The sequence below is a fragment of the Loktanella agnita genome, from assembly GCF_046640325.1.
In the GTDB taxonomy this organism is placed as follows: Bacteria; Pseudomonadota; Alphaproteobacteria; order Rhodobacterales; family Rhodobacteraceae; genus Yoonia; species Yoonia agnita.
Genome location: NZ_JBJMBF010000005.1, coordinates 168,551 through 222,036 on the forward strand (window position 1 = coordinate 168,551; position 53,486 = coordinate 222,036).

At 57.3% G+C, this 53,486-nt stretch carries 64 protein-coding genes (1 of these 64 cut by a window edge); 36 read left to right on the forward strand and 28 right to left on the reverse strand.

Annotated elements, in window-relative coordinates:
• Positions 1–154: 154 nt before the first annotated feature.
• From lptB to ACJ5NV_RS07425, 8 genes are all read right to left on the reverse strand, one after another.
• Positions 155–916 carry an LPS export ABC transporter ATP-binding protein gene (lptB, locus tag ACJ5NV_RS07390; protein WP_411643005.1) on the reverse strand — a complete coding sequence of 254 codons (762 nt, stop codon included), beginning with the start codon at positions 914–916 and terminating at the stop codon, positions 155–157.
• Positions 916–1,401, reverse strand: coding sequence for an LptA/OstA family protein (locus ACJ5NV_RS07395; RefSeq protein WP_411643007.1), 486 nt, complete (start codon positions 1,399–1,401; stop codon positions 916–918). Before ACJ5NV_RS07395 ends, lptB begins: the two co-directional genes overlap by 1 nt.
• A 21-nt stretch (positions 1,402–1,422) precedes the next feature.
• On the reverse strand, positions 1,423–2,028 hold the full coding sequence (locus tag ACJ5NV_RS07400) for a hypothetical protein (protein ID WP_411643008.1): 606 nt from the start codon (positions 2,026–2,028) through the stop codon (positions 1,423–1,425).
• Positions 2,029–2,031: 3 nt separating this feature from the next.
• Complete coding sequence (locus tag ACJ5NV_RS07405) at positions 2,032–2,997, reverse strand: KpsF/GutQ family sugar-phosphate isomerase (RefSeq protein ID WP_411643009.1); 966 nt, start codon at positions 2,995–2,997, stop codon at positions 2,032–2,034.
• Entirely contained in the window at positions 2,997–3,608 is a 612-nt protein-coding gene (locus ACJ5NV_RS07410; protein ID WP_411643010.1) for a ribonuclease D, read from the reverse strand. The genes ACJ5NV_RS07405 and ACJ5NV_RS07410 overlap by 1 nt, the downstream gene beginning before the upstream one ends.
• Positions 3,609–3,664: 56 nt before the next feature.
• On the reverse strand, positions 3,665–5,671 hold the full coding sequence (locus tag ACJ5NV_RS07415; RefSeq protein ID WP_411643012.1) for a putative bifunctional diguanylate cyclase/phosphodiesterase: 2,007 nt from the start codon (positions 5,669–5,671) through the stop codon (positions 3,665–3,667).
• Positions 5,672–5,857: 186 nt separating this feature from the next.
• Entirely contained in the window at positions 5,858–6,352 is a 495-nt protein-coding gene (locus tag ACJ5NV_RS07420) for a GNAT family N-acetyltransferase (RefSeq protein ID WP_411643013.1), read from the reverse strand.
• Positions 6,349–6,939 carry an HD domain-containing protein gene (locus ACJ5NV_RS07425; RefSeq protein WP_411643014.1) on the reverse strand — a complete coding sequence of 197 codons (591 nt, stop codon included), beginning with the start codon at positions 6,937–6,939 and terminating at the stop codon, positions 6,349–6,351. The genes ACJ5NV_RS07420 and ACJ5NV_RS07425 overlap by 4 nt, the downstream gene beginning before the upstream one ends.
• A 109-nt stretch (positions 6,940–7,048) precedes the next feature.
• Between ACJ5NV_RS07425 and ahcY the strand changes: the two genes are divergently transcribed.
• The 3 genes from ahcY (at position 7,049) to ACJ5NV_RS07440 (ending at position 9,694) form a co-directional block, all read left to right on the forward strand.
• Positions 7,049–8,437, forward strand: a complete 1,389-nt coding sequence (gene ahcY / locus ACJ5NV_RS07430) for an adenosylhomocysteinase (protein WP_411643015.1) — start codon at positions 7,049–7,051, stop codon at positions 8,435–8,437.
• A gap of 6 nt (positions 8,438–8,443) precedes the next feature.
• On the forward strand, positions 8,444–9,226 hold the full coding sequence (locus ACJ5NV_RS07435; protein WP_411643016.1) for an extensin-like domain-containing protein: 783 nt from the start codon (positions 8,444–8,446) through the stop codon (positions 9,224–9,226).
• 126 nt (positions 9,227–9,352) lie between these two features.
• The gene (locus ACJ5NV_RS07440) at positions 9,353–9,694 is read left to right on the forward strand and encodes a DUF2853 family protein (protein ID WP_411643017.1); all 342 of its coding nucleotides are present in this window, start codon (positions 9,353–9,355) and stop codon (positions 9,692–9,694) included.
• A gap of 58 nt (positions 9,695–9,752) precedes the next feature.
• Here ACJ5NV_RS07440 and ACJ5NV_RS07445 read toward each other — a convergent pair whose 3' ends face one another.
• The 5 genes from ACJ5NV_RS07445 to tsaD are packed head-to-tail and all read right to left on the reverse strand — an operon-like array spanning position 9,753 to position 12,941.
• Complete coding sequence (locus ACJ5NV_RS07445) at positions 9,753–10,148, reverse strand: DUF1761 domain-containing protein (RefSeq protein WP_411643018.1); 396 nt, start codon at positions 10,146–10,148, stop codon at positions 9,753–9,755.
• Positions 10,149–10,206: 58 nt separating this feature from the next.
• Complete coding sequence (locus tag ACJ5NV_RS07450) at positions 10,207–10,626, reverse strand: EVE domain-containing protein (RefSeq protein ID WP_411643020.1); 420 nt, start codon at positions 10,624–10,626, stop codon at positions 10,207–10,209.
• Positions 10,626–10,898, reverse strand: coding sequence for a YciI family protein (locus ACJ5NV_RS07455; protein ID WP_411643021.1), 273 nt, complete (start codon positions 10,896–10,898; stop codon positions 10,626–10,628). Before ACJ5NV_RS07455 ends, ACJ5NV_RS07450 begins: the two co-directional genes overlap by 1 nt.
• 1 nt (position 10,899) lies before the next feature.
• Complete coding sequence (locus tag ACJ5NV_RS07460) at positions 10,900–11,862, reverse strand: NAD(P)H-dependent glycerol-3-phosphate dehydrogenase (protein ID WP_411643022.1); 963 nt, start codon at positions 11,860–11,862, stop codon at positions 10,900–10,902.
• Complete coding sequence (gene tsaD, locus ACJ5NV_RS07465) at positions 11,859–12,941, reverse strand: tRNA (adenosine(37)-N6)-threonylcarbamoyltransferase complex transferase subunit TsaD (RefSeq protein ID WP_411643023.1); 1,083 nt, start codon at positions 12,939–12,941, stop codon at positions 11,859–11,861. The genes ACJ5NV_RS07460 and tsaD overlap by 4 nt, the downstream gene beginning before the upstream one ends.
• A gap of 68 nt (positions 12,942–13,009) precedes the next feature.
• Between tsaD and ACJ5NV_RS07470 the strand changes: the two genes are divergently transcribed.
• The 3 genes from ACJ5NV_RS07470 to ACJ5NV_RS07480 all read left to right on the forward strand — a co-directional run bounded on the left by ACJ5NV_RS07470 (position 13,010) and on the right by ACJ5NV_RS07480 (position 16,573).
• Complete coding sequence (locus ACJ5NV_RS07470) at positions 13,010–13,726, forward strand: uroporphyrinogen-III synthase (protein WP_411643024.1); 717 nt, start codon at positions 13,010–13,012, stop codon at positions 13,724–13,726.
• Positions 13,727–13,817: 91 nt separating this feature from the next.
• The gene (locus ACJ5NV_RS07475; RefSeq protein ID WP_411643025.1) at positions 13,818–15,095 is read left to right on the forward strand and encodes a hypothetical protein; all 1,278 of its coding nucleotides are present in this window, start codon (positions 13,818–13,820) and stop codon (positions 15,093–15,095) included.
• A gap of 11 nt (positions 15,096–15,106) precedes the next feature.
• Positions 15,107–16,573, forward strand: a complete 1,467-nt coding sequence (locus ACJ5NV_RS07480; protein WP_411643026.1) for a heme biosynthesis protein HemY — start codon at positions 15,107–15,109, stop codon at positions 16,571–16,573.
• Positions 16,574–16,746: 173 nt separating this feature from the next.
• Here ACJ5NV_RS07480 and ACJ5NV_RS07485 read toward each other — a convergent pair whose 3' ends face one another.
• Together ACJ5NV_RS07485 and ACJ5NV_RS07490 are read right to left on the reverse strand one after the other, a co-directional pair.
• Complete coding sequence (locus ACJ5NV_RS07485; RefSeq protein ID WP_411643027.1) at positions 16,747–17,409, reverse strand: flagellar hook capping FlgD N-terminal domain-containing protein; 663 nt, start codon at positions 17,407–17,409, stop codon at positions 16,747–16,749.
• Between the two features lie 10 nt (positions 17,410–17,419).
• Entirely contained in the window at positions 17,420–18,709 is a 1,290-nt protein-coding gene (locus tag ACJ5NV_RS07490; protein ID WP_411643028.1) for a flagellar hook-length control protein FliK, read from the reverse strand.
• 103 nt (positions 18,710–18,812) lie between these two features.
• Here ACJ5NV_RS07490 and ACJ5NV_RS07495 point away from each other — a divergent pair, with 103 nt between their 5' ends.
• The 6 genes from ACJ5NV_RS07495 to ACJ5NV_RS07520 all read left to right on the forward strand — a co-directional run bounded on the left by ACJ5NV_RS07495 (position 18,813) and on the right by ACJ5NV_RS07520 (position 22,167).
• Positions 18,813–19,106: a rod-binding protein gene (locus tag ACJ5NV_RS07495; RefSeq protein WP_411643029.1), complete on the forward strand. Its 294-nt coding sequence runs from the start codon at positions 18,813–18,815 to the stop codon at positions 19,104–19,106.
• A 28-nt stretch (positions 19,107–19,134) separates the two neighbouring features.
• On the forward strand, positions 19,135–19,440 hold the full coding sequence (locus ACJ5NV_RS07500) for a flagellar protein FlgN (protein WP_411643030.1): 306 nt from the start codon (positions 19,135–19,137) through the stop codon (positions 19,438–19,440).
• Between the two features lie 206 nt (positions 19,441–19,646).
• Entirely contained in the window at positions 19,647–20,492 is an 846-nt protein-coding gene (locus ACJ5NV_RS07505; RefSeq protein WP_411643031.1) for a flagellin N-terminal helical domain-containing protein, read from the forward strand.
• 96 nt (positions 20,493–20,588) lie between these two features.
• A complete protein-coding gene (flaF, locus tag ACJ5NV_RS07510) occupies positions 20,589–20,963 on the forward strand; it encodes a flagellar biosynthesis regulator FlaF (RefSeq protein WP_411643032.1) in 375 nt (124 codons plus the stop codon).
• A complete protein-coding gene (flbT, locus tag ACJ5NV_RS07515; protein ID WP_411643033.1) occupies positions 20,963–21,367 on the forward strand; it encodes a flagellar biosynthesis repressor FlbT in 405 nt (134 codons plus the stop codon). Before flaF ends, flbT begins: the two co-directional genes overlap by 1 nt.
• Positions 21,364–22,167 (forward strand): DUF1217 domain-containing protein, encoded by an 804-nt coding sequence (locus ACJ5NV_RS07520; protein ID WP_411643034.1) that lies wholly within the window; start codon positions 21,364–21,366, stop codon positions 22,165–22,167. Before flbT ends, ACJ5NV_RS07520 begins: the two co-directional genes overlap by 4 nt.
• A gap of 109 nt (positions 22,168–22,276) precedes the next feature.
• Here the strand turns inward: ACJ5NV_RS07520 and ACJ5NV_RS07525 are convergent, their stop codons facing one another.
• On the reverse strand, positions 22,277–23,635 hold the full coding sequence (locus ACJ5NV_RS07525; protein WP_411643035.1) for a FliI/YscN family ATPase: 1,359 nt from the start codon (positions 23,633–23,635) through the stop codon (positions 22,277–22,279).
• Between the two features lie 86 nt (positions 23,636–23,721).
• Between ACJ5NV_RS07525 and ACJ5NV_RS07530 the strand changes: the two genes are divergently transcribed.
• The 9 genes from ACJ5NV_RS07530 to ACJ5NV_RS07570 are packed head-to-tail and all read left to right on the forward strand — an operon-like array spanning position 23,722 to position 28,251.
• Positions 23,722–24,108: a FlgB family protein gene (locus ACJ5NV_RS07530; RefSeq protein WP_411643036.1), complete on the forward strand. Its 387-nt coding sequence runs from the start codon at positions 23,722–23,724 to the stop codon at positions 24,106–24,108.
• Positions 24,109–24,117: 9 nt separating this feature from the next.
• Positions 24,118–24,510 (forward strand): flagellar basal body rod protein FlgC, encoded by a 393-nt coding sequence (gene flgC / locus ACJ5NV_RS07535; protein WP_411643037.1) that lies wholly within the window; start codon positions 24,118–24,120, stop codon positions 24,508–24,510.
• A 12-nt stretch (positions 24,511–24,522) separates the two neighbouring features.
• Complete coding sequence (gene fliE / locus ACJ5NV_RS07540; RefSeq protein WP_411643038.1) at positions 24,523–24,801, forward strand: flagellar hook-basal body complex protein FliE; 279 nt, start codon at positions 24,523–24,525, stop codon at positions 24,799–24,801.
• Positions 24,798–25,067 (forward strand): flagellar biosynthetic protein FliQ, encoded by a 270-nt coding sequence (locus tag ACJ5NV_RS07545; RefSeq protein ID WP_411643132.1) that lies wholly within the window; start codon positions 24,798–24,800, stop codon positions 25,065–25,067. The genes fliE and ACJ5NV_RS07545 overlap by 4 nt, the downstream gene beginning before the upstream one ends.
• Before the next feature lie 2 nt (positions 25,068–25,069).
• Entirely contained in the window at positions 25,070–25,786 is a 717-nt protein-coding gene (locus ACJ5NV_RS07550) for a flagellar hook-basal body complex protein (protein ID WP_411643039.1), read from the forward strand.
• Between the two features lie 12 nt (positions 25,787–25,798).
• Positions 25,799–26,584 (forward strand): flagellar basal-body rod protein FlgG, encoded by a 786-nt coding sequence (flgG, locus tag ACJ5NV_RS07555; RefSeq protein ID WP_411643040.1) that lies wholly within the window; start codon positions 25,799–25,801, stop codon positions 26,582–26,584.
• Positions 26,581–26,997 (forward strand): flagellar basal body P-ring formation chaperone FlgA, encoded by a 417-nt coding sequence (gene flgA, locus ACJ5NV_RS07560; RefSeq protein ID WP_411643041.1) that lies wholly within the window; start codon positions 26,581–26,583, stop codon positions 26,995–26,997. Before flgG ends, flgA begins: the two co-directional genes overlap by 4 nt.
• Positions 26,998–27,006: 9 nt before the next feature.
• A complete protein-coding gene (flgH, locus tag ACJ5NV_RS07565; RefSeq protein ID WP_411643042.1) occupies positions 27,007–27,729 on the forward strand; it encodes a flagellar basal body L-ring protein FlgH in 723 nt (240 codons plus the stop codon).
• Positions 27,730–27,750: 21 nt separating this feature from the next.
• Positions 27,751–28,251, forward strand: coding sequence for a flagellar basal body-associated FliL family protein (locus tag ACJ5NV_RS07570; protein WP_411643043.1), 501 nt, complete (start codon positions 27,751–27,753; stop codon positions 28,249–28,251).
• On the opposite strand, the gene ACJ5NV_RS07575 is transcribed toward ACJ5NV_RS07570, so the two are convergent.
• The 9 genes from ACJ5NV_RS07575 to ACJ5NV_RS07615 all read right to left on the reverse strand — a co-directional run bounded on the left by ACJ5NV_RS07575 (position 28,239) and on the right by ACJ5NV_RS07615 (position 37,400).
• Positions 28,239–28,634 (reverse strand): hypothetical protein, encoded by a 396-nt coding sequence (locus tag ACJ5NV_RS07575; RefSeq protein ID WP_411643044.1) that lies wholly within the window; start codon positions 28,632–28,634, stop codon positions 28,239–28,241. The genes ACJ5NV_RS07570 and ACJ5NV_RS07575 overlap by 13 nt on opposite strands.
• Positions 28,631–29,713: a flagellar type III secretion system protein FlhB gene (gene flhB / locus ACJ5NV_RS07580; RefSeq protein WP_411643045.1), complete on the reverse strand. Its 1,083-nt coding sequence runs from the start codon at positions 29,711–29,713 to the stop codon at positions 28,631–28,633. The genes ACJ5NV_RS07575 and flhB overlap by 4 nt, the downstream gene beginning before the upstream one ends.
• Positions 29,710–30,492, reverse strand: coding sequence for a flagellar biosynthetic protein FliR (locus ACJ5NV_RS07585; protein ID WP_411643046.1), 783 nt, complete (start codon positions 30,490–30,492; stop codon positions 29,710–29,712). Before ACJ5NV_RS07585 ends, flhB begins: the two co-directional genes overlap by 4 nt.
• Positions 30,489–32,579 (reverse strand): flagellar biosynthesis protein FlhA, encoded by a 2,091-nt coding sequence (gene flhA, locus ACJ5NV_RS07590; protein ID WP_411643047.1) that lies wholly within the window; start codon positions 32,577–32,579, stop codon positions 30,489–30,491. Before flhA ends, ACJ5NV_RS07585 begins: the two co-directional genes overlap by 4 nt.
• A 232-nt stretch (positions 32,580–32,811) precedes the next feature.
• Entirely contained in the window at positions 32,812–35,010 is a 2,199-nt protein-coding gene (locus ACJ5NV_RS07595; RefSeq protein WP_411643048.1) for a hypothetical protein, read from the reverse strand.
• Complete coding sequence (gene motA, locus ACJ5NV_RS07600) at positions 35,010–35,879, reverse strand: flagellar motor stator protein MotA (RefSeq protein ID WP_411643049.1); 870 nt, start codon at positions 35,877–35,879, stop codon at positions 35,010–35,012. The genes ACJ5NV_RS07595 and motA overlap by 1 nt, the downstream gene beginning before the upstream one ends.
• Positions 35,880–35,963: 84 nt before the next feature.
• Positions 35,964–36,536: a MotE family protein gene (locus tag ACJ5NV_RS07605; RefSeq protein WP_411643050.1), complete on the reverse strand. Its 573-nt coding sequence runs from the start codon at positions 36,534–36,536 to the stop codon at positions 35,964–35,966.
• The gene (locus ACJ5NV_RS07610; RefSeq protein WP_411643051.1) at positions 36,533–36,889 is read right to left on the reverse strand and encodes a hypothetical protein; all 357 of its coding nucleotides are present in this window, start codon (positions 36,887–36,889) and stop codon (positions 36,533–36,535) included. The genes ACJ5NV_RS07605 and ACJ5NV_RS07610 overlap by 4 nt, the downstream gene beginning before the upstream one ends.
• A 13-nt stretch (positions 36,890–36,902) precedes the next feature.
• Positions 36,903–37,400, reverse strand: a complete 498-nt coding sequence (locus tag ACJ5NV_RS07615; protein ID WP_411643052.1) for a flagellar basal body-associated FliL family protein — start codon at positions 37,398–37,400, stop codon at positions 36,903–36,905.
• Positions 37,401–37,520: 120 nt separating this feature from the next.
• Between ACJ5NV_RS07615 and fliF the strand changes: the two genes are divergently transcribed.
• The 4 genes from fliF to fliP are packed head-to-tail and all read left to right on the forward strand — an operon-like array spanning position 37,521 to position 40,696.
• Positions 37,521–39,107 carry a flagellar basal-body MS-ring/collar protein FliF gene (gene fliF, locus ACJ5NV_RS07620; protein WP_411643053.1) on the forward strand — a complete coding sequence of 529 codons (1,587 nt, stop codon included), beginning with the start codon at positions 37,521–37,523 and terminating at the stop codon, positions 39,105–39,107.
• Positions 39,107–39,667 carry a FliH/SctL family protein gene (locus ACJ5NV_RS07625; RefSeq protein WP_411643054.1) on the forward strand — a complete coding sequence of 187 codons (561 nt, stop codon included), beginning with the start codon at positions 39,107–39,109 and terminating at the stop codon, positions 39,665–39,667. The genes fliF and ACJ5NV_RS07625 overlap by 1 nt, the downstream gene beginning before the upstream one ends.
• A complete protein-coding gene (locus tag ACJ5NV_RS07630; protein ID WP_411643055.1) occupies positions 39,660–39,953 on the forward strand; it encodes a FliM/FliN family flagellar motor switch protein in 294 nt (97 codons plus the stop codon). Before ACJ5NV_RS07625 ends, ACJ5NV_RS07630 begins: the two co-directional genes overlap by 8 nt.
• Before the next feature lie 5 nt (positions 39,954–39,958).
• The gene (gene fliP, locus ACJ5NV_RS07635; RefSeq protein ID WP_411643056.1) at positions 39,959–40,696 is read left to right on the forward strand and encodes a flagellar type III secretion system pore protein FliP; all 738 of its coding nucleotides are present in this window, start codon (positions 39,959–39,961) and stop codon (positions 40,694–40,696) included.
• A 22-nt stretch (positions 40,697–40,718) separates the two neighbouring features.
• Here fliP and ubiB read toward each other — a convergent pair whose 3' ends face one another.
• Both ubiB and ubiE read right to left on the reverse strand, forming a co-directional pair.
• Complete coding sequence (ubiB, locus tag ACJ5NV_RS07640; protein WP_411643057.1) at positions 40,719–42,248, reverse strand: 2-polyprenylphenol 6-hydroxylase; 1,530 nt, start codon at positions 42,246–42,248, stop codon at positions 40,719–40,721.
• A 1-nt stretch (position 42,249) separates the two neighbouring features.
• Positions 42,250–43,002 (reverse strand): bifunctional demethylmenaquinone methyltransferase/2-methoxy-6-polyprenyl-1,4-benzoquinol methylase UbiE, encoded by a 753-nt coding sequence (gene ubiE / locus ACJ5NV_RS07645; RefSeq protein ID WP_411643133.1) that lies wholly within the window; start codon positions 43,000–43,002, stop codon positions 42,250–42,252.
• Positions 43,003–43,146: 144 nt separating this feature from the next.
• Here ubiE and mutM point away from each other — a divergent pair, with 144 nt between their 5' ends.
• The 10 genes from mutM to ACJ5NV_RS07695 all read left to right on the forward strand — a co-directional run bounded on the left by mutM (position 43,147) and on the right by ACJ5NV_RS07695 (position 52,360).
• Positions 43,147–43,998 (forward strand): bifunctional DNA-formamidopyrimidine glycosylase/DNA-(apurinic or apyrimidinic site) lyase, encoded by an 852-nt coding sequence (mutM, locus tag ACJ5NV_RS07650; RefSeq protein ID WP_411643058.1) that lies wholly within the window; start codon positions 43,147–43,149, stop codon positions 43,996–43,998.
• A gap of 63 nt (positions 43,999–44,061) precedes the next feature.
• Complete coding sequence (locus tag ACJ5NV_RS07655) at positions 44,062–44,838, forward strand: enoyl-CoA hydratase (protein ID WP_411643059.1); 777 nt, start codon at positions 44,062–44,064, stop codon at positions 44,836–44,838.
• 187 nt (positions 44,839–45,025) lie between these two features.
• Positions 45,026–45,289: a 30S ribosomal protein S20 gene (rpsT, locus tag ACJ5NV_RS07660; protein ID WP_411643060.1), complete on the forward strand. Its 264-nt coding sequence runs from the start codon at positions 45,026–45,028 to the stop codon at positions 45,287–45,289.
• A gap of 611 nt (positions 45,290–45,900) precedes the next feature.
• Positions 45,901–47,247 carry a chromosomal replication initiator protein DnaA gene (gene dnaA / locus ACJ5NV_RS07665; RefSeq protein WP_411643061.1) on the forward strand — a complete coding sequence of 449 codons (1,347 nt, stop codon included), beginning with the start codon at positions 45,901–45,903 and terminating at the stop codon, positions 47,245–47,247.
• A 153-nt stretch (positions 47,248–47,400) separates the two neighbouring features.
• On the forward strand, positions 47,401–48,327 hold the full coding sequence (locus ACJ5NV_RS07670) for an extracellular catalytic domain type 1 short-chain-length polyhydroxyalkanoate depolymerase (protein WP_411643062.1): 927 nt from the start codon (positions 47,401–47,403) through the stop codon (positions 48,325–48,327).
• 163 nt (positions 48,328–48,490) lie between these two features.
• A complete protein-coding gene (gene dnaN, locus ACJ5NV_RS07675; protein ID WP_411643063.1) occupies positions 48,491–49,609 on the forward strand; it encodes a DNA polymerase III subunit beta in 1,119 nt (372 codons plus the stop codon).
• A 61-nt stretch (positions 49,610–49,670) separates the two neighbouring features.
• On the forward strand, positions 49,671–50,789 hold the full coding sequence (gene recF / locus ACJ5NV_RS07680) for a DNA replication/repair protein RecF (RefSeq protein ID WP_411643064.1): 1,119 nt from the start codon (positions 49,671–49,673) through the stop codon (positions 50,787–50,789).
• Positions 50,786–51,223 carry a VOC family protein gene (locus tag ACJ5NV_RS07685; protein ID WP_411643065.1) on the forward strand — a complete coding sequence of 146 codons (438 nt, stop codon included), beginning with the start codon at positions 50,786–50,788 and terminating at the stop codon, positions 51,221–51,223. The genes recF and ACJ5NV_RS07685 overlap by 4 nt, the downstream gene beginning before the upstream one ends.
• A gap of 13 nt (positions 51,224–51,236) precedes the next feature.
• The gene (locus ACJ5NV_RS07690) at positions 51,237–51,740 is read left to right on the forward strand and encodes a GNAT family N-acetyltransferase (RefSeq protein WP_411643066.1); all 504 of its coding nucleotides are present in this window, start codon (positions 51,237–51,239) and stop codon (positions 51,738–51,740) included.
• A complete protein-coding gene (locus tag ACJ5NV_RS07695) occupies positions 51,740–52,360 on the forward strand; it encodes a LysE family translocator (RefSeq protein ID WP_411643067.1) in 621 nt (206 codons plus the stop codon). The genes ACJ5NV_RS07690 and ACJ5NV_RS07695 overlap by 1 nt, the downstream gene beginning before the upstream one ends.
• Here ACJ5NV_RS07695 and ACJ5NV_RS07700 read toward each other — a convergent pair.
• A complete protein-coding gene (locus ACJ5NV_RS07700) occupies positions 52,353–52,943 on the reverse strand; it encodes a TetR/AcrR family transcriptional regulator (protein ID WP_411643068.1) in 591 nt (196 codons plus the stop codon). The genes ACJ5NV_RS07695 and ACJ5NV_RS07700 overlap by 8 nt on opposite strands.
• A 104-nt stretch (positions 52,944–53,047) precedes the next feature.
• On the opposite strand from ACJ5NV_RS07700, the gene ACJ5NV_RS07705 reads away from it, so the two are divergent.
• Positions 53,048–53,486, forward strand: partial view of an NAD(P)H-dependent oxidoreductase gene (locus ACJ5NV_RS07705; protein ID WP_411643069.1) — the 5' portion only. It continues 155 nt past the right edge of the window; 439 of the gene's 594 nt are visible here — the first part of the coding sequence; the start codon lies at positions 53,048–53,050; its stop codon lies beyond the right edge, outside the window.

Consider the following 53,486-nt stretch of genomic DNA (forward strand, 5'->3'; position numbering starts at 1 on the left):
TCAATTTTTTCCCGCGTGCAGACGACAGGGCCGGCAAGATGATCAGGAAAGAATTCGGGTCTGTCATTCCATACATTTGGCGGCAAAACACAGGCACTTGTCAATGTTCCTGTGGTGAAAGACCCCGATAAGAATTCTAAGATTTTGAATTGCTTTAGTTTACGCGGAAATTATTGCCCAGATAAACGCGGCGGACGTTCTCATCCTTGATCACCTCTTCAGTGGTGCCACTCATCAATACTTTGCCATCATGCAGGATATAGGCGCGATCTACGATTTGCAGCGTTTCCTGCACGTTGTGATCGGTGATCAGCACACCGATTCCCCGGTTTTTCAGATCAGCCACCAGATGCCGGATTTCGCCAACGGCAATCGGATCCACCCCGGCAAAGGGTTCATCCAGCAGCACATATTTCGGGCCTGCCGCCAGACAGCGCGCGATTTCGACACGGCGGCGTTCCCCGCCTGATAGCGCCATCGCTGATGCGCGGCGCAGATGCTCAATTGAGAATTCCGACAGCAGTTCTTCCAGCCGTTCCCGGCGGCGATGGCGGTTGGTCTCTGCGATTTCGAGAATCGCCATGATGTTGTCTTCGACATTCATGCCACGAAAGATAGACATTTCCTGCGGCAGATAGCCGATTCCCATCTGCGCACGGCGATACATCGGCAGGGTCGTCACTTCGCGCCCGTCGATGATCACCTTGCCACCTTCCGGCGTAACCAGACCAGCAATTGAATAAAAACAGGTCGTCTTGCCCGATCCGTTCGGCCCAAGCAGGGCCACAACCTCGCCCCGACCCAGATCAATCGTCACGTCCCGGATCACCGGGCGCTTGCGATAGCTTTTGCGCAGATTGACAATATGCAGACCAACATCGCCGTCCTGCAAAGTCAGGTTAGGGGCACCCGCCATCAGTTACGCCCCTGCTGCAACACGGTGCGCACGCGGCCTTCCATCTGGGCGGTGCCGTCATCGACGTTGACGATCATGCGCTCGGCGGACACCGCACTGGGGCCCTGTGTCAAAAGGACTTCGCCAGACAAGGTCAACAGGCCGGTGGCGATATCATAATCTGCGCTCTGGGCTTCTGCGGCCTCGCTCGCGGTGGCAAAAGTGACCCCCTCTGTCGCGACCAGCCGCGCGATTTCGCTCGTGGCTTCGGCATAGACGATCTCAACCCGGCCAGCCGAAAGACGCATATCGCCCTGCCCGATGATGACATTGCCAATAAAAACCGCAGTGCCAGTTTCCTGATCCACGGACAGGCTTTCCGAAGTGACCTCGATCGCGGAGCTGCGGTCGACAGTCATGCCGCCCAGATTGATATTGGTCTGCGCAAGCACCGCCGTCGTCGTTGCAAACCAAAGGGTTATCAAAAGCACAATTTGTCTGGGCACGAGTAAAATCCTTTTGCGGCGTTACCGCTCTTCTTGTGGCCTGTATACCAAACGGACGCCATCGGTGAATAGTATCTGCTGCCCCAAATTATCCCCGGTCACGTGAAAAGTGACCTGTCCGGCAGTCAACTCGCCAAACGGGGCATGGATTTCCAGCAACCCGTCGGAGGTGACAATCCCCGTCTTAAGCTCTGCAATCAGCCCGTTGGTTTCCATCTCGTAGCCAGCTGAACTGATCAGCCGGGCCAGCCCCAGAAATCGGGCAACCTGCGCATTCCCGTCAACCTCACCTTCGGTGCCGGTCACTTCGACAAAGCTGCCATCCGGATTTTCCATGCGCATCCGCAAGTCGTCGATGGCCACCGTATCGGCGCGCGCGGTGTCAGGCCGGGCCTCGCGCGCAGTGATAGCGACAATAGCGCCGTCATCGGTGACACCGGAAAATCGCGGTGCGGACAGGCGTTGTTCGCGGGCGATTTCCTCGACCTCTGACATGGCGATATCGGTGGGTTCATTCTGCCCGCGCGAAAACAGAAACAGGGTCGATAACAGGGCCAGCGCCGACAGGGGCAACAGGATTTTGGCCCAGCCGACCAGTTGCGAATGAAGATTGTCCGCGCCCGACATCGTTCAGACCACCCCTGCGCGCAGGCAGTCATGTAAATGCAAAATACCCTGCACCTGCCCCGGCAGAGCGGGATCAACGGCAAACAATGTCGTGATCTTGCCCGCCATTACGCTGACCGCCTGTTCCGCCAGCGCATCCGGCGCAATCGTTCTGGGGTGCGGGGTCATCACCTCTTGCGCACACATACCCAGCAACCCATCCATATGACGACGCAAATCACCGTCAGTCACAATCCCCGCCAAGGCGCCTTCACTATCGAGCACGCCCGCCACGCCAAATCCCTTTTGACTGATCGTCAGGATCACATCGCTCATGGGCGAATCGCCCCGGACCAGCGGGACCGCATCACCGACATGCATCAGGTCCGCCACCCGTGACAGGCGCGCACCCAGCTTGCCGCCCGGATGAAAGTCGCGGAAATTTTCGGGGGTGAAGTCACGATGCTCCATCAGGGCGATCGCCAACGCATCGCCCAAGGCCAGCGTCATTGTCGTCGAACTTGTCGGCACAACCCCGGTCCCGCAAGCCTCGCCTAATTGGGGCAGGATGATGCGCACATCCGCCTGTTGCAGCAGCGTGCTCTTTTCGCGGCTGGCCACGCCGATCATCGGGATTTGAAACCGGCGGGTATAGGCCACCAGATCGGCCAGTTCCGGCGTCTCGCCCGAATTGGACAGAACCAGCACCACGTCGCCGCGCGTCATCATGCCCAGATCGCCATGGCTTGCCTCGGCCGGATGCACGAAATGGGCAGGGGTGCCGGTGCTGGCAAAGGTCGCGGCAATCTTGCGGGCGATATGGCCTGATTTGCCCATCCCGGAGACGATCACCCGACCTTTGGCGTTCAAAAGCAAAGTCACCGCATCGGCGAACCCATCGCCCAGCCCGGCGGCGAGCGCCTGCAATGCGTCAGCTTCCTGCGTGATCACGCGGCGGCCGGCTGCCAAGAATTTTGCGGTGTCCGGCATTAGTGCGAAAAGATGTCGATGTCAGGCCAACCAGCCACATCCAGCTGAGCCCTTGTTGGCAGAAAATCGAAACAGGCCTGCGCAAGCTCTGTCCGGCCTTCGCGGTCCAACAACACATCGAACGCTGCGCGTAGCTGATGCAGATATAACACGTCAGAGGCCGCGTAATCCAATTGCGCCGCGCTCAGATCGGGCGCGCCCCAGTCGCTTTGTTGCTGTTGTTTCGAGATATCAACGCCCACCATGTCTTGCAGCAAGGTCTTCAGTCCGTGCCGGTCGGTAAAGGTGCGAACCAGTTTGGAGGCGATTTTAGTGCAATAAACGGGCGCAGTGACCGCGCCGAACGTGTGATAAAGGGCCGCAATATCGAAGCGACCGAAATGAAATAGCTTTAACACCTCAGGATTTTCCAGCATCGCGCAAAGGTTCGGCGCTGCCGTTTGCCCCATATTTACCTGCACCAGATGGCAATCGCCGTCGCCGCCGGACATCTGGATCAGGCACAGCCTGTCGCGATGTGGGTTAAGGCCCATGGTTTCGCAGTCAATCGCGACAACGGGACCCAGATCAAGCCCGTCCGGCAGATCGTTCTGGTAAAGATGATTTGCCATGTGCTGACCTTTTTCGCGTTTGAACACCGTTGAGATACGGATTGCGGAGGCATTGCTCAAGCCCGATTGGGTAATTGCACGATATTGGGTTCAGACGGCAGCCACCCTTGCCCGTTTTCGCTAAGCCATGCGGTAAACTCATCTGCGGGCATCGGGCGTGCGAATCTATAACCCTGCCCCAGCAGGCAGCCCCGCATATTCAGGTGCGCAGCAATCGCTTCATCCTCGACCCCTTCGGCGATCACATGCAGATCAAGCTCTGTCGCCAAAGCAAGGAGTGCGCGCAGAATACTGTCGGCACGGGGATCAGGCAGCGGCGCAACAAGCGACCGATCCAGTTTGATCCCGGCCACCGGCAGTTGGGTCAGCCGGGACAATGAAGCATAGCCGGTGCCGAAATCGTCCAGTTCCAGCGCGATACCGCATTCGGCAAGACTGTCGATATTCAGAAATGCCATATCGTCTGATCCGTTGATCAGTGTGGTCTCAAGCACCTCAATCACCACCTGATCTGAAGTAAGGCCGGTCCTCTGCATGTGCAGCAGAACACGTTCGATCAGGTACGGATCAGAAAGCGTATCCGGTGCGGCGTTCAGCGAAATCCGGGGGTACCAAAGCTTTTCGGCCTGCCAACCTTGGGCATGTTGCATCGCTTGACGCCAGATTGCGTGATCAAGTTCGACAGTCAGCCCCGCACGTTCTGCGGCTGGCAGAAAGGCCACCGGGTTCAGTAACCCCATTGTGGGATGCTGCCAGCGGGCCAGCACCTCAACCCCGTGCACGGTGCCATCCGTAAGGCGAATCTGCGGCTGAAACCAGGGTTCAATCTCACCATTTTGAATGGCCGCTGACAGATCACCCTGAATGCGTTGCATATGTTCGATGTCAGACCGCAGATCGGGGGTATAAGGATGCGCTGCGTGCCCGCCTGCCTTTTTTGCGGATTGCAGCGCCAGCCCTGCATTGGCAAGCATGGTCAGCGGATCGCGATCTTCTGCCGTGATCTCCAGATAGCCAATGCTCGATGTGATCGGGATACGCCGGCCCATCACCTCAAAAGGTTCGGAAAAAGAGGCAAGGATACGTTTTGCCACGTCAGCCGGGGGCTCTTCGGTCATTAACAGAAAGTCGTCGCAGCCAACCCGCCCGACAATGTTTTCATCGTCGATGCAATTTCGTAAAAGGGTGGCGACTTGGGTCAACAGCTCATCCCCGATTGCATATCCGGCCGTGTCGTTGACACCGTTGAAATCATCCAGCCCGACAAGCAACACACCGTGCCCGACCTGACATTTTCGCATCATCGCTTTCTTCATATAATGCGTCAGAGAATTGCGGTTGGGCAGCCCTGTCAGCGGATCGTGGCTGGCCAACTGTTCCAACTGCTTATTTGCCTGCTGAAGCTGTGCCCGAGATCGCTGAAGGCTTGTTGCTTGCTTGCGCAGCTTGTCGATCATGGCCCGCGCCCCGATCTGGCGGGGCAGCAACACGCCAAGTGTTTCAAGCAATATGACCGCACCGATAAGTGTCAGCAATGTACGTTGCATGCGGCGCAAGCGTTCGGTTTCACTGTTCGCATTGGCGGCAGTCCGTGCCGCGCTGTCCGCCAGCGCAGTGCGGAGCCCCTGATTCTCAAAAATATCGTGCAGGTTGGTCGCAATATTTCGCCGCTCAACTGGCGTGGCTATCGCCAATCCCCGCGCCTGTTGGACATACTCCGCTGACATGCGCGAGATCTGCGCGCGCATATTTGTCACCTGCTGCGCCTCAGCAAATTGCAGGATCAAATCGTCCAGCCTGTCCGAATCGATCTGCGCACCAGCGGCCAGTTGTTCGGCCAAAGCCAGAATTTCATGTCCCGTGACGATCTGCGCTGTGATGTTCTGTATCGCGTCGGTTGCGCGGGCATTGACCGTCGCGATTTTCCCGCCGGTGTCACTGACAGTGATCAGCAACATAAGAACAGCACCCAGCGCCAGCCCGAAATGCGGCCATAGTCGCGATGACTGGCCGGCATTTCCACGCGACAACAAGTGTCGCGAGATTGTCTGTAAGGCCCGCATCTTTATAGCTAATCCCGTGTGTTTCACCCGCTCACTGTCTAGGAATTAGATTAACGCAATATTGAATGCGCCCGCATCGGGCGAAGATAGTTCGGGGCGGTGCATTCTTAACAGATGGCAAATGTGGGGGCCGGTGCGGTCCGACGCTTTTCCGACGCCAATCCGATGCGGTGGCGACGGGACATATCAGGGCAGATCGAAGCGTTTGCAGACCCTATCAACCAGCGTTCCGTCCGGCAGCGGAACACCCTTGAACCGGACATAATCGACAAAGCCAAGCCCGCTGTAATAGCGCAGCCCAGGCACGTTGTCGGCGCGGATCGTCGCATCAATCGTCGCGACCTCCGCCGCTTGCGCCTTTTGGTGCGTCGCTGCGAACAAGCGCTGACCAACCCCTTTGCCCGCCGCCTGATCCGCGACAAAACTTGCGATAACGCCCCAGTTCTTTGGCAATCTGCCCTCATCCTCTCCGGGCCATGCGAGAGATTGAAACCCAATGACGCGGCCTGCGTCTTCCGCCACAATACAGCTGATGAAGTTGGATTGAGCCAAGTAGTGTTTACGCATCCGCTCAGGGTCAAAGGGGCGCTGATGGGCGGTGGTGCCGCCTTTGGCAATAATCGCATTCAACAGCGCGCACATGTCAGCAGTATCGCGGTTTTCGGCATCGCGAATAATCATAGCGTCCCCATAAGATCATGATATTTTTTGGTAAAATCATTACGTACCATCACCGGCGGGCGCAGCCGGATAGATAATTCTCGTGTCAATTCCGGGTCTTGTTTGCCAAAGAACTTGTCGGCCTCTTCCACAGTGAAACCTGCGATCTGCACCGCCTCCAGCCAGGCCGACAAACGGTCGGCGCGCTTGATCTGGCGTTTGATCGTCACAGGGATTTGCGCGGGTAAGCCAAAGCGCAGGTGGATCGCAGCGGTCAGCCGGTCATCCAGCGCGCCGTAGCCCGGACCGACGGCGGCCTTGACCGGGCTGATCATGTCCCCGATCACATATTCCGGGGCGTCATGCAGCAGCGCGGCCAATTGCCATTTCACCGGTGCCTTGGGCTGCTGGCGCGCGAAAATCTCGGTTACCAGCAAGGAATGCTCGGCGACGGAATAGGCAAAATCACCCTTTGTCTGCCCGTTCCAGCGGGCGACGAAGGCGAGGCCGTGGGCGATATCCTCAATCTCAATATCCACAGGGGTCGGATCAAGCAGGTCCAGCCTGCGCCCGGACAGCATCCGCTGCCATGCTCTTGGTTGCTTCATCCCTGCCCCATATTCACGGTTTGTTTGCCCCTCAATAATACGCAGCTTTGGATTGTGGCAACCCGGTCACGATGCTATGGAAGCCCTAACTTTTTTCAGGAGAATGCAAATGTCGCAAGACTACGTCGTTAAGGACATCGGTCTGGCCGAATTCGGCCGTAAAGAGCTCGACATCGCCGAGACAGAGATGCCCGGCCTGATGGCCCTGCGCGCGGAATATGGCGACAGCAAGCCGCTGGCAGGCGCGCGCATTGTCGGCTCGCTACATATGACGATCCAGACCGCCGTGCTGATCGAAACGCTGGTGGCGCTGGGTGCTGATGTGCGCTGGGCATCCTGTAACATCTTTTCGACGCAGGACCACGCGGCGGCGGCGATTGCTGCTGGCGGCACCCCGGTCTTTGCGATCAAAGGGCAAACCCTTGAGGAACATTGGGATTATCTCGATAAATCCTTCCAGTTCCCCGATGGCGCAAACATGATCCTTGACGATGGTGGTGATGCGACGCTGTACGTTCTGCTAGGCGCACGCGCCGAGGCGGGCGAAGACATCATCGCCGTGCCCCAATCCGAAGAGGAAGAGGCGATCAAAGCGCAGATCAAAAAGCGTATGGCCCAATCCCCCGGCTGGTTCACCAAAACCCGCGATGCCATCAAAGGCGTGTCCGAAGAAACAACTACCGGCGTGCACCGTCTTTATGATCTGCATAAAAAGGGCCAGCTGCCGTTCCCTGCGATCAACGTCAATGACAGCGTGACCAAATCGAAATTCGACAACAAATACGGCTGTAAGGAATCGCTCGTCGACGGCATCCGCCGCGCGACTGACACGATGCTTGCAGGCAAGGTTGCGGTTGTCTGCGGTTACGGTGACGTTGGCAAAGGCTCTGCCGCATCGTTGCAAGGGGCCGGCGCGCGCGTCAAAGTGACTGAAGTCGATCCGATCTGCGCATTGCAGGCCGCTATGGACGGGTTTGAGGTTGTTCTGCTGGAAGACGTCGTCGGCTCTGCCGATGTTTTCGTCACCACAACCGGCAATAAAGACGTGATCCGGATCGAGCATATGCGCGAGATGAAGGATATGGCGATCGTCGGCAATATCGGTCACTTCGACAATGAAATCCAAGTCGCCAGTCTGAAGAACCACAAGTGGACCAATATCAAGGAACAGGTGGATATGATCGAAATGCCTTCGGGCAACCGGATCATTCTCTTGTCCGAAGGCCGCTTGCTGAACCTTGGCAATGCCACCGGCCACCCATCGTTTGTGATGTCCGCCTCATTCACCAATCAGGTGCTGGCGCAAATCGAAATCTGGACCAAAGGTGAAGAATACCAGCCCGGCGTCTTTATCCTACCCAAGCATCTGGATGAAAAGGTCGCGCGCCTGCACCTGAAGCGGATCGGGGTGAAGCTGACCGAGCTGAAAAAGGAACAGGCGGATTACATCGGTGTCACTGTCGAAGGGCCGTTCAAGCCAGAACATTACCGCTATTGATCGCTGATGCGGCACAGCAAACGTCAGGAAATGGCGCAGCGTGCCGCTAAGGATCGGGCAAAGAAACCATCACGTACCCGCCGGGTTTTCCACCTTGCGGGTACGTTGCTTTTTGCCGCTGCGTTGGGGTACGGCGGCTATCAGGCGCTGACCCATCCGGACACACCGCTGCCACCGGAATGGAACCCGACCCAGCCCTTGCTGGTCACGCATCCGGTGACCCCGCTAACCGCATGGAAGCTCGACCGTGCTGCGGCGGATATGCAAAGCTGCGTTGCTGCGCTGGGCGATACGGCTCGCTTGCAACAGCGCAGTGATCTTGAAGAAAGCGCCCAATGTCATATGCGCGACCGGGTGGCGCTGTCGCGCGTTGGGCAGGCGCGCATCCGTGATATTGAAACCCGCTGCGCCATTGCCCTGCGCCTTGCCATGTGGGAACATCATAGCCTGCAACCCGCCGCCCGCGATCTTTTGGGCAGTAGCGTGACCGGGATCACACATATCGGCAGCTATAGTTGCCGCAAGTTGCGTAATAGTCGCGGGGAATCTACCCGGATGAGCAGCCATGCGACCGCAGATGCCATCGATATTACCGGGTTCCAACTGGCGGACGGGCGGCGGCTGCGCCTGCTGTCCGATTGGGATGGCGCGCCTGATCAGGCGGCGTTTTTGCGGCGCGTGCGCGATGATGCCTGCACGTGGTTTAACCTGACGCTTTCGCCTGACTATAACCGGCTACATGCGGATCATTTTCACCTACAATCGACCGGATGGGGTTTTTGCCGGTGATCGCGCGGAGCAGAATATCGCCGGTGGGGGAAAATATCTTTAACAAATACGTGGCTTGCGGCTAATCTCCGCCCAGCGTCGCGCCGTATCGGGGCGCTGGATGATAACAAAGTCGGGGAAATTCTCATGGGTAAACGAGACGATTTGATTGCAAAGTACGCAGAAGACCTGAAGAATAAATGTGGTATCACGCCGGATATGGACCTGCTGAGCAAGGTTACAATCGGTTGCGGGCCTGCAATCTACAACGCTGATGCGGCCACTGTCGCTGCGACCCAGCCTGATGAGATTGCAACCGTCAAAAACAATTTTCTCATCAAGAAGCTGGGCCTGAAAGACAGCCCCGATCTGGACACCGCGATCACATCGGTGCTTGAAAAATACGGCATGTCCGAGCGGAACAAATACCGCGCAGTGGTTTACTATATGCTGACCAAGCACTTTGGCAAAGAAGCCGTCTACGGCTGATTGATCGCCGGCTTTATGAAAGGCGAGGACGCGAAATGCTTCCGGGTCCTCGCAAGTGTTAAAGCAACGTTAGAACCAACCCTATCAGCCCACAGCCAAAGGTCGCATAGCCGCTATCAATCAACGTCAGCATGAAGGGTCGCATGCCGTAAGCATTGTTAATCATGATCCAAGGGCTGATGAAAAATAGCCCGATCCCCAGTCCCGAAAGCAGCCCTTTGCCCGGCGTGTCGATGCCTGACAAGACAAATGTATGCCGCATCATCCCCGCGACGAGCAGCATCGCAATCGTGGCGAGCAGATAGGGCAAGGATGATCCGTTTCCGATCGGCTTGCCGTCTTCACGCGTTTCAATCCCCACCGCGCGCATCCAGGGTTTTGACAAGCTCATGTACCAAAAGGCGCCAAAGCCAAACCCGCAGGCGGCGGCGATGATGACAGATAGAAACCCCATGTGCATCCCCCCGCTGAATTAAGCTTAGATAAATCATGCGCAATCGGGTGAGTGAAATCTAGGGTTTTGTGTTGCCCATCTCGCAGATGATTTGCCATTCCGCGTCTGTGACCGGCTGCACCGACAGGCGTGAATTATTGACCAGCGACATCTCTGCCAGCCGCGGGTCGGCTTTGATTTCTTTCATCGTGACGGGCCGGGTGAACGGGCGCACAGCCTTGATATCCACGCATTCCCAGCGTTCATCATCTGTGGTGCTGTCCTGATGTGCCTCGGCGCAGACTTCGACGATGCCGACAATCTCTAGCCCTGTGCGGGAGTGATAGAAAAACCCCCGGTCGCCCAGTTTCATTGCACGCATGTTGTTGCGCGCTTGGTAGTTGCGGACGCCATCCCATTGTTCGCCTGCTTCACCCTTTGCGACCTGCTTGTCCCAGCCCCAGACATCAGGTTCGGATTTGAAGAGCCAGTAAGCCATCAGCCAATCACCTTTTTCCAGGTGATCAGCGTCACCTCGCTGAACAGACCGGCCAGCGCATAAGGGTCGTTATCGGCCCAGTTCTGCGCTGCCGCCATGTCGGGCACTTCCAGGACCACCAGCGACCCGCACATGTCGCCCGCATCATCCAGCAGCGGACCTGCCATTTCCACCACACCCGTCGTTTCGATATAGCCTAGGTGAGCCGCGCGATTGTCCAGCCGGATTTGCAGCGCACCGGCTTTGTCTTTGGTCATCAGGGCAAAACGCATGTTATTCTTCCTTTAGTGGACGTGACAGCAGCGCGCTCAGCGCGGTCGGCACGTCGGTTGTTCCATCTGCCAGCGCGGCCACCACCGCACAGATCGGCATATCGATATCCAGCTCCTGCGCCAGTTTGCGCACCGCGCGGGCCGTGGCAGAGCCTTCGACGGTGGTTGTGATGTCAAAGGCTTCGCCCGCGCCAAGCGCCAACCCATAGCGATAATTGCGCGACTGATCTGACGTGCAGGTCAGCACCAGATCACCAAAGCCCGACAAGCCAGACAGTGTATCGGGCTGCGCGCCAAGCGCGATGGCGAGCCGCTGCATTTCAGGAAATCCACGCGTGATCAGCGCGGCGCGCGCGCTTTCTCCCAATCCGGCACCAATGGCGACGCCTGACGCAATGGCCATCACGTTTTTGAGCGCGCCGCCCAGCTCTGCGCCGACCGTATCAGCCGTGCGGTAAATCCGCAGGGCGGTTGTGGATAGCGCTGTTTGCAGCTGCGCGCCTTGCTCATCATCAGCGCAGGCGAGCGTCAGCGCGGTGGGCAGGCCGCGCGCAATATCTGCGGCAAAGCTGGGCCCGGTCAGGATCGCTGCATTCGCATTCGGCACCAAATCACGGATCGTACTGGCAGGTCCGGTCATCCGCGTCAGGTCGATCCCCTTGCAGCAAGCAATCAGGTGCTTGCCCACCAACCGGTCCGCATGTTCGGTCAAAAACCCACGCAATGTCTGCGCCGGAATAGCGAGCAGGATAATATCGCAGGCAAACAGCGGTTCCAAATCCGCGGAAAACGCCATGCGCGCGGGCAGGGTAACGCCGGGCAGTTTGGAGTTGGTTCGCGTGGACTGCATGGTCGCGACAGCCTCCGGGTTGCGCGCCCAAAGCAGAATATCGTTTTCGTCCAGGGCAAGCGCCACGCCAAGCGCGGTGCCAAATGCGCCGCCGCCTGCCACACCGATCTTCATGCTTTGGCTCCTTTTTTGCCTGATCCCAGCATTGGGGCCGCCATTTGGTCAAGCGGCCAGCGGGGGCGGGCGGAAAGCGTCATGTCATCGGTTTCCCCATGTTGCATTCGTTCAATCCCCGCATAGGCAATCATCGCCGCATTATCCGTACACAGCCGCAACGGGGGGGCAATGCATTGCACGCCCCGTTCGGCGCAGAGGGCCTGCAGCCCCTGCCGAATCGCGCTATTGGCCGCCACACCGCCCGCCACGGCAAAGGCCGGGCAGGACGGTTGCAGAGCCAGATAGATCGCAAGCGCACGCCGGGTTTTTTCGATCAGGATGTCTGAAACGGCAGCTTGGAAACCGGCACTCAGATCGGCCTGATCCTGTGCAGTCAGCCCGCCTTTTTCCGCGATAACACGGTCCCGCGCGCGCAGCATTGCAGTTTTCAAACCTGAAAACGACATGTCGCAACCGGGCTGATGCAGCAGCGGTCGGGGCAGATCGAACCGCGCGGCATCACCCGTTTGCGCGGCTTTCTCAACCGACGGGCCACCGGGTTGCGGCAGCCCAAGGATGCGGGCGGTTTTGTCAAATGCTTCACCCGGCGCGTCATCAATCGTGCCACCGATCCGCTGATAACTGTCGTGCCCCTGCACGATCAGGAACTGGCAATGACCGCCGGACACCAACAGCATCAGATAGGGGTAATCCAGTTGATCGGTCAGACGCGGGGTCAGCGCATGACCGGCCAAATGGTTCACCCCAACCAATGGCAGGCCCGTTGCTGCCGCCAGCCCCTTTGCGCACATCACGCCAGATAGAACACCGCCAATCAAACCGGGGCCGGAGGTCACGGCGATCCCGTCTAACTGTTCCAAGCGTAGGCCAGCATCGTCCAGCGCCTGTTCCACACAATAATCCAGCTTTTCCGCATGGGCGCGTGCGGCGATTTCTGGAACCACACCGCCAAAATCCGCATGCAGCGCCGTTTGCGTGTGCACAACTGATGACAGGATGTCGGTCCCGCGCACCACGGCAGCTGCAGTATCGTCGCAGCTGCTTTCAATCCCAAGGAGCGTAAGAGGCGTCGTCATGGTTCATCCGGTTGCGTGTTTGTCCTTCGCAGGTAACACTGCACCCAGCTTCTAACAATGGTGCGCCGATGACGCCGACCTTGATCGTGACACGACCAGCCCCGCAGGGCGCGGCCTATGCCGATGCAGTTCAGGCGCGGTGGGCCGGTTCTCTTGAGGTGATACAGTCACCGCTTTTACATATCGTGCCTGTTCCGCTGTCGCCAATGGTTGCACAGGCCGAGGCGCTGATCCTGACATCCGTCAATGGCGTTGCGGTTGCGGCGGAGGCTGGCTTGCCTGCGGGCATGGCCGCCTGGTGTGTTGGTGAAAAGACCGGGCAGGCGGCGCAAGACGCAGGGTTTTCGCCAATCGTCGGCCCCGCAGATGCCGAAGGGTTGATCGGGATGATCAGTGCCGCGGGCCCTGCGATGACGCTCGTCCATATTCGGGGCGAGCATAGTCGGGGTAATATTGCGGAGCGATTAACGGATGCCGGGCTGCGCTGCACAGAAGTAATCGGGTACAAGCAGCACGCAAAGAAATTGAACGCGGCGGCGCTGGACGCTCTGACATCGGGTGCGCCTGTTGTTTTTCCGTTATTTTCACCGCGAACAGCGGAAATCCTTGTTGAAAACGGCCCGTTCACCACTCCAATTGATGTCGTGGCGATCAGCTCCGCTGTTGAAGTGATAGCGGTGGATTTGCAGCCACGTTTTATGGTCGTGGCGGATCGGCCAGACGTGGGTGGGGTGGTTGATGCAACGATTGCATGTCTGAACGCGTTATGCAGCCGTGTGCAATAAGCGCGCGATTGCTTGAGGGTCGCGCAGAGCCGGGATAGTGTGGCAAGATCACCTGCGTCAAGGCGGGTGGGGGCGCAGAAGGGGTGAAAACGTGGCAAAACAGCCAGCGAAAGGCCGAAAGGCTGCGACAAAGCCAGTGAAGGCGGGCAATACGCGCGTAAGCGCTGCCGAATCAACTTCACACGGCATTGATGCGATACCACCCGAAGTCCATGTTGCGGGCGCTTCCGCCAAATCTGCGCCAGCGCTATCGAAATCCGCTGCGAAATCGCCTGTTCCGACAGTATCTTCGCCCGAAAAAGCAGCGGACGCCAAACCAACCGCACCTGTAAAACAAACGCCACCCCCGCCTTCCGCGGGAGATGAGCCGATAGAAGAGGCCGCCAAAGCAACGGCAGCCGCCGCCACGCCGCGACAAGGCAGCCGGTTCCTGCCGCTCGTTTTTGGTGGTCTGGTCGCAGGCGGCATCGGATTTTTGCTTGGGACACAAACAGGATTTGGGACTAACCCCGCCTTGAACGACCGTATTGAAAATCAGGATTCCGCGATTGCCGCGCTGGAGCGTCAGATCGCCGATGCATCCGTCACGGATCTGTCGGAAATTGAGGCCACGCAATCTAACCTCGCCATGCAGGTGGAAACTCTGCAGGCGGAGCTTGGCGATACCATTGCCGATTTGACCGAACGCATGGCAGCGCTTGAACGGCTGCCGCGTGGCGAAGGCGGCAACGCGATACCAGCAATTGCAGGCTACGAGGCAGAACTCGATGCCCTGCGCGCGCAAATCCAAGATATGACCGACATCGCCACGACCGAACTTGAAACCGCCCGCGCCGAAGCCGCCGCAATCGAAGAAAACGCAGCCTCTGCGGCCCGTGCGGCGGCAGGCCGTGCCGCTGTCGCCCGCATTCAGACGGCACTGGAAAGCGGGGCACCGCTGGGCGCGGCATTGGGTGATCTGGAAGATGCGCTTGGTGAAAGCGCGCCGGATGCGCTTCTTGCTGTGCAGGACGGGGTGCCGACGCTTGCCGACCTGCAGGAACAATTCCCCGAATATGCGCGCGCAGCGTTGACAACGGCGCGCAGCGAAGGTGTTTCGGGCGAAGAAACCAGCGGTTTTGGCGCGTTTTTACGCAATCAGTTCGATGTGCGTTCGGTCGCGCCGCGCGAAGGCAATGGCACCGATGCGATCTTGTCCAGGGCCGAGGCATCCTTGCGCACGGGGCGTCTGTCCGACACGCTGGCTGAACTGGCAGGGCTGCCCGAAGTCGCCCGCGCGGAAATGTCAGAATGGCTGGCGCTGGCTGAAATGCGGGCTGATGCCATTGCTGCGGCGGATATTCTCTCTACCTCATTGATTGACAATTAAAGGCGTAATCCATGCTCTGGTCCCTGATTAAAATCGTGGTTTTCGTGCTTGCTGTCACGGCGCTCACCTATGGCGGCACGCTCTTGATGGAGGTCGACGGGGGTGCCACGATCAGCGCGATGGGCGTCGAATTCACGCTCAGCCCGCTGGAAATGGCTTTTGCATTGGTCGCCTTGGTTGTAGCGGTGTGGTTGGGGTTGAAACTGCTCGCGCTATTTGTGGCCACGTTCAAGTTCTTGAACGGTGACGAAACCGCGATCTCACGCTATTTCGACCGCAACCGCGAACGCAAAGGGTACGAAGCGCTGTCCGAAGGGATGATGGCGCTCGCCTCTGGCGAAGGGCATCTGGCCATGACCAAAGCCGCCCGTGCGGACAAATATCTGCAACAGCCGCAGCTTACCAACCTGCTGACAGCGCAAGCAGCTGAAATGACTGGCGACCGGCGCAAAGCGGAAGAGACCTATAAGAAACTGCTGACAGACGAAAAAACACGTTTCGTCGGTGTGCGCGGAATCATGAAGCAAAAACTGTCAGAGGGCGACACGGATACCGCGCTTTTGCTTGCACAAAAGGCGTTTGCTTTGAAACCCAAGCACGAAGAAACCCAAGATGTCCTGCTGCGATTACAGGCTGAAAAGGCCGATTGGGTCGGTGCGCGTCAGACGCTTGGGGCCAAGCTGAAATCAGGCAACCTGCCGCGCGATGTGCATAAACGCCGTGATGCTGTGCTCGCCCTGTCGGAAGCGCGGGACGTGATGGATGAGGGTAAAACAATCGAAGCCCGCGAGGCCGCGATTGAAGCGAACCGCCTGTCGCCCGATCTGATCCCTGCTGCGGTCATGGCGGCGAAAAGCTATATCGCTGCTGACAACAGCCGCTACGCTACGCGCGTTCTGACCAAGGCCTGGCTTGCGCAGCCGCACCCGGATATCGCCGCAGCCTTTGCAGAGATCATCCCGAATGAAGAGCCGCAGGCGCGGATCAAACGGTACAAGGCGCTCACCAAAACCACGGCAGCGCATCCCGAAACACGGATGCTGCTGGCCGAGCTTTACATCGCAGCTGAGGATTTCCCCGAAGCCAAACGGGCGCTGGGCGATCTGGTAGAAACCGATCCCACAGCGCGAAACCTGACGCTTATGGCGGCCATCGAACGCGGTGAAGGGGCTGATGATTCCGTGGTCCGGGGCTGGCTGACACGCGCGCTGACCGCACCGCGCGGTCCACAATGGATCTGCGAAAATTGTCAGCATATCCACGGCAATTGGGCCGCAACCTGTAGCAATTGCGGCGCCTTTGATACATTGGCGTGGAAAACACCGCCCATTGGGGATGTGGCCATGCCGGCGGGCACCGAAATGCTGCCATTAATCGTCGGGCAATCACGCGAAAACGCGGTCGCCTTACATGAGCCGCACGAAGAAACTGGGGTGTTGGATGCAGAAGCGATTGAGACAGAAGCAAAAACGCCTTAAGCTGGATTTGAAATGCGACCGGTCCTGCATACGCCGGGAGCTTTGAGTTAGCTTGGCCCCCAACTTCTGTGCCACTTTCTATCTCAGGTGCCCGACGATTTTCCTGTCAACTTGCACATTTACTACCGTAGCCGTGTTTTGGATTGAAAGCTGGCCAAAGGTGAAAAATCAGTTCAGGCTGGGTTTCTAAGGGCCGTGACCTGACTAGCCGGAACAACTGCGCCGCCTTGGAGTATAAGCATCGTTTCGCCGTTTTCTGTGCGCACCTCCGTCACGACGCTGTAAATGTCGAGGGGGTCTTCCGCGATGATCTCGCCCGCAGTGCTACTGACAACTTCGAAGGAGTAAAGCCCCTCTGGAAAAGGCGTTCCGTCAGACGCGACCCCCGCCCATTCAACCGAGTCGGTTGTCGATATCGGAATGTTCAAGCGCTGGACATCAACCCCGTTTTTGTCGCGTACAATCAGTTCTGCTTGATCAGCACCGACCGCAGGTTTAGGCGAGAGGATGATAGGTTCGCCGTCAAAATAGGCCGGGGCTTCTGCGCGCGCTTCTTTCCCAACCCAATTGGCCAATCCTGCAAGCCCATTGCTGGTCATTTGCGCTGAAAGCGACTTCAGTAAGTCATTGGTCAGTACGGACTGCTCTACTTGAGAAAAGGTCGCGAGTTGCACGGCATAATCGGACGAATCGACCGGGTTTAGCGGATCCTGATTTTGCATTTGAACTGTTAGCATCCGCAAAAACGTCTCAAAATCAGAGCTGATCTCTTGAGGTGTAGAGGTCTGTGAGACAGACGTGCGCGGCTCCGTGCCGGAGGATTGCGTAATTTCCATGGTTCTTCCTCTATAGTCGAAGATCAAGCCCGCTGGTTGGGTACTTAGTGTCAAGTGGCGGTGTATCCTGCGTTACTTGTTCAGTTGCGGGAACGCTCTGCCTTTCGCCGTCGGTGGCGGACTGATCATCGCTGGCAGATGTGTCGTGGCCAAATGAAAAGGAGATCGTGTCATAGCCAAGCGCCTCGAACTCCTGCGAAAGTGCATCAATGTGACGACGTAAGAGATCGGTCGTTTCAGGACGCTCTGCCAGAATGTTCAAAGTGATCGTTGTATCTACCGCTGTCATACTGAGCCTCACGCGTCCCAATTCCTTGGGTTGGAGGGCAATCTCGGTAGGCCGACCTGGCTGGTTGCCAATCACGACAGCGATCTGATTCGCGACGTGGCGTGCGGTTTCGGCGCCGGCGGTTGCTGCTGCGACGGTGGCGGTTTGATGGGCCACGGGCCCGGCACGCTCTCCGGCAGTTAAGCTGGGCAAGAGTTCAACCTCATCTGGGACAGCGCTGCGCGGTTCAACTGATTGGGGTACTATACGCATTGCCTGCAACGGTACCAGTGATTGAGAAGCTGTCGATGGTGTCTTTGCGGGCTGCAAGGTGGACGGTTCGACGTCGAGCGGCGCGGGGTCGCGGGGGCTTATTTCTTTCTGTTTTGTTGTGTCGTCCAATAACGCAGTAGGTGAGATCGTCTTTGGTGCTTCGGCCATAACGGGTTGTGCGATCTGCGTCTGATCCGGTTTGACAGTGGTAGGCAATGCGGGCGTTGCCGATTGCTCCGTTGCTCTGCCTTTCAAATCTTGGGTTGGGGGTGTGACAGCCCCATGCTGCGGCGGCGCGGCTGGAAAACGCCCCTCAACCATAATTTGCGCCATGCTGTTCTGGGCGCGCTTTTCTTTAGTCTCTGGCTTTGGTTGTGGAGTATCAAATACAGCCGCCGGGACGCGCGGTGTTGTCGGTACATCTGTTTCTAATGTTGCTTCAGCCTTGGCCGTATCAACCGTTGTAACCGCGTTAACACGTGGCTCCGGTGGTGGCGCGATGACCAATGTAGGGGTCAGCTCTTCCTCGTCGGTTGCCGAATCAGATGCGGGAAGTTCCGTATCTTGCGGTGTGTCTTCACCTTCTGGCACCAAGAGATGCGCCGTGTCTTCAGTTGCTTTTGAATTTTCGGAAGCGGCTACAAGAAGTGTGAAAACATCTGTGAATGCCACGTTTCTGATCGGCAAAACGGAAGGGGTCACCGTCGCAATAGCGTTGGTGGAGGTGCTGGCCGCGTCTGTGATGGGTAAAGGTATCATCGGTTCTCCGACTAGATGTCTGAATCTCTTTCTGCCCGAGAAAACTTACCGATTCTTTACGGCTATCAATCAAAAGGGAAAAAAGTTCAGTACGGAGAATCCGATGAATACAATCCCGGTCCTGCCTGCACCGCGCGATGCGCCTATGATTCCAGATTATGTTAATGCCGATATAAAATTGCGTGATGCCGCCGCGAAACTGGAGGCGACGTTTCTGGCAGAGATGCTGAAATCGGCTGGGGTCGGTGCCCCGCGCGAAAGCTTCGGCGGTGGGCCGGGAGAGGAGCATTTTGCATCTTTCTTGCGAGAGGCACAGGCGCGCGAGATGGTTGACGCTGGCGGAATCGGTCTTGCCGAGGCGTTATTCGAGGCAATGAAGGTGCGGTTGGATGGCTAAGGCACCTATAACATATCTGATTACACTGTTGGATGAAGAACGCACCGCCATCAAAACGGCGTCCTTTGATGCGCTGCAACCGTTGGCCGCTGCAAAACAAAAGTTGTTTGATCAAATGCGTCTTGCGGATATGGCCAAGGATGATCTCGATCTAATCCGGGAGCGTCAGTCCGAAAATCAAGCGTTACTGGCCGCTGCAATATCCGGTGTCAATGCTGCGAGAAACCGGATTACGGAATTGCAGAACGTGCGCGAAGGGCTCAGTGTCTATAATCGGTCCGGGCAGATGAACAAGGTTCCTACGCGCCTTCCTGAGCTTGAGAAGAAAGCCTGAATTTCCATCAAATTATAGGTATCTCTTCGGGTCGAATTAAGAACTTGTTCAGCCAAAATTGGTCTACCTCCTTTCATCGCCATAAAGGCTAGTCCGGTAAAAACCGCTGGATGATCTCCGTCAGAATGACGTTCCAGCCCGCGGGAAAAATCGCGGATCCCTGAACCAACCCGGCGCAAAGCGCCCCCTTGAAAGGACCATGAAACATGTCCAGCATTCTGACAAACAACAGCGCTATGGTCGCGCTGCAAACCCTAAAATCCATCAACAACGACTTGGGCAAGACCCAAAGCATGATCTCGACCGGTAAAGAAGTCGGGAACGCGAAAGACAACTCTGCCATCTGGGCCATTTCGAAAGTGATGGAATCTGATGTCGCCGGCTTCAAAGCGATCACTGACAGTCTTGCACTGGGTGAATCGACTGTTGCGGTGGCCTCTGCCGGTGCCGAGCAAATCGTCGAAACCCTGAAGGAAATGAAGCAACTTGCGGTCTCCGCACAGTCCGAAAACGTGGATTTTTCCAAGATCCAGGCTGATATGGACGAAAAAGTGGCGCAAGTCGCCTCTGTCATTTCCGCATCGCAATTCAACGGTGCAAACTTGTTGGCAACAGACGTCGATGGCAATGGCGGGACGTCCGTCAGCGTTCTGTCCTCGCTTGATCGCGTTGGCACAGGTACACCCACACCGGCGCTGATCACCGTGAATTCTGTTGATTTCGAGGCCAATATTGACCTTGCAACCAACTTGACAGCGATTGCTGATACAGCCACCGCTGCAACTGCGCTGGGTGAGCTCGAAACTTTCCTGACCACCGCTATTGACGGAGCAGCAGCTCTGGGTGCGTCGGCGAAGCGAATCTCTGACCAAGGTGATTTTATCAGCAAGCTGACCGATGCTATGAAGTCGGGTATCGGCTCGATGATTGATGCCGATATGGAAGAAGCCTCTGCCAAGCTGCAGGCGCTTCAAGTGCAGCAACAGCTGGGTGTCCAGTCGCTGTCGATTGCTAATCAGGCACCGCAGACGATCCTGTCTCTATTCCGGTAATATAAAGACATTGTGGCGCCGCATGACGGCGCCACTTTCCCCATTTGGCCGCGGTAAAACCGCGGCTCGTTCAACATAGTCCCGGAAGGACATCTCGTGAACGTCATTGAACAAGCCCGGCAGGCCTATGCCCCAACCCAAGTTTCGATCCGCACCGAACGTTCGGTCGAGGCCCAATTAATTAGTCAGATTACCTCCCGTATGCGTAAGGTCGCAGACGCAGAGCCACGTAATTTTTCTGCACTGGCAAGTGCAGTTTATGAAAATCGCCGCATGTGGATGACCATGGCTGCTGATGTTGCAGGGAGTGATAATGCGCTGCCCCAAAACCTGCGCGCCCAAATTTTTTACCTTGCCGAATTCGTTGAACATCACAGTCGGAAGGTCTTGCGTGACGATGCCAATGTCGGCGCGCTGATCGATATCAACACAGCCGTGATGCGTGGGCTGAACGGACAGGGGGCGGCTTAGTGTCTGGCCTTGTTCTCAAACTGAACCCGAAAGAACGCGTGTTGGTCAATGGCGCGGTTATTGAAAATGGTGACAGGCGTAGCCGCCTGTCAATTCTGACACCAAATGCGAATATTCTTCGCTTGAGGGATGCGATCCGCCCGGAGGAAGTCAATACGCCAGTACGCCGGGTCTGCTATATTGCGCAGTTAGTCTTGTCCGGTGATGTCGATCAGAATGACGCTCGTCTACAGATTTTGCGTGGGATTGAACAGCTAAGTCGTGTTCTCAGCGACGATGACAGCCGAATCCATCTGGATGCGGCAACAGATGCCGTCGCGCGTGATGATTTTTATCGCACGATGAAATCGCTCCGTAACCTCCTGCCGCGGGAGGCGCGCTTGCTCGGCCCGCATCAGGCATGAGCTTCCAGCCTGTCGTGCCTGTGTCGGGCTATTTGGGCTGGCGCTTTTTAGAGCGGACGCTGGACACACAGCAGGAAGCCTTCAACGAAAGCGCGCCTGTCACTCGGGAAACGGATTATTTCCGCGATAACATAGCGAACATTCGCAGTGTGGAGGACCTTGTGAATGATCGTCGCCTTCTGAGTGTGGCCTTGGGCGCTTTCGGACTTGATGATGACATCAATAACAAGTTCTTCATCCAGCGAATCCTCGCAGACGGGACAACGTCTGACGACGCATTAAGCAGTCGTCTTGCTGACCCGCGTTATGCTGATTTCAGCCGCGCGTTTGGATTCGGCGATAGTGCCATTCCAAATACTGTATTCGCAAATTTTGCCGATGATATCATTGATCGCTACGAGACCAAGGCATTTGAAACCGCCGTAGGCGAACAAGATAACGACCTGCGGCTTGCGTTGAATGTGCGCGACGGGCTTTCTGATATTTTTGGTCGCGCCAGCACATCGGCAGGACAGTGGTTTTCTGTCATGGGTAATGCGCCGCTGCGCAGTGTTTTCCAAACAGCATTGGGCTTACCGGATAGCATTTCGAACATTGATCTCGATCAGCAGCTTGAAGTTTTTCAGGAGCGGTCACGTTCTGTCTTTGGGACAGACAATTTGACAGATTTTTCGGACCCCGAGTCCGAAGAGAAGCTGATCCGCCTATTTCTTATCCGATCCGAGGCAGCACAATTCAACGCGGCCAATGGAGGCTCTATCGCGCTGACCCTGCTGCAATCCGTACAGTCATTGGTTTGACCACTGCAGATGCGCCCGGTTCAGTTTCTTGGACATCTGGGGAAATCGAATCAGACGTTGGAGTAATTGGATATACATTCCTGCAATAGTTTGTGTGGGGCAGAAGTGCTCAACCCGCCTTTTTCCCGAAATCTTCGGTCTGCATTCTATTACCAGCGCCCACCATGGCCTGCCTTAGCTTCGCAAAATGGGCAAGTGTGCCACGCGAATCCTTGATGGTTAGGAATTCGTCCAGAGTAGGTGCGCAGGCGATAGCAGCGTCAATCTCCTTGTCTGATCCGGCAGAATAGAGCCCGGACTGAACCATCAGCGCGGCGCGATCATAGGTTCCCATGTGGCGCCGCGCCTGACTGATCATTGCATTCTCTTGCGGGGATGCCGCGTCGGGCAACGACCGCGAAACAGAGCGCAATACATCGATGGCGGGAAATCGGCCCCGTTCGGCAATATCACGGTCCAGCACGATGTGCCCATCCAGAACACCCCGCAGCATGTCCGCTACTGGTTCTTCCATATCCGATCCGGCAACCAAGACTGAGAAAACTGCTGTAATATCGCCAGCCATTCCACTTCCAGGGCCGGCCCGCTCGCACAGCGCTGCAATCGCGGGACCGGTCGACGCTGGGTAGCCGCGAAGATTGGCACTTTCGCCGCTGGCAACTGCGATTTCGCGGTGAGCCTCACAAAAGCGGGTGACCGAGTCGAGCATCAATAGAACCTGCTTGCCCTGATCGCGAAAATATTCAGCCACGGCGGTCGCCGCCCAAGCGCAGCGGCGGCGGACTTGCGGTGCCCGTTCTGACGTGGCAGCGACGACGACCGCTCGCGCCATCCCTACTGGCCCCAACACATCCTCTACAAAGTGGCGCACCTCGCGCCCACGCTCACCAACCAGTGCAATGACGATAATATCGGCCTGTACACCGCGTGCCAGATCAGCAAGCAATGTAGATTTGCCCACGCCTGAACCGGCAAACAACCCGATCCGCTGTCCTTGCACGAGTGGCAGCAATGTATTGAAGACAGCCAGCCCAGTTTCCAGCCGCGCACCCATTGCGCGGCGTTCATGGGGCGGGGGGGGCGGGGAGCGCAGAACGCGCGGTTGTGTCCCGGGCAAGAGCGGCCGACCGTCGAGCGGCCGCCCTTCCGGATCAATGACGCGGCCGATCCAGTTGTCGTCGGGGGCGAATTGGGGCGGCGGATCAAAAATCACCCGGTCGCCGATCGACACGCCGTCGGGGGCGCCGTCCAGCAGTAAATAGGCACCAGTGACATCAAGCCTGACGACCTCTCCCATAACCTGTCGTCCCCCAATCTTGAGCCGCGCCCGGTCGCCAACCCGAGCGGTTTCGGTGACCCCACCAATCTGAATTCGCCCTTCTGATACTCCCGTGACGCGCCCGACATCATGAAGTGGGCGCAGATCAGAAATTGCAGATGTCATCTGATCAAGCAGTTTTTCAGTCATGATTTGTTCCCGTCGGTTAGTCACACACCTCTTCTTAAGGAATCACGCTTAATCATTCGTTGAAACCAACCGAGGGAGAACCCCCGATGTATCAATCACTGGACCTTTTCCAGACAGCCAATGCGATGGCCCGCCACGCTGGGGCCAGGCAGGCCGTGGTGGCGCGCAATATCGCCAATGCAGATACACCCGGCTATCAGGCGCAGCAGATCAGCGCTTTCCAAGACGTTTACTCAGAGGCCGGCACCGGCGCATTACGTGCATCGCGTCCCGGCCACATAGCGAATCTTGCGGGCGGCGCGGTTGCGGCGCGAACGACCGCTGCAGCCGCAGAACCATCGCCCAATGGCAACTCTGTTTCGATTGAGGATCAGATGCTTAGCTCTGTATCGATCACGCGAGAGCATAATCGGGCGTTGGCAATTTATCGGCACACGATGACGGTGCTGCGAACCAGCCTTGGCAGTTCATAAGGAGCAATCATGACTGATTTTAGTGACGCCATGTCCGTTGCGTCCAGTGGGATGAAAGCGCAGGCAATGCGATTGCGCCATGTATCGGAGAATATCGCGAACACAGATACGCCAGGCTATCGGCGCAAGCTGGTGTCGTTTCAGGAGCTGGTCACACATGGCACTCGCAGTGGTGCGGTTGAAACGGGACCGGTGCGCCTCGACCAGACTGATCTGACCCGCATCTATGAACCATCAAACCCGCTGGCCGATGATACGGGGCATTATAACGGGTCAAACGTCAATTTACTGATCGAGATTGCAGACGCACGCGAAGCGCAGCGCAGCTACGAAGCCAACCTCAAGATGTTCGATCAAGTGCGGCAGATGTCTTCTGCCCTCATGGATCTCCTTCGCAATTAAAGGAACAAGACAATGGATATTAGTGCACTTGTCGCGCAGAACTATGCTGCGAGTAAAACGGCCACTGCACCTGACGGCAGCAGCGGAAACGCATTTATCGGTGCCGCGCAGGATTTTATGGCGACGTTGCGTGAGAGCGAAAATACAGCGATGGCGGCGATGACGTCAGGGACCGACCCGCATGCATTGGTGCAGGCGCTCGCTCAGACAGAACTGGCCGTGCAGACGGTCGTCACCGTCCGTGACAAGGTGGTCGAAGCCTATCAGGAAATCCTGCGGATGCCGGTCTGATGAGCGAAGCGCTGTTCTATGACACGCTGCGGCAGGGATTATGGACGGCCTTCGTCATCTCGATCCCGATTCTCACCGTTGCTTTAACGGCCGGGCTGGTGGTCGGTCTTTTTCAGGCGCTGACCTCTATTCAAGAGATGACGCTGACTTTCGTGCCGAAGCTGGCCGCGATTGTAGGTGTTTTCTGGATCACCATGGGCTTCATGTCTGAAACGCTCGTGGATCTTTTCCAGACCACGCTCGTCCCGATCATTGCCGGAGGTTAGGTATGGACAACCCGCTTTATACAACGCTGACGCGGCAATCGGGGCTCATGCATGAAATGCGAGCGGTGGCCAATAACATTGCCAATGCCTCGACTACTGGATTTCGGGCCGAAGGGGTGATGTTCTCGGAATATATAGATGCACTGGGTGCGAACGATCCCTCACTGTCCATGGCCGCTGCGCGGGTCAGGGAAACGGAGATGACGCAGGGAAGCCTGTCACAGACCGGTGGTCCGTTTGATCTGGCGATCGAAGGCGATGGTTTCTTCCTGATCGAGGCACCCGGCGGTCAGCGGCTTACCCGGGCGGGGGCGTTTCGTCCGAACCAAAACGGCGATCTGGTCACGGCAGATGGGTATCAGGTGCTGGATGCGGGCGGTGCACCGGTTTTTGTGCCGCAGGGGGCGGGCCGGATCGCCATCAGCCCGGACGGCACGATGAGCGCCGGTGGACAGCCCATCGGACAGATCGGTGTGGTTGTGCCAAGCGACCCGAACCAGATGACTCGACAAGGCGGCGTGCTGTTTGACGCTTTTGGTGGTTTTGAACCAGCACCCGATGCGCGTATGCTGCAAGGTTTTCTTGAAGATTCAAACGTGAACCCGATTATTCAGGTTAGCCGCATGATCGAAGTGCAGCGCGCTTATGAGCTGGGGCAAAGTTTTATGGACAAGGAAGATGAACGTATCCGCAATGTCATCAAGGCCGTCCGCGGATAAAGGAGAACGAAGATGCGTGCATTGAAAATCGCTGCGGCGGGTATGTCGGCTCAGCAAATGCGAGTCGATGTGATTTCGAACAACCTCGCGAATATGAATACGACCGGTTATAATGCGCGGCGTGCCGAATTCGCCGATCTGCATTATCAGCAGCTGGCGCGCCCAGGATCTATCAACGCATCCGACGGCACTGTGTTACCGACAGGAATACAATTGGGATTGGGTGTTCGCGCCAGCGCCATCTCGGTGATGCTATCACAGGGATCGGTCGCCGCGACTGGTGGTGATCTTGATGTCGCGATTGAGGGTGACGGTTACCTAGAGGTTACTCTGCCCAGTGGGGTCCCAGGGTATACTCGTGATGGTGCTTTGAAGCTTACAGGAGACGGGCAGGTCGTCACGTCTGAAGGCTACCCGATCGTCCCGGACATCACCGTTCCGCGCGACACACGGTCGATTTCGATCAATGCTGAAGGCGAAGTCTATGGTTACTTCACCGATCAGGTGCAGCCCCAGTTGCTGGGGCAGCTCACCTTGGCGGGTTTTACCAATCCCAAGGGGCTGGAGGCAATCGGATCGAATCTGTTCCTAGAGACGCCGGCCTCTGGTCCGTCAGTCGTAAACACGCCGGGCGAAGACGGGTTGGGTACGCTACGTCAGGGGTACCTGGAAGATAGCTCTGTCGATCCGGTGCGCGAGGTCACGGATCTGATTGAAGCACAGCGCGGTTACGAGTTGAACTCCAAAGTGATCAGCGCCGCCGACCAGATGCTCAGCGCAATGGTACAGCTCAGATGATCCGCTTTCTCTGCGTCATTTATCTTTGTTCGGGGCCGGTTGCCGCTGATACCGTGGTTGCAGCACGAACGATCCCTGCGCAAAGCCTGATTATGCCCGAAGATGTGATGTTGCAGGATCGTACTGTGCCGGGTGGCATCGAAGCTCCAGATGATATCATTGGGAAAGAGGCGCGCATCGCACTTTATGCCGGTCGGCCGATCAGACCCGGTGATGTTGGCGCGCCAGCGGTGGTCGAGCGCAACCAGATCATTGCATTGTATTATAATCGCAATGGTCTTGTCATTTCGACCGAAGGGCGTGCCTTGGGCCGCGCCGGACCAGGTGAGATTATTCGCGTGATGAATATTAGTTCGCGGAGCACTATCTCGGCCCGGATCGGGGCGGATGGCGCTGGATATGTGACCGAGTAAGGACAAAAAATGCGACATGTCTTTGTTGCTCTCGCTCTGATGAGTGGCTGCACCAGCACACCGATCGGCCAGCCGCCGCCCTTCACGCCGCCTGCGTTGACCGTTGAACGTGACGCCATGACAAATCCTGGTACTCTTTTGCCCGTACAATCCGATGCACTGGGTCCATCGTCGCGCGCATCGCTCTGGACAGGCGCGCGCGGGTCACTGCTAGGGGATCGGCGTGCCATGCAGCGCGGTGACATCATGACGGTCGTGATTGAGATTGATGACAGTGCGGCAATTTCCAATTCGTCTAACCGTTCTCGTTCATCCTCGCAGCAGGCGGGCATTCCGCAATTGCTTGGTATTCCCCAGCGCATTAATCCGCGGCTTCCCGAAGGTGCAACAGCTGAGGCACTGGTAGATCTGAGCTCGCAAAGTAACGCCTCGGGGGATGGATCGGTAAGCCGCAACGAACAGCTGACTTTGCGCGTCGCCGCGACGGTGACCGATGTTTTGCCAAACGGGGTTTTGCAGATCGTCGGCCAGCAGGAGGTACGTGTGAATTTCGAACTGCGCGAGTTGGTCGTTGCCGGTTACGTTCGCCCCGAGGACATCACGCGCCAGAACGAGATCACTTACGACAAGATCGCATCAGCTCGGATTTCCTATGGAGGCAGAGGGCAGATCACTGACATGCAGCAACCACGATATGGGCATCAAGTACTTGAATCAGTACTGCCATTCTAACCTGAACGAGGGGAGATCACCGTGAAAAAACTGCTTTTGCCGATCATCATGCTGATCGTGGGCGTTGGTTCCGGCGTCGGGGCGGGGCTTGTCCTGAAATCGGACCCACCAGAAGATTTGTTGGCCGAAGGGAACCCATGCGGCGATCCTGTCGTGCAGCCTGATGGCGCGCCTGAACCAGAAACCGCTGTAACCGAAGAAATGGAATACGTGAAGCTGAACAATCAGTTTGTCATTCCTGTGGTAGAGGAAGGGCGGGTCGCTGCGCTGGTCGTCATGTCGCTGAGCTTGGAGGTTAGTCTTGGCAGTCGAACCGATGTTTTCGCCATAGAGCCCAAGTTGCGCGATGCCTTTTTACAAGTGATGTTCGATCATGCCAATATAGGTGGTTTTTCTGGAAATTTCACCAGCGGAACGAACATGCGTGCGCTGCGTAATGAACTGCTCCGAGTTGCGCAGAATATAGCAGGTTCTCAAGTAAGTGATGTGTTGATCACAGATATCGTGCGTCAGGATTCATAGGACTGTCGCCTCGTATGCTTTGCTTTTTGTGATTTAAGCATCTGCTCTGAAAGTTTCTGCATCGCCCGGTCGCGGCCAAATGCATTCTGTAGCCTTACCCGGCTGTTTTCCTTGAGCGCCAGAACCTGTGCTAGTTCGGCATTTATCGCAGCGCGCCGCTGATCGACCCAGCGATGCCAGCGAATATCAGCGCCTGCGATCAGGGCCGCGGCGTCAGACCGCTGTGTCGCGATCGCCTGCGCCGACTTGCTTTCAATCAACTGCGCAAGTTTGCGGCGTAAGTCCTCCTCTCGCGTACGGATACGCGCCATATCCGCTTGGGCGGTACGATACTGCAATTCTGAAATTTGGATCAACCCGGCCATATCTTTTGACTGTTTCATTGTTTTGCAGCCCTTTGCCGCATCTCTTCAGCAAAGCGGATCGCGACAGCGACGGCTTGGTAGTGATCCGGGGCGATCTCTTCGCCGAGATTAACGCTGGCATGCAATGCGCGTGCAGTGGGCGGATCGGAATGGATCGGCACCGCATATTCCAATGCAAGCTCTCGGATCCGCGCGGCAATTTCATCGACACCCTTCGCAATACAGATCGGTGCAGTGGTCGCGGTTCGATCCCATTTCAGTGCAACGGCAAAATGAGTCGGGTTGACGATGACCACATTGGCTTGAGGCACATCAGCGAGCATTTTGTTCATCGCGATCTGCTGTCCGCGCTGCCGCCGCTGCTGTTTCATGACAGGGTCGCCTTCAGCCTGCTTCAGCTCATCCATCATTTCTTTTCGGCTCATCCGGTTTTTGCGCAGGTGTTCGGCCCGCTGCCAAAGGTAATCAATGCCGCCCAGTGCGAGCGCAACGATCAGGACAATGCCCAGCAGTTCCGCAATCATGCGGCCAAGTTCAGCGACGATCAACCCAGGTGGCAGATGCATACTACCGATAAGCCGATCCATCTGGCCAATAAGGAAAAAACTCATAATTACTGCGTAGATGATCAGCTTTGTCATGCTCTTGAAAAATTCGAAAAGCCCTTGGCGTCCGAACTTATTCTTGAGGCCGGAGAGCGGAGAAATCCGATTCAGCTTTGGAGCGATTTTGCTAGGGGTGATTAAAAGTGCACGTTGTGCGACCACCGAAAGGACGGCCAACAGGGCAGGCAGCGCAAACCAAGGTGCCATCGCGAGTGTTACCTGCCACAAAATGCCTCCCGGCAGAGGGGTGCCTGAGCCATCAAAGATCAGCCGCGCGATGTCATGTGACTGCTCCAATAACACGACCATTGCCGTTCCCAGATCAATCAATGCTGCGGAGCCGACCGTCAAGCAAACCAGCAAGAGGCCAGCATATGACGCTGCAGTCGTCAGATCCGCTGACTTGGCGATCTCTCCACGTTTGCGTGCGTCATCCAGTTTCTTTTGGGTCGGTTCGAACTGTTTTTCATTGTCTTCTTCTTCAGCGCTCATGGCCAGTCACCAAAAGGCGCGGCCATGAAACCACTGAAGGTTGCCATCCATATACCCAGCATGATGGGCGCAGTCAGCAATAGCAGCAAAATCCCCCCAGCGGTGATAGCTGGGGCACCGACGAAAGAGACCATCAACTGTGGCATCGCCCGGTTGATGACGCCAAGAACGACATTGTAAATTAGCGAGGCGATCAGGAATGGCGCGGCGAGCGTGAAGGCGAGACCAAAGCATCTTGTGACTTCTGCCACGCCTGCCGTGGCTACGGTCTGCGGCTGCAAGCCGGTCGCAAACGGGGCCAATGTATAGCTGTGGATCATGTAGCTGGCGGCTTGGACATGTAATCCCGACAGCGCTGCGAGTGCCGTGCCCGAGACGACGAGCATATGCCCGATGGCCGGTTGCGGGTCGACTCCGGCCGTGCCTCCAAAAATTTGCGAAAGTGATGTGGATTGGGCTGCGATTGATCCCGCGATCTGTAGCGTCAGAATGAAGAACCGTAAGAACAATCCAAAAAACAGACCCGTTACCACTTCGGGTGCCAGAACTGCCGCAAATTGCAGCGGATTGTCTGGAATGGGCCCGATGCTCGGCGCGATGGCAGGAGCGACTACAAGCGTGAACATAACTGCCAGCACGAGCCGGATTCGCATCGGAACGGGCTGATCTCCGAACGCGGGCAGGACGGCCAAAAGTGTCGCAAGCCGGATGAAGACGGCGCATCCGGTCCAAAGCGCCGTTTGTGACAGTGGTAGCAGGGGAAGTAACGCGGCAATCATGCCGGCACCAAGCCGACCAGTGCTGGTCTGGCGTCAATCCCGATTTCTTCGAATGAGAGGACCGGATTCATGATGCCCTTTGCCGCCATGACCGTGCGGAGAAATCGCCGCCGCCGCATTGACGTGACCACGGCGGCATAGGCGCCCGCTTCGGCCGCTTGGCTCAGTTTTTCCGCAATGCCATCTGCTAGCTGATTGAAGTTTTCCGGTGGTAACGCAACATCACCCGGCCCACGATCAGAGCGGATTTCATAAGTTGTGAATGTGTCTTCCCATTCGGGCGCAAGCTGGACGAGGGGAATTGTACCATCGGGCCGGCGCATTTCCGCAACCAGTTGAAAGCCCATCCGTTGACGGACATGTTCGGTGATTCCATCGACCGTTTGAAACAATTGCCGCCCCTCTGCTGTTGCCTCTAAGATCAGGGGCAGGTTGCGGATCGAAACGCGTTCTTCCAGTAAAAGTCGAAGAACGGCCAGTAATACATCGGTCGGCACCTTGTCCGGAATTAGTTCATCCAGCATTTTGCGATTGGCCTCGGCTCTAGCTGGATCACTGAGGTTGACCATTTCGTCAAGCCGTCTCCGCAGCGCCTTGAAAGTCAGCAGGCGGGGGAAGTTGCGTTTCACGATTTCCAGAAGGTGTGTAGCCAGCACTTCTGTCGGCTGCACAGTTGTCATTCCGGCCAGAGCCGCGGTTTCCTGATCGGCAGGGTCAATCCAGCGGGCGGGTGCACCATAGACAGGCTCTTTCACCATATCCCCCGGCACTTCACTGCCATCGGCATCATTCATCAAGGCTAGTATCTGATTGGCCTTGAGCTTTTCGCGGACTTGTTCGACCCCCTGTACATGCACGACATAACTACCCGGTGGTAGCGATGCATTGTCGGTCAGCCTAATTTCGGGTAACAAGACCCCATAGGCGGTGGCGATATGGCTTCGCATATTAGCAATACGTGCGTCGAGCCCAGTGCCCGGATCCAGCACCATGTCCACTAGGTCCGGTGCGAACTCCACGTGAATGTCGTCCAGATCCAAAACATCGCCCATGGATGCCTTGCGTGGCTGATTGTCCGTTTCCGGCGTTGCCGCAGCAGCTGCCACTTCCGCCTTTTGCGCCGCTGAGGCGATGGCCAGCGCGCAGCCACCTAACGTGAGCGCACCGACCATAAATGGCAAAAAGGGCAGTCCAGGCACCAGCGCGAACAATCCCATCAGTATCGCGACAGTAGCCAGAGCCGCCGGATGGCGGCCCAGCTGAGATACGATGGCGAGGTCGGTTGCACCCGTCGCGCCGCCACGGGCGAGCAAAAGCGCCGAAGCGATAGAGATCACAACTGCAGGTATCTGAGAGACAAGACCGTCACCGACAGTCAGGATAGCGTAAGTTTCGAATGCCTGACCGATTGGCATGTCATGCACAGCCGTGCCAATGATCAGCCCCATGACCAAATTCAACGCAGTGATTAATAGCCCTGCAATTGCATCCCCTTTTACGAATTTCGACGCCCCGTCGAGAGACCCAAAAAACGTAGTCTCTGCCTGTTCCTGCTCCCGTCTTGACTTCGCTTCTTGGTGGTCAATGGCACCTGCAGACATGTCGCTGTCGATCGCCAACTGCTTCCCTGGCATGGCATCGAGCGCGAATCTGGCTCCGACCTCTGCCATGCGGGTCGCGCCCTTATTGATGACTACGAAATTGACGATCAGCAGGACGCAGAACACAACGAGTCCGAGCAGGACATTGCCGCTCATCACGAACATCGCGAAACCTTGGATGACGTCCCCGGCAGCATCAGTCCCTGTGTGCCCTTCGCCAATGATCAGTTTTGTGGACGAGACGTTCAGCGAGAGCCGCAGCATCAACGATGCAAGCAAAACAGTCGGAAAGGCAGAAAAATCCAAGGGCCTTTCGATGAAAAGCGTGACGGTAAACATCAAAATTGCAAGCGCAAAGGATGCCGCTAGCCCAATATCCAGCACCCAAGCCGGCATAGGTAGGATCATCATGACGATGACTGCCATTAGCGCCAGCGCGAGCAATATTGTCGGCTGAAAGATTTCGCGTAGCGACAGACCTTTCATCGGCAACGCAATTCAATGCCGACCCGCCACGTTTTTTGGGGCGGATAAATCAATGCGTAGCCTGCGGGGCTGAAAAGCCGCGCGCAGGTAAAGATGTTATCCCTGCGCACAGCGGGGGCGACAGGCACGTCGACGGGCATTCTGCCAGACATGTGAAAATGTACCTTCTGATCACGTTCGATGATCATTTTGGAGCGTATTGCTTTAAAATTGGTAAGCGCGTGTGGTTGGTTCAGTATTCTTCAGGGATCGCAAACCGATCTAATAAGTCTGTTACGATGTCGCGTGACTCCTCTGCGCGACTCAAAAGGGCGCGCCCATTTGCGAGCGGTGCAGTGTTGTCAAGATCTGCAACCTCCTGTTCTAACATTGCCTCTGACGCGGCGCGCAGCAAGGGATCATCGGATTGGACAAGGTCACGCCAGTTTCCCTGACGCCAATAATCCTCAGCGGCGGGAGCGTTGGCGTCTATAACAGGCACAACAATATCACGCGTCTGCAAATCCGCGATCGTTTCGCGAAGAGTTGTCGCTCGAACGGATGACAGATCAGCTAAAGCGACGCTGGCATCTGCGGGTCTTCCAAGTGCCAACAATGCCTCTGCGGTCAAATACTGCCTTTCTGTAGCAATCTCGCCTGTAGAGGGGGCCGCGATCAGTCGTAGAGCGGCATCGGGGAAGCCCAGTTGTAGCAGCCTGCGGGCCATTGCATTTTCTGTGATCTGCGGCACAGGGCGGTTGGTTTCATCAAAGGCGAATGTCAGAAACTCCGCTGGCGTCATCCGCGCGACGGCGGCCTGAGCAATCTCATCACGCAGCTCTGCTGACTGATCGGGTCCGAGCGTTTTCGTTTCTTCAGCGAGCAGCACGCGGGCGGCGCTAAACCGGTCACCGTGGATATATGCACGAATTTCCGCGGCGGTCAGCGTGCTTGCAACGGGAAGTGCCGCATTTTCAAAGCGTAGTGCGTCAGCGAGCAAAAAGTCACTGTCATCAACGGCAATATCATTCTGTACAGCATCGCGCAAAAACGTGGTCATCGCCTCCGCAGTCATGCGCGTATGTGTGTCGGCAAGGGCCTCCAGCGTTTCTGCAGCTTCTTTGTCGTCCCCCATTACGCGTGTGACCTCAACTCCTGCCAACGCTGCATCAATCACAGGCGTAGGGCTGGTGGTCGCGACCTCTAGCGCCTGCAATGCGGCATCCATATCCCCAAGTGTCGTGAAGCGTGCCGTTAGCTTTGGCGCGAGGTGCGCTTGCAGCTCTGAAGGCAAAGTCTTGAATGTCCGTAACACTGCGGGCCGGGCGAACTGCGCGTCCTGCGCACCGTCTTCGCGCGCCAACAATGCCCAGAAGGCCACTTGTGATGCACAGCTCACCTGTTGGGCAAAAAGATCATCCGCGACTGGTTCATCGTCGATGATCCGCGCCAACCCGGTCAGGTATCGGCGTTCGCGGGACTGAACCCCGTCAAGTGCAAGGGTTTGCATCGCCTCACGGCCAAAACCGAAATAGACAAAGCGTTGTGCCAGTTGCAGTACCGCATTTTCGTCGGGTTCGTCGAACTCACCCAACACCGCTGCGCGCGCTTCGCTGATCTGAACAAAAAACGGCCGGTCATCGCCCCAGCTAGCGACGTCAAAGTAGGCATCGGGAAGACATATGTCGCCTTGTTGCGTCACGGAAGTTAGCGAATCGTCTGGCAAGGCATTATTATCAACACTGGTCCGCGCGCGGATTCCCGGTGCACGCTGATGATAAAGCAGCGAGGTCTCGCTAGGCAGAGCCATATCGTCGGGCGCGGGCATATCTGGCTCAAGAAGACCTTGCGACAGGCCACGGGCAAGGCTTTGGGTGATCGCCTGCTCCAGAGCGTTCATCGCATCTTCTGTCTCGACGCTGTCCGGGTTTTGCGGGGCTTCAGCGCTCTCAGTAATTTGCGGTGCCAGAGCGGTTTCCGCAGCACTCGGCGTAGAACTAGTCTGCAAAAATAAGGGAAGCAGGCTATCGCGTGGCACAATGTAATTCCTCCCGATCTGCGGGCCATCTAGGGCCATTTCGAATCGCGAGTCTTCTGAGGGCGCACCGTCCCGGATATCGATGACTAGAATATCGGACCGGTAGAGAAAGGCATTTGCATTGCAAAGACAGTTCACCGCCAGCTGTAATTCGCCACGCGCTGGTACCTGCGTAACTTCTCCAATCCGATCGCGCGGGATCACATCAAAGAAACGCTCCAACATATACCCATCTGTTACAGGTAGACGGAGTACATAGCTTGTATCGTTACGCCCAAGGCGCCAGTCTGCACCTGCGGGTATCGTCAGCACCACGCGGGTGAAATTTGCGTGTTCACCTGTCTGAATGGCGACCGGAACGGACCAGACAATTGTCGGTATCGCGGCGATAATGGCCAAGATGATCCAACGCATTAGGCGGCGTCCTTTTTTGTCGCTTTCAGGGCATCCTCCATATCGGAAAAGCTGGGCCGATAATGACCGGGCATGTTCTGACGCCCCACTTCGATGCAGATATTAGGGGCGTGCGAATAGAGATTTGCCACTAGCACCTCGCGGATTAATTGGTGAAAATTCGCATCCTCCTCGATGACGGCCTTCACCTTGGTGGAAAATGGGCCAACCAGCCCATAGGCGAGAAAGACACCCAGAAATGTACCAACCAGCGCGCCGCCAATCAGCTTGCCAAGCACCTCTGGCGGTTGATCAATCGAGGCCATCGTCTTGATAACCCCTAACACTGCGGCAACGATCCCTAGGGCGGGCAGACCATCAGCGACAGTTTGCAGCGCATGGGTCGAATGCATATTGTGATGATGCGTTGCCTCAATCCGTTTTTCTAAGATCTCCTCGACCTGGTGGGGATCATCATAATTCATCGAGGCAGAGCGCAACGTGTCGCAAATCAGGGCAATCGCTTCGCCATCACCAAGGATTTTCGGATATTTGCTGAAGATCGACGACGTGTCCGGCGCCTCGATATGGCTTTCCAGCGCGACCGGATTGGTTCGGGCAATCCGGATCAGTTCGAACAACATGCAAAGCAGGTCACGGTAGTCCTGTGCATTCCATTTGGGGCCCTTGAAGACCTTCCCCACGTCTTTCATCGTATGCTTGATCGCGGGTCCGTCATTGCTGATGACGAACGCCCCTAGTGCCGCGCCGCCGATCATAATCATTTCAAACGGTAGTGATTTGAGGATGATCCCCATCTTGCCGCCGGCAAGGAGGTAGCCGCCAAAGACCATCACAAAGATGATCGCGATACCGATCAGACCAATCATGTAGCCTTGCTCCTTCTAGCGCAATTTTTGCTTAGGGTTCCTGTGAGCATTGATAAGGTGAAGGTGTTAAATAACCCTCAGCGCTTACTGGGTTGGCACATTCGCATTGCGACCCGCGAGCACCACGCTGAACGCATAGGCGGTTTCCGGTTCCAGTTCGGTCATGATCAACGCGGCGGCATCGGGGCGCATCATCCCAAGAAAACCGGCGGCGAATTGTGGTGGCATTTCCTCAAACAAGGCGGCGGCTTCCTTTGGCTTCATGTTTTCATAGACAGTGGTCAGTTGACCGAGATCGGTTTCAGCTGCGCTGTCTGCAATGGCGATCGTGGCGCTCAGTGACTCCTCGGCCGCACGCAACGCAGTCAGTTTGTCATTGATCTCGGTTTCGGCAACGCGCAGCGCTTGCATCCGGTCCTGCAATTGCCGTTCCCGTTCAACCAACCGCGCTTCACGCGCCTGAAACGCCGAAAGCAACGAATCGGTATCCTCAGGAACCGGTTGTTCCTCAGCTGTTTCGATCGGCACGGGATCGGTACTGTTGGCAAGCGCGGGGCCGACCTGCGCGCCCAGACGTACAAATGCCGAGGCAACCAGCAGCCCGGCGATGATATGCAATGTGCTGCGGCCGGACTTTCGCCTGATCTTGGGTTTCATTGTCGCCCCTCCGCTCCGGCAGGACGGCGTACGAAAAACGGGCTTTCGGTTGCCTGAGGCATCGCTGGTTCAGGAAGATCGTGCAGGGATGCAACCAGTAGCTCTAACTTGCGGCCAGCAGCTTCGGCGCGCGCGCTAACGTCATCGAGCGTATCAACCGAGGATTTTGCCGTGGAGCGCGCCTGGTTCAAGGTTTTGGTGAGGTCGTCAACCTGTGCGGACAGAACTGCAACAGCGCCGCCTACCCCCTTTTCCAGATCGGTAAAGCGGCGGAGCCTGCGCGAGAGAACGTGACAATAAAGGCCCGCGCCCAGCGCGCCCGCCACCAGAAGGATATCTGCAATCATCGTCATGTCCTTGGTTCCTTCAGCTCAATACAAATTCCATGATCAGCAGGTCGCTGACCCGGCCTTCGCCAGTAACAACCTGCACCCGACGGAGCATCTGACTGCGCAGCCGCATAAGCGCGGCCGGGTTTTCCAGGTCAGTCAGATCGACGGCACGCAAATATCCGTTCAGCACGTCGACGATCCGGGGTTTAACGGCTTCAACTTCGGCGACATGGTCGGGGGGGACTTCCAGCTGCGCAACGAATCGCAAGTGCCCTCGCCCGCCAGTACCGGGCAGCGAAATGACCAGCGGGTCGATTGGCACAAAGGAAACATTCAGCTCCAGTGGCGCATCGTTTTCCTCGGCGACTTCAGCCTCTGCGTGGCTTTCACTACCGCCACCTAGTAGGCCGGATTGCACTGCAAAAAACCCTCCTCCGCCGCCAGCCAGAAGCAGCACGAGACCGATGATCAGCGGCATTTTCGACCCTTTCTTTGGGGTCTCCTCCTCCGGCTCTTCGGCGTCATCGCTCATGATCTGTCCTCTTAAATATTGTCCGTAAGGCTTCATAAACCGACAAGCCCTAACCGATTGTTAAGTCTCATCGTTCAAACAGGCCTCATCGGCAGAAAGCCAATGTGATGGAGAACCAGCTTGCAAAGCCTCAGCTCTGTTTGGTCCGCGCTCGACGCAAGGCGTCGCATATTTGTAGCTATTGCCACTGTGGCCGTTTTCGCCGCAGTGCTGACACTTGCGCGCGGGGCGGGAACGCGGGATATGGCCCTGCTCTTCGGGGGATTGGAGCCACGGACCGCGGGCGACGTCATCACGGCGCTGGATCAGCAGGGTGTGCCTTATGATGTGCGCGGGAATGCGATCTACGTGCCGACAGCGCAGCGGGACAACCTGCGTATGACCCTTGCTGGTGAAGGGCTGCCCGCAACCGGTGGGCAGGGATACGAACTGCTCGATTCGCTGTCGGGGTTCAGTACGACCTCGCAGATGTTTGATGCCGCGTATTGGCGCGCGAAAGAAGGAGAGCTGGCGCGCACGATCCTTGCCAGCCCCCATATCCGGGCCGCGCGGGTACATATCTCGACCCCATCCACCCGGCCGTTTCAGCGCGATCAGACCCCGACCGCTGCAGTTACGGTGACAACATCGGGTGGCGCGCTCTCTGCGCCACATGTGAAAGCATTGCAATATCTTGTCGGGGCTGCAGTACCCGGGCTTGCGCCCGACTCTGTTGCGGTGATCGACGATAATGGCGGACTGCTCTCCGATGCGGGCGACGGTATGTTGCAACCCGGTGGTACAGAGCGAGCCGATGCGTTACGACAGCGTGCCGAACGGCTGCTCGCGGCCCGGGTTGGCGTCGGAAATGCGGTTGTAGAGGTATCTGTCGATACGGTGACAGAGACCGAATCAATTACCGAGCGGCGGTTTGACCCTGATAGCAGGATCGCCATCAGTACCGAGGTGACTGAAAGCGCAAGCACCTCGACCGACAGCCAAGGTGGAGATGTGACCGTGGCCTCTAATCTGCCGGACGGTGACGCTGCCGGAGGTGGTGGCGTTTCGAGCAATGAAAACAGCGAGAATCGAACCCTTACCAATTATGAGGTTTCAGAAACGCAGCGGCAGCTTGTGCGTGCACCGGGGGCAGTCAGGCGGCTAACAGTGGCCGTACTGATCAACGATGTAACAACGATTGCTGAAGATGGCACCGCGACCACTGCTCCACGCAGTGATGATGAACTTGCCGCTTTGCAGGAACTCGTCGCCACGGCGGTCGGCCTTGATACCAGTCGCGGCGATGTAATTACCCTACGGTCCATGGCTTTTGATCCAATCGTGCCCCTGGGAACAGAGGTTTCAGCAGAAAGCTCTAGCCTTCCGCTCGACATGATGCAGTTGATCCAGATTGCTGTTCTGGCCGTTGTCGCCCTGATTCTCGGGCTCTTCGTGGTACGCCCTATTCTGGCACCGGGCGGTCAGTTGGCAGCGCCTGGCGCGCTGGCCGTACTACCTGAACCAGAAGAGGAAGGCCCACCTGAAATGGCGATGGGAATGAGTGACGATGCGGTCAATGATTTTCTCGGTGGTGATATTGGAATGATGGGCGGGATGGACGACGATCCGGTCTCACGCCTAAGGCAAATGATTGCAGAACGGGAAACGGAGACCATCCAGATCTTGCAGGACTGGATTGAGGATCCCGCTCCGCGGGAGCGGGCCTGATGTCGCGTAGCCTGTCACTTGAGTCTTTCGAAGACGTTCTGAGCAATGACGCCGCGCCTAACGCTGACTTCAACGAAGGGTACGAGGCTGGGCTGGCCGCCGGTGCCGCAGTGGCGCAAGCCGACACAGAGGCGCTGAACGCGGCTGTTGTTCAGGCGATTGCTGACATTGATTTCACCTATGCAGAGGCGCGGGGGCAAGTTCTCAGTGCGCTGACCCCACTCTTTACGACCATTGCAGAGCGTATCCTGCCCCACTGCGTCAGCAAGGGTTTTGCTACGGAATTGGCCGCAATGCTGGTCGAGGCGGCGGAGGCCGACACATCCGCAGAGATAATCTTGCATGTGCATCCAGATCAGCAGGCAGCAATCGAAACGGCGATTCAAAACATTGCCACTGCTGTCACGGTTACTGCAGATCCGGCGCTGAGCGTGCACGCGGTCTGGATCAAAAGCGGGCGGCAGGAAACGCTACTGGACATTGATGTGCTTCTTCAGCGGATCAACGAAATTCTTGGCGCCATTCAAACCACTGAAAACAGGATAGATTCCTATGGATGATACCCCGAACCCCCTGCATGGGCCCGACGACAACCATCCGCTGCAGCGTATACCGATTGAAATTTCCGTCTCTGTCGGCAAGGCGCGACCGCTTGTGCGTGACCTGCTGAGCTTGGGCGAAAATGCTGTCCTACCGCTGGATAAGCGGATTGAAGATCCGGTGGAACTCTACATCGGGGACAAGCTGATTGCGCGCGGGGAATTGCAGGAATTGGAAGGGGGCGAGCCGGGGCAACTGGCTGTTCGCCTGACAGAGGTCGCGTCAGACAAGGGCGAGTTAAGCTGATTTTCATGCGCCAGCCATGCATCTGGATCGTGCTACTCACGGCTGCCACGCTGCTGGCGGCAAGTCCGGCAGTGGCGCAGGACCTGTCCATCACGCTGGGCGATGACGGCTCGCTCGCTACTCGCTCAGTCCAGCTTCTTGTTCTGATCACTGTGCTTAGCCTTGTGCCCGGCATCGCGATCATGGTGACCTGTTTTCCTTTCATCGTAACTGTCTTCGCAATTTTACGGCAGGCGATTGGGTTGCAGCAATCTCCGCCGAACATGCTACTGATCAGCCTCGCCTTGTTTTTGACCTACTTCGTGATGGAGCCTGTGTTCCAAGATGCATGGCAGCGCGGAATTGGCCCGCTGTTGAATGATGAGATTGAACTTGAAGAGGCGTTCATGCAAGCCATGACGCCGCTGCGCGCCTTCATGTCGGCTAGGATCGACCCGGATACATTTGCAGCCTTGGCCGATCTGCGGCCAGATGTGGGTGCTACAACCGTGCTAGAAGATGCGCCGCTGTCCGTTGTCGTGCCGTCTTTCCTGCTAAGCGAGATGGAGCGGGCTTTTCAGGTCGGATTTCTGATCTTTATTCCGTTCCTGATCATCGACCTTGTGGTCGCGGCAGTGCTGATGTCGATGGGCATGATGATGGTACCGCCTGCCATTGTTTCACTGCCGTTCAAGCTGGCCTTTTTCGTCGTGGCAGACGGCTGGGGTTTGATCGCCTCCAGCCTTGTGCGAAGCTACGGATAGTCGCCAATTTCCGCTCTGACGGTCAAAGCAAATTGCCGAGCGTAATTGCGCTTGTTGCTAATACGGCTCCCAGCGCCATCCAGGCAATACGCGCCTTGCGCCGCTGCGGCTTAGGCGGCGGGGGCGGATTATTCAGACGGATCAGCGCCTGCTCTGCCAGCCGGGGCAGTTGTGGACCAAAGCGTGACAGAATGCGGGTGGTCTTTGCCAAATCGCGCATTAACGCCTGCGGGCCAATGGACTGTTTGATGTAATCTTCCACCACGGGTTTGGCGACCTGCCAGATATTCATATGCGGGTCAAGCGACCGCGCCACGCCTTCCACCACAACCATAGTGCGCTGCAATAGGATCAACTCAGTCCGGGTTTCCATCCCAAAGCGTTCGGTCACCTCGAACAAGTAGCTCAGCAAGCGGGCCATCGAAATCCGGCTGGCGTCCATACCGAAAATTGGCTCTCCCACAGCACGCAAGGCCCGGGCGAATTCATCCACATCTTGGTTAGCGGGCACGTAGCCCGCCTCGAAATGTACCTCGGCAACACGCTGGTAATCCTTGCGAATAAATCCGAACAGGATTTCGGCATAGACGCGGCGGGTATATTCGTCGATCCGGCCCATGATCCCAAAATCATAGGCGATAATATCACCATTCGCGGCAACCTTCAGGTTTCCCTGATGCATATCGCCATGGAAAAAACCGTCGCGCAGCGCATGGTTCAGAAACAGTTGCAACACACGGGTGGCAAGCGCACGGCGGTCATGGCCCGCCGCGTCCAGCGCATCATTGATGCCGATATTCGTGCCCTCTGCCCAGCCAAGCGTCATCACCCGGCGACTGGACAGATGCCAGCGTACCATGGGAACCTGAAAGCCTGCATCACCTTCGGTATTGGCGGCGAATTCGCCAGCGGCACTGCTTTCCAGTCGTAGATCAAGTTCACCCCGGACGACACCTTCGAAATGGGTGATCACATCCATCGGGCGCAACCGGCGAGAGGCCGGCGAAAGCACTTCAATCGCGCGCGCGGCGAAATAAAATGCATCAATGTCGCGCTGGAACGCACGTTCGATTCCGGGGCGTAGAATTTTAACGGCAACAGCTTCGCCGGTGTCGGCCAGATGTGCCTTATGTACCTGTGCCAACGATGCAGCGGCCACAGGCTCGGAAAACGTTGAAAACAGCTGATCGAAAGGCGCGCCCAACTCACGCTGGATCGTCTCTTTCGCCTCGCGCATGGAAAACGGGGGCAGCTTGTCTTGCAGCACGCGCAGCTGTACCGCCAGCTCTTCGCCCACCACGTCGGGTCGGGTCGATAAAACTTGCCCAAATTTGATATAAGCGGGGCCAAGCGCGGTCAGCGCACGCGGCGCAGGGGGCATTGTCGGATCGCCCTTGTAACCCAGCCAGCGGAACGGCCAGACCAGCGCGCGAAAGGTGATACGCAGCAATGGCCCCGCTTCAAACGCGTCCAGCACGATATTCATCGCGCCGGTGCGTTCGAACGTGGCGCCAGTCCGGATGAGGCGGAGGATATTATGCGGGCCGCGCAAGTTACAATTTCCAGCCAGAATGCAGGCAGGCAACGCCCATGGTCAGATTGCGGTACTTCGCATTTTCGAACCCCGCGGCGCGGATCATCGCCAGAAAGCTGTCCTGATCAGGGAATTTTCGGATCGATTCGACCAGATACTGATAGCTGTCCCGGTCGCCTGCAATCATCTGCCCCATGCGTGGAATCACGTTAAAGGAATAGGCGTCATATGCGGCCTGCATCATCGGGTTCGGCAGTTGACTGAATTCCAGCACCATCAACCGGCCACCCGGTTTCAGCACGCGATAAGCCTCGGCCAGCGCATCCTGCGGGCGGGTCACATTCCGGATGCCAAAGCTGATCGTGTAGACATCGAATGTATTCGCCTCGAACGGCAGGGCCATCGCATCGCCCACCACCCAATCAAGGCTGTCGGACATATCGGCAGCCTCGGCCCTTTTGCGCCCTTCGACCAGCATCGGCTCTGTCAGGTCCAGCACAGTCGCATGCCCATGGCCCGCGCGTTTCAGAAACCGAAAAGAAATGTCACCAGTCCCGCCCGCCACATCCAGCAATTGCTGGCCGGGACGCGGGGCGAGCCAATCCATCATCGCATCTTTCCAGATACGGTGCACGCCGCCGGACATCACGTCATTCATGATGTCATATTTGCTCGCCACGGATGAAAAGACGCCCTGTACGCGCCCTGCCTTTTCATCCTCGCGGACGGTTTCAAATCCGAAATGGGTGGTGTTATCGGTCGGCTCGGTCATGGTTTGCTTTCGCGTGAATTCTGTTTCTGACGTATACGCAGTTAGCGCCAGAGACAAATGGTCAATCTGCCACGCCAACGGGCTATGGGCATTCTTCATCAGTTCACCTAGATATATAGCCTGATTTTTGAAAGGCGCGCTGCGATGCCCGAATTGCCCGAGGTTGAAACCGTCAAAGCCGGTCTTGCCCCCGTTACGGAAGGCCAGATTATTGCGCGTGCCGATGTGAACCGGCCCGACCTGCGCTGGCCTTTTCCGCCCGATATGGCGGCGCGGCTACAGGGACGGCGCATCGACCGGCTGCGTCGACGCTCCAAATATATTCTGGCCGATCTGGACAGCGGGGAAACCCTGTTGATCCATCTGGGCATGTCAGGGCGGATGCTGATATCTGGCCATACGGTCGGCGAATTTCATCACCCACATCCGACCCCGGCCAAGCATGATCATGTCGTCCTGCATATGGCGAACAGCGCGCGGATCACCTTCAACGACGCACGGCGCTTCGGTGCAATGGATCTGATGGCGACGGCAGAGCAAGAGGATCACTGGCTATTGCGCGATCTTGGGCCTGAACCTTTGGGTAACACCTTTAACGAAGCCTATCTGATTGACCGTTTGCAGGGGCGCAACACGCCGATCAAGACCGCCCTGCTTGACCAGCGGATCGTGGCGGGGCTCGGCAATATCTATGTATGCGAGGTGCTGTTTCGGGCCGGGATAGATCCGCGCCGAAAGGCTGGGCAGATCAGCGCCAAACGGGTCGCAATGCTGGTCCCGCTGATCCGCGATGTCCTGTCGGAAGCCATTGAGGCTGGCGGATCATCACTGCGTGATTACCGGCAGGCGGATGGGGAGCTGGGGTACTTCCAGCATGTTTTTAAGGCTTATGACAAGGCAGATGCGCCCTGCGTAACCCCCGGATGTGAAAAGACAATCCAGCGAATCGTGCAATCGGGACGCTCAACTTTCTTTTGCCCGCAATGCCAAAGATAACTTGATCCGGCCCCGCGCTTTGCTAAGCACTAGTGTCAGACCAGCGCGAAAAGGGACAGCAGCATGGCGTTTGAGACAATCATTGTGGATGTCGAAGATGATATCGCGACTATCACACTCAACCGGCCCGATGCGCTGAACGCGCTCAACAGCACATTGCTGGGCGAATTATGCACCGCTTTGGAAGAGGCGGACGCTAATGACAAAGTCCGCTGCATCATCATAACCGGTTCGGAAAAGGCATTTGCCGCCGGGGCGGATATCAGCGAAATGGCCGACAAAAGCTTTGTCGACATGTATACCTCGCGGTTCTTCCAGAACGAAACCGACCGCTTTGCCCGCATTCGCAAGCCAATTATCGCGGCGGTTTCTGGCTATGCGCTGGGCGGAGGCTGCGAACTTGCAATGATGTGCGATTTCATCATCGCCGCTGATACCGCCAAGTTTGGCCAGCCAGAGATTAATCTGGGTGTGATTGCCGGGATGGGCGGCACCCAGCGGCTGACGCGCTTTGTGGGCAAGTCAAAAGCGATGGACATGCATCTGACCGGGCGGTTCATGAATGCAGAAGAGGCAGAGCGCAGCGGTCTGGTCAGCAGGGTTGTGCCCGCGAAAAAGCTGATGGCAGAGGCAAGGTCAGCCGCCGACAAGATTGCAGAGAAATCACAGATTGCCGCAATGGCCGCCAAGGATGCTGTGGACCGGGCCTTTGAGACGACGCTCACCGAAGGGCTGAATTACGAACGCCGCCTGTTTCAGGCAATGTTCGCCACGGATGATCAAAGCGAAGGCATGACGGCGTTTACTGAAAAGCGCGAAGCACAGTTCCGCGACAAGTAAGTGTGCCCAGGTGCCGCGTCGGATAGGAAAACATCTCAAACACAGTTGACTCGGTCACGCGGACAGCTTAGTGCCGCCGCCATACATGCGCGTGAGGCCCGCCTAGGCCAGACACACCGGTACTGAACCCGGTCGGGGCATTCTGCGCTATCGAAATCTTTATGCACCCGACGAAGGGAAAGACCACATGGCAAATACGCCCCAGTCCAAAAAACGCGCCCGCCAAAATGCGGCCCGCTTTGCTGTCAACAAAATGCGCCGTTCGCGTATCCGCACTTATCTGCGCATTGTAGAAGAGGCGATCGCCTCTGGTGACCAGAAAGCAGCGGCTGCCGCGCTGAAAGCGGCGCAGCCAGAGCTGATGCGCGGCGTCACCAAAGGTGTTGTGCACAAGAACACGGCTTCGCGGAAAATTTCGCGCCTGTCATCGCGTGTCAAGGCACTCGGCTGATCGGCAGAAACCGGCTGATTCTGGCCGGAAGTATATGACCAAAGCGCGCCCTGATGGGGCGCGCTTTTTTGTTGCGGTGTTGCCCCATTGCGCAGGTTGCGTAGCTTTTTAAGGGGCTGGTAGATTCTTTTCAGGCAATCACTGAGTCAAGGGCGATGTTATGTTGAAGGTGCCCCAATCAGCTTGCTAGTTTATGCCAACGATTCACATCGTTCCGGGGGGACATGGAAGAAACCGACGGTTTGTTGGGGTGTTTGATACAAGGCTTTACGCCGTGCAATCGCCCAGCAAACGTTGGCTTCATACATTAGGTGGCGTCGGCATCGGCAGTGTAATGCTGTGATACCATGCTGTCTTGTGTCTGCAACGTTGCCGGGGGTCTGCTCCCTTCGCAATGGCTGCTGGTCTATGTTCTTTTGTCTGCCATTTGGCGGCGGCATTTGCGTTTTCGCAAGGGTCGTCTCTGGAACCTATGGATTTTGTAAAAGGCCTTCTGCCGGGGTGGGGACCCCCTGGTCGCGGTAAGGTTTGTGCTGGTGAGATGGTTAACGCAGGGGGGTGCGCCCCGATGTGTGTAGTGTAAAGTTGAATACGTGGGACAAAGGGCAAAAATGACCAACGACATCTGGGCAAAGGTGCTCGCGGCATTGAAGGGCGCGATTGGGACGAACAACTTTTCCAATTGGATCGAACCATTGGAATTCGCACAGCTTGCTGGCGGCATCGCGACGTTCCACGTCCCGACGAATTTCATCGGCAACTATGTGTCCCAGAATTTCGGTGATCAGATCATCTATCACATGAACAAACAGGGGCAGGATGTGCAGCGCCTGCGCTTCACCGTACCAAGCACGACCCACACTGCCGCGCCAACTCCCAAAGCCCGGCCCGTCGCCAAGGCAACGGCCACGGAAGACATCTCTGGCGCACCACTGGATGCGCGGTTCACATTCGATACGTTTGTTGTTGGCAAACCCAACGAGCTCGCCCATGCTGCGGCACGCCGCGTGGCCGAAGGTGGCCCTGTCACCTTTAACCCGCTGTTCCTTTATGGTGGCGTCGGTCTGGGGAAAACCCACCTGATGCATGCCATCGCGCATGAGCTAAAGCAGCGCTCGCCTGAATTGAACGTGCTCTACCTGTCCGCCGAGCAGTTCATGTACCGCTTCATCACCGCCCTGCGTGAACGCAAGATGATGGATTTCAAACAGCTGTTCCGTTCGGTCGATGTGCTGATGGTCGATGACGTGCAGTTCATCGGTGGCAAAGACAGCACACAGGAAGAGTTCTTTCACACTTTCAATGCGCTGGTGGACGGGCAAAAGCAGATCATCATTTCGGCCGACCGTGCCCCCGGCGAGATCAAGGATTTGGAAGAGCGGATTAAATCTCGTCTGCAATGCGGGCTGGTCGTTGATCTGCACCCGACCGATTATGAACTCCGCTTGGGCATTCTGCAGTCCAAAGTCGGCGTTTATGCCGCCCAATACCCCGAATTGGTTATCGCCCCCGGCGTGCTGGAATTCCTCGCCCATCGGATTTCCACCAATGTGCGCGTGCTTGAAGGTGCGCTGACCCGGCTCTTCGCCTTTGCCTCGCTTGTAGGTCGCGAAATCACGCTGGAACTGACGCAGGACTGCCTGTCGGATGTGCTCAAAGCCTCGGACCGCAAGGTTACGGTCGAGGAAATCCAGCGGAAAGTGTCCGAACACTACAACATCCGGCTGTCCGATATGATCGGGCCAAAGCGGGTGCGCAACTACGCGCGGCCACGCCAGATTGCCATGTATCTTGCCAAGCATATGACCAGCCGCTCTCTGCCTGAGATCGGACGCCGGTTTGGCGGGCGCGATCACACCACCGTTATGCACGGGGTGCGCCGCATCGAAGAGCTAAAGGCGACAGACAGCCAAATGGCCGATGATCTGGAACTGTTGCGCCGCGCGCTTGAAGAATAGCCCCAGCGCCCTGAAAAGGGGCGATTCCGCCTGAACGCCCCACCGCATTCGGCGAGTTTCTGCACTTGCATTATAGGCTGTGGTTTGCGCTGGACGCGGGCCACCAACCATGAGCAACCTGCAACAGGGGAGGCCATGAACGGAGCGGTGGCCATGACGGAACGATTTGCAGCGCAGTACCTCTGGGGCGGGATCTTTCCCCGGCGCGAGGTGGATGCCGATATTTTTCAGGATGGCGAAATATCGACTGCCCTGACCCACATCACTTACAAACTTTACCAGCCGCCGCGGCTTGCCCGCGACCCGGCGGTGGTGGTGATGCTGCATGGCTGCACCCAAACGGCCGAGGATTTTGCCCAAGGCACCCGCATGAACCGTTACGCCGACAGCCACGGCTTTCTGGTCATTTATCCGCAGCAAAATCTGTCGGCCAATATGAAACGCTGCTGGAACTGGTTCAATCCGCGCAATCAGGGACAATCGGGTGAGGCTGCGACCGTCATGCAGATCGTTGATGACGTGATTGCCGCCCATGATCTGACGACGCCGCAAGTTTTTGTTGCGGGGCTTTCGGCAGGTGCCTCGCTCGCCGCTATTCTGGGGCGGGCTTATCCTGACAGGATCAACGCGATTGGGATTCATGCAGGCGTCCCAATGGGCGCGGCGCGGACCGTGCCGGGGGCGTTTCACGCGATGGAAAATGGCGATACGGGCGAAATCGGGCCCGGCCCCACGCGCGCCATTATCTTTCAGGGTGACGCGGACACGACCGTTGTGCCTGCGAATGGTGACCGGATCGCCTTTGCGCCAGAGGCAAAGGTCACACGGCGCAGGCTATTTTCAGGCTGGCGCTGGTGCCACCGGCACCTGATCGGGGCGACCGCAGACAACGCGCGCGCAGAATATTGGAAAGTGGCGGGGCTGGATCACGCGTGGTCGGGCGGGAACCCGGCAGGCAGCTATGCCGACCCACGTGGTCCCCACGCCACACGCGAAATGATACGTTTTTTCTTTGGCTACCGGCGGTCAATCTATCCTCTGGTTGCTGCGATGTTGTTTCTGCGCCGATACCTGCGTTGAATGAGCCAGAAAAGCATCGGTCCTGACCCTTTGCGCCCCCGCAGGGCTTGACCCTGCGCAGTCCCTGCCTGACAGTCGCAAAAAACACCTTGAGCCGCCGTGGAAATGCAGTAGATTTCGCGTCCCGGCAGCCCCGGCCATCAAGATATGCGGAGATTGGGACATGAAATTCAGCATCGAGCGCGCGGTTCTTCTCAAAGCGGTGGCCCAGGCCCAATCCGTGGTCGAGCGGCGCAATACAATTCCGATCTTGGCCAACGTGCTGATCGAAGCCGAAGGCGACGATGTGCAGTTCCGCGCAACCGATCTGGACATTGAGGTCGTCGACCGCGCTCCGGCCAAGGTTGAACGCGCTGGTGCCACAACAGTCGCTGCGGTGACACTGAATGAAATCGTGCGCAAACTGCCTGACGGCGCGCTGGTGACGCTGAGCGAAGACAGCACCGCCGGACGGCTCACGATCGAGGCTGGACGATCCAATTTCTCTCTCGCGACGCTGCCCAAAGAAGACTTCCCAGTCATGGCGTCCTCGGAATACAGCGCGAATTTCGCCGCCCCCGCGCCAGTGCTGCGGCGGCTGTTCGACAAGTCGAAATTCGCCATCTCGACCGAGGAAACACGCTACTATCTTAACGGCGTCTACATGCATGTGGCGGACGGGGATGGTGGCAAAATGCTGCGCTGTGTGGCGACCGACGGGCACCGGCTTGCCCGGATTGACGCGGATCTGCCCGACGGGGCCGCCGATATGCCCGGCGTGATTGTGCCGCGTAAGACCGTGGGCGAGCTGCGCAAACTGCTGGAAGACGACGAGATGCAGATTGCCGTCTCCGTCTCGGAAACGAAAATCCGCTTTGCCACACCTGATATCACCCTCACATCCAAGGTCATTGATGGTACCTTCCCCGACTACACCCGCGTTATCCCGCAGGGCAACACCCGCAAGCTGGAAGTCGATGCAACCGAATTCGCCAAGGCGGTGGACCGCGTTGCAACAGTGTCTTCTGAACGCTCGCGCGCGGTGAAACTGGCGCTTGATGAAGACCGGCTGGTGCTGTCCGTGAACGCGCCCGACAGCGGTGCGGCCGAAGAAGAGCTGGCCGTCGCCTATTCCGACGAACGGCTCGAAATCGGGTTCAACGCGAAATACCTGCTGGAAATCGCCAGTCAGGTAGACCGGGAAAACGCCGTGTTCATGTTCAATTCTTCCGGTGACCCGACGCTCATGCGCGAAGGTAACGACACCAGCGCGATCTATGTCGTGATGCCGATGCGCGTGTGACAGGGTCAAAAATTTGCAAAATTTTTGGAAGCAGGATTTTTGAAAATCCTGATCAGCGCCCATGACACAGCTTGCGCTTTCCAAACTGACGCTTTCGCATTTTCGCAGCCATAAACGCGCGGTTCTTGATCTTGACCCGCGCCCGATGGCGATTTTCGGGCCAAACGGGGCGGGCAAAACCAACCTGTTAGAGGCCGTCTCGCTGCTGTCGCCCGGTCGCGGTTTGCGCCGTGCGGCAGCTGATGACCTGACCCGCAGGCCAGAGGCATTAGGCTGGAAGATTACCGCGCAACTGCAATCCCTGCACCAGACACATGAAATCGAAACCTGGGCCGAGGCCGGAAACCCACGCCAGCTGCGCATTGATGACAAGGCCGCGCCGCAGGTCGCATTGGGGCGGATCGCGCGCATTCTCTGGCTGGTGCCCGCTATGGACCGACTTTGGATCGAAGGGGCTGAAGGGCGGCGACGCTTTCTTGACCGCGCCACGCTCAGTTTCGAACCAACCCATGCGGATGCGGTGCTGAGCTATGAAAAGGCGATGCGCGAACGTAACCGTCTGTTAAAAGACATGGTGCGCGACCCGCATTGGTATACGGCACTTGAGGCGCAGATGGCTGAATCCGGGGCCGCCATGCACCGTAACCGCGCCGATGCGATCCTGCTACTGACCCAAGCGCAAAGCGAAGCGCAGACCGCTTTCCCAACCGGCCTGCTCGATCTGATCCACCCGGACCCGGCTTGTGATGCCCCCGATGATGCTGCGGCGCTACAGGCCGCGTTGAAAGAAAACCGCTCGCGCGACATGGCCGCCGGGCGCAGCCTGATCGGACCGCACCGCGCCGATCTAAAGGCTGTCTTTGCAGATAAAGGCGTTGCCGCAAAGGATTGCTCGACCGGCGAACAAAAGGCGCTGTTAATCAGCCTGATCCTCGCAAACGGACGGGCGCTCGCCCGCGATTTCGGCGCGCCGCCGATCCTGTTGCTGGATGAGGTCGCAGCCCATCTTGACGCCACCCGCCGCGCCGCGCTTTATGATGAAATCTGCGCCCTCGGCGCGCAGGCCTTCATGACCGGCACCGGGCCAGAGCTTTTCGCCGAACTGGGCAGCCGGGCCCAATTTACCGAAGTAACCGATGAAAACGGCCTCTCAACCGTCACCAGAAAGGACAGCGCATGACCCCGCAACGTGTCACCCTGATCACCCTTGGCGTCGCTGATTTGACCCGGTCCAAGACATTTTACGCCGCGCTCGGCTGGGTGCCGACTTCGGATGAGGGTGAGGTCGTCTTCTATCAGATCAACGGCATGGTGTTGGGCTTTTTTGGGCTGGAACCACTGGCCAAGGATCAGGGCCGCCCGGATGCAAAGCTGGGAACCGGCGCGATGACGTTGGCCCAGAATTTCGAAACCGAGGCCGAAGTTGACGCCGCCTACGCGCAGGCCATCGCGGCTGGGGCAGAGGCGTTGAAAGCACCAGAAAAGGTATTCTGGGGTGGTTATTCGGGCTACTACGCTGATCCCGACGGACATGTGTGGGAGGTCGCGCATAACCCATTCTGGCCGCTCAACACGGATGGCAGCCTGACGCTGCCCGCACCTGATGCAGATTGAACGAATTGACGAAATGCGGCTGTGCCCAGCGGATGAGGGACAGATCGCCAACCTGCTTGGCGCGGCCTTCGACAGTGATTTCGGCGGGCGGTCGTTCTGCCAGCAACGCCCGCATCTTCGTTTGGTGACCCGGCAGGATGACCGGATCGTCGGGCATATGGGGATCGACCTGCGCGATATTCGCATGGGCGATACGGCCGTAACTGTTGCCGGGCTAGGCGATGTCGCCACCGACGCCGCCTGCCGGGGGCAGGGGATCGCGTCGGCCCTTTTGCGGGCGGCGATTGCCGAGGTAAAGCAAAGCCCGGCGCAGTTCTTCATCCTCTTCGGGGATGCGCCCCTCTATGCGGGCAATGGGTTTCAAGCCATGACAAATACGATCCGGTTCATCTCGCTGCTTCATAACAGGACCCATGCGATCTACGAGCAGCCCAGCGACGGGCTAATGGTCTTACCGCTGGACAATCTCGCCTGGGACCCTGACGCGCTGATTGATCTTGTGGGGCACCCAATCTGATGACCGCGACACCTTGGGACCTGCTTCTCTACGCGGGCGCGCTTTTCATTCTGTTCATGACACCGGGGCCGGTCTGGGTGGCACTGCTCGCGCGGTCGCTATCGGGCGGGTTTCAGGCAGCTTGGCCGCTGGCGCTAGGGGTTGTCGTTGGCGATGTGCTCTGGCCACTGGTCGCGGTGCTGGGTGTCACATGGCTCGTCTCGGAATTCGCAGGCTTCATGGATGTGCTGCGCTGGGTCGCCGTGGTCGTGTTCGTCGTGATGGGCATCGCGCTGATCCGCAACGCGGATAAAACGATCGGCTCCGACAGCCGTCTGACGCGGCCGGGTATGTGGGCGGGGTTTCTTGCAGGGCTCGCAGTAATCCTCGGTAATCCCAAGGCCATCCTGTTCTACATGGGGGTACTGCCGGGCTTTTTCGATCTGACGCAGGTGACCGTGCTGGATATTCTCGCCATCTGCTTTCTCAGCTTCCTGATCCCGCTTTTGGGGAACCTGGTGCTTGCGGCCTCTGTCGACAGGGTGCGCAGCCTGATGACCTCGCCCGGTGCGATCCGGCGGATGAACATAACAGCGGGCGGGCTTCTGATCGCCGTTGGCGTCGTGATTGGGTTTACTTAGGCGCGGCCAGCCAGGCATGCAGATAAGGGCGCAAGCGTTCTTCATGCGTGCCTGCATCATGCAGCGCGCAGAATTTCAGCGCCATCGCCTGCACTGCAAAGGCCTGAAATCCTTCGGCCAGCAGCACCGCATCCACATCACTGCGGATCACGGTTCCCTGTAGCCGGGCAATCCATGTGGCCACCAGTTCAGTCTGATGCAGAAAGTTGAGCGAGATCAGCTCAGTCGTTTCAATCGCCGCGGCACCGGAAAAACGTATGACCACATCAAAAACCACGCGGTCCTGCGCCATATAGTCCATTAGCACGGCAAAGGCATCGGTTATGCTGTCAATGCTTTCCGGCGCGGGGCGGGCGGCGATCTCTGACAGGATGCGCTCCATCTGCTCGCCGATCAGCAGGGCCATCAGGCGGTCTTTATCCTCAAAATGGGAAAAGAACGTCCCCTTTGCGACCTGCGCACGGGCAACCACATCTTCTACGCGCAACGTTTCAAATCCAGCCTTTTGCACAATCGTGCGTGCGGCATCGATCAGCTTTTGGCGTGTGGCAAGGCGGCGTTTTTGCGGTGCGCGTGTCTCCATACGTACAGATATCGCAGATTGTTTGACCGTGGTCAAATTTAGTAATTGACCACGGTCAATTTTTGACTCTATAAAATGACCATAGTCAATTTAAGGAATCCGATATGACACAAAAACGCATCCTCATCCTCGACGGGAATCCCGGCGAAGCATCACTGTCACGCTATTTTGCTGACAGTTATGGAAATGCAGCAAAGCAGGCAGGGGCCAAAATTCGGCTGCACCACCTATCAGAAATGGCATTTGATATGGATTTCGGGAAGGGAAACTACACCCAGTTCAAAGCGCTTGAAGCGCCTTTAGAGGCATTCATGACGGATCTTGAATGGGCCGAACACATTGTCATAATGACACCTTTGTGGTGGGGCGGACTGCCCGCCAAGCTGAAAGGGCTTTTTGATCGGGCCTTGCTACCCGGGCGGGCCTTCAACACACGCGTCAGCACCCGGCTGGGCATGCCGACGCCAATGTTAACGGGCAAGACAGCGCGGGTGATTGTCACATCGGACACCCCTGCGTGGTTCGAACGGCTGATCTACAAAC

Excerpts from the sequence above, each read along its gene's own strand:
- lptB (WP_411643005.1), bottom strand. The coding sequence starts at position 916 with ATGGCGGGTGCCCCTAACCTGACTTTGCAGGACGGCGATGTTGGTCTG.
- ACJ5NV_RS07400 (WP_411643008.1), bottom strand. The coding sequence starts at position 2,028 with ATGTCGGGCGCGGACAATCTTCATTCGCAACTGGTCGGCTGGGCCAAA.
- ACJ5NV_RS07405 (WP_411643009.1), bottom strand. The coding sequence starts at position 2,997 with ATGCCGGACACCGCAAAATTCTTGGCAGCCGGCCGCCGCGTGATCACG.
- ACJ5NV_RS07410 (WP_411643010.1), bottom strand. The coding sequence starts at position 3,608 with ATGGCAAATCATCTTTACCAGAACGATCTGCCGGACGGGCTTGATCTG.
- ACJ5NV_RS07415 (WP_411643012.1), bottom strand. The coding sequence starts at position 5,671 with ATGCGGGCCTTACAGACAATCTCGCGACACTTGTTGTCGCGTGGAAAT.
- ACJ5NV_RS07420 (WP_411643013.1), bottom strand. The coding sequence starts at position 6,352 with ATGATTATTCGCGATGCCGAAAACCGCGATACTGCTGACATGTGCGCG.
- ACJ5NV_RS07425 (WP_411643014.1), bottom strand. The coding sequence starts at position 6,939 with ATGAAGCAACCAAGAGCATGGCAGCGGATGCTGTCCGGGCGCAGGCTG.
- ahcY (WP_411643015.1), top strand. The coding sequence starts at position 7,049 with ATGTCGCAAGACTACGTCGTTAAGGACATCGGTCTGGCCGAATTCGGC.
- ACJ5NV_RS07435 (WP_411643016.1), top strand. The coding sequence starts at position 8,444 with ATGCGGCACAGCAAACGTCAGGAAATGGCGCAGCGTGCCGCTAAGGAT.
- ACJ5NV_RS07440 (WP_411643017.1), top strand. The coding sequence starts at position 9,353 with ATGGGTAAACGAGACGATTTGATTGCAAAGTACGCAGAAGACCTGAAG.
- ACJ5NV_RS07445 (WP_411643018.1), bottom strand. The coding sequence starts at position 10,148 with ATGGGGTTTCTATCTGTCATCATCGCCGCCGCCTGCGGGTTTGGCTTT.
- ACJ5NV_RS07450 (WP_411643020.1), bottom strand. The coding sequence starts at position 10,626 with ATGGCTTACTGGCTCTTCAAATCCGAACCTGATGTCTGGGGCTGGGAC.
- ACJ5NV_RS07455 (WP_411643021.1), bottom strand. The coding sequence starts at position 10,898 with ATGCGTTTTGCCCTGATGACCAAAGACAAAGCCGGTGCGCTGCAAATC.
- ACJ5NV_RS07460 (WP_411643022.1), bottom strand. The coding sequence starts at position 11,862 with ATGAAGATCGGTGTGGCAGGCGGCGGCGCATTTGGCACCGCGCTTGGC.
- tsaD (WP_411643023.1), bottom strand. The coding sequence starts at position 12,941 with ATGACGACGCCTCTTACGCTCCTTGGGATTGAAAGCAGCTGCGACGAT.
- ACJ5NV_RS07470 (WP_411643024.1), top strand. The coding sequence starts at position 13,010 with ATGACGCCGACCTTGATCGTGACACGACCAGCCCCGCAGGGCGCGGCC.
- ACJ5NV_RS07480 (WP_411643026.1), top strand. The coding sequence starts at position 15,107 with ATGCTCTGGTCCCTGATTAAAATCGTGGTTTTCGTGCTTGCTGTCACG.
- ACJ5NV_RS07485 (WP_411643027.1), bottom strand. The coding sequence starts at position 17,409 with ATGGAAATTACGCAATCCTCCGGCACGGAGCCGCGCACGTCTGTCTCA.
- ACJ5NV_RS07490 (WP_411643028.1), bottom strand. The coding sequence starts at position 18,709 with ATGATACCTTTACCCATCACAGACGCGGCCAGCACCTCCACCAACGCT.
- ACJ5NV_RS07495 (WP_411643029.1), top strand. The coding sequence starts at position 18,813 with ATGAATACAATCCCGGTCCTGCCTGCACCGCGCGATGCGCCTATGATT.
- ACJ5NV_RS07505 (WP_411643031.1), top strand. The coding sequence starts at position 19,647 with ATGTCCAGCATTCTGACAAACAACAGCGCTATGGTCGCGCTGCAAACC.
- ACJ5NV_RS07520 (WP_411643034.1), top strand. The coding sequence starts at position 21,364 with ATGAGCTTCCAGCCTGTCGTGCCTGTGTCGGGCTATTTGGGCTGGCGC.
- ACJ5NV_RS07525 (WP_411643035.1), bottom strand. The coding sequence starts at position 23,635 with ATGACTGAAAAACTGCTTGATCAGATGACATCTGCAATTTCTGATCTG.
- ACJ5NV_RS07530 (WP_411643036.1), top strand. The coding sequence starts at position 23,722 with ATGTATCAATCACTGGACCTTTTCCAGACAGCCAATGCGATGGCCCGC.
- flgC (WP_411643037.1), top strand. The coding sequence starts at position 24,118 with ATGACTGATTTTAGTGACGCCATGTCCGTTGCGTCCAGTGGGATGAAA.
- fliE (WP_411643038.1), top strand. The coding sequence starts at position 24,523 with ATGGATATTAGTGCACTTGTCGCGCAGAACTATGCTGCGAGTAAAACG.
- ACJ5NV_RS07550 (WP_411643039.1), top strand. The coding sequence starts at position 25,070 with ATGGACAACCCGCTTTATACAACGCTGACGCGGCAATCGGGGCTCATG.
- flgG (WP_411643040.1), top strand. The coding sequence starts at position 25,799 with ATGCGTGCATTGAAAATCGCTGCGGCGGGTATGTCGGCTCAGCAAATG.
- flgA (WP_411643041.1), top strand. The coding sequence starts at position 26,581 with ATGATCCGCTTTCTCTGCGTCATTTATCTTTGTTCGGGGCCGGTTGCC.
- flgH (WP_411643042.1), top strand. The coding sequence starts at position 27,007 with ATGCGACATGTCTTTGTTGCTCTCGCTCTGATGAGTGGCTGCACCAGC.
- ACJ5NV_RS07575 (WP_411643044.1), bottom strand. The coding sequence starts at position 28,634 with ATGAAACAGTCAAAAGATATGGCCGGGTTGATCCAAATTTCAGAATTG.
- flhB (WP_411643045.1), bottom strand. The coding sequence starts at position 29,713 with ATGAGCGCTGAAGAAGAAGACAATGAAAAACAGTTCGAACCGACCCAA.
- ACJ5NV_RS07585 (WP_411643046.1), bottom strand. The coding sequence starts at position 30,492 with ATGATTGCCGCGTTACTTCCCCTGCTACCACTGTCACAAACGGCGCTT.
- flhA (WP_411643047.1), bottom strand. The coding sequence starts at position 32,579 with ATGAAAGGTCTGTCGCTACGCGAAATCTTTCAGCCGACAATATTGCTC.
- ACJ5NV_RS07595 (WP_411643048.1), bottom strand. The coding sequence starts at position 35,010 with ATGCGTTGGATCATCTTGGCCATTATCGCCGCGATACCGACAATTGTC.
- motA (WP_411643049.1), bottom strand. The coding sequence starts at position 35,879 with ATGATTGGTCTGATCGGTATCGCGATCATCTTTGTGATGGTCTTTGGC.
- ACJ5NV_RS07605 (WP_411643050.1), bottom strand. The coding sequence starts at position 36,536 with ATGAAACCCAAGATCAGGCGAAAGTCCGGCCGCAGCACATTGCATATC.
- ACJ5NV_RS07610 (WP_411643051.1), bottom strand. The coding sequence starts at position 36,889 with ATGACGATGATTGCAGATATCCTTCTGGTGGCGGGCGCGCTGGGCGCG.
- ACJ5NV_RS07615 (WP_411643052.1), bottom strand. The coding sequence starts at position 37,400 with ATGAGCGATGACGCCGAAGAGCCGGAGGAGGAGACCCCAAAGAAAGGG.
- ACJ5NV_RS07625 (WP_411643054.1), top strand. The coding sequence starts at position 39,107 with ATGTCGCGTAGCCTGTCACTTGAGTCTTTCGAAGACGTTCTGAGCAAT.
- ACJ5NV_RS07630 (WP_411643055.1), top strand. The coding sequence starts at position 39,660 with ATGGATGATACCCCGAACCCCCTGCATGGGCCCGACGACAACCATCCG.
- fliP (WP_411643056.1), top strand. The coding sequence starts at position 39,959 with ATGCGCCAGCCATGCATCTGGATCGTGCTACTCACGGCTGCCACGCTG.
- ubiE (WP_411643133.1), bottom strand. The coding sequence starts at position 43,002 with ATGACCGAGCCGACCGATAACACCACCCATTTCGGATTTGAAACCGTC.
- mutM (WP_411643058.1), top strand. The coding sequence starts at position 43,147 with ATGCCCGAATTGCCCGAGGTTGAAACCGTCAAAGCCGGTCTTGCCCCC.
- ACJ5NV_RS07655 (WP_411643059.1), top strand. The coding sequence starts at position 44,062 with ATGGCGTTTGAGACAATCATTGTGGATGTCGAAGATGATATCGCGACT.
- rpsT (WP_411643060.1), top strand. The coding sequence starts at position 45,026 with ATGGCAAATACGCCCCAGTCCAAAAAACGCGCCCGCCAAAATGCGGCC.
- dnaA (WP_411643061.1), top strand. The coding sequence starts at position 45,901 with ATGACCAACGACATCTGGGCAAAGGTGCTCGCGGCATTGAAGGGCGCG.
- ACJ5NV_RS07670 (WP_411643062.1), top strand. The coding sequence starts at position 47,401 with ATGACGGAACGATTTGCAGCGCAGTACCTCTGGGGCGGGATCTTTCCC.
- dnaN (WP_411643063.1), top strand. The coding sequence starts at position 48,491 with ATGAAATTCAGCATCGAGCGCGCGGTTCTTCTCAAAGCGGTGGCCCAG.
- recF (WP_411643064.1), top strand. The coding sequence starts at position 49,671 with ATGACACAGCTTGCGCTTTCCAAACTGACGCTTTCGCATTTTCGCAGC.
- ACJ5NV_RS07685 (WP_411643065.1), top strand. The coding sequence starts at position 50,786 with ATGACCCCGCAACGTGTCACCCTGATCACCCTTGGCGTCGCTGATTTG.
- ACJ5NV_RS07690 (WP_411643066.1), top strand. The coding sequence starts at position 51,237 with ATGCGGCTGTGCCCAGCGGATGAGGGACAGATCGCCAACCTGCTTGGC.
- ACJ5NV_RS07695 (WP_411643067.1), top strand. The coding sequence starts at position 51,740 with ATGACCGCGACACCTTGGGACCTGCTTCTCTACGCGGGCGCGCTTTTC.
- ACJ5NV_RS07700 (WP_411643068.1), bottom strand. The coding sequence starts at position 52,943 with ATGGAGACACGCGCACCGCAAAAACGCCGCCTTGCCACACGCCAAAAG.